We start from the raw sequence: 57,671 nt of genomic DNA on the forward strand, positions 1-57,671 counted from the left end.
CTTAAGTAAGTCGACGCTTAGAGTTGCAGATATAAAAGCAATAGAAAGAAAATTCAGTATATATCCGAATCCTGGTGATGGAGAATTTTCTATCCGGGGAAAACAGGATTTTTCCAAAAATACGAAAGTGGAAATCTATGATGCTTCTGGAAAACTGATTTCTGCAAAATTTGAATTAAAAGATGCATCAACGATCTATGTTGATATCAGGAATGTTCCTTCGGGCTCTTACCTTCTGAATGTAGCAGAAGACGGACAGCCTGTTATTTCTCAGAAAATAATAAAAGAATAGATAAACATATAAACCGGCTTTTAACTGCCGGTTTTCTTTTTTAGGTTTCTCTCAAGCTCTTTTCAGCAATGGGAATCCATCTGTAATCATGGCGGAGAAGTGAAATTTTATCAACTAGAAATTTAGTTTTATATTCTTTTGATTGATATTTCTCCCAGGCTTTAAGGTAATTTTCCCATGTCAGATCTCTGTATCCAACAGTCATATGCGGATTGAAAGAATATTTTGCGAAATTGAACTGTTGTTTTACCCTGTTATAAAGCTCTGTTAAATTGGGGCTGTTTTCCGGATGAACAAAGATCACCGGATTCTTAGGATTGGGAAAACTTCCAAAACCATTGAGCTCAATTTCAAAAGGAGACATTTGAGTGTCAATTTTCTGAAACGCTGTAAAAATATCACTTTCCAGTTCCATCTCTCTGGAGAATGGAGGAAATAGGGTGATATGGGCATCATTCTTCAATGCTTTGGAGCTGCCATAGCACTCTGCAAGATCTTTCTTGAAAACCTTAACCTCTTCTATGATTTCCTTTGGTGGATAAATGGCTATGAAATACATCTTTTTCATACAGTTGAAATGAGTGAAAGCTAAGGTACTTCATTTTTTTGCTTAAGCTGCATTATTATATTTTCAAGATTGTCAGTAGTCTTTTTTATTTCAATATGTGGTTTGAAAACGAAGCCTTTTCCTTTTGCTTCGTCCGCAATATTGGAAAGAATGATTACAGAGGTCTTTGTTTCCGGATAATAGATATTCAGAGAAGGAGAACCTTTTATATATCCGCTGTGAAAATAGGAGACAGGCTTTCCGATATTCAGCATGATTCCATAGGCATACCCCATTTTTCCAAAGATGGCATGATGTCTTTCTGCGCTTTTTGCCATAAACTGTTTTAAGGTTTCCGGTTTCAGTATTTTACCTCCATAAAGAGCATTATTCCAGCGGTGAAGGTCCTGAATGGTAGAAAGTATTCCTCCGGCAGGAGTTCCTATTTCTTTTCCACCTAATCTTTTCGGCATATTCGGAACTTCTTCACACAGTGTTGCATTGCCTACATAAGCACTGGCGAAATTATTGCCTTTAAAAGTATTTCCTGTGGAAGAATTTGTCATTCCTGCTTTTTTAAAAAGCTCCTGTACATTTTCATCATAAGATCTTCCGGAAACTTTTTCTACAATTTTTCCCAACGTATTGAACCCGTCATTGGAATAGTAAAAATCTGAACCGCTTTTAAACATCAGCTTTCCGCCAAGAAGGTTCAGCCCGGAAGTATGGTTGAGAAGCTGGTGGATGGTAATATGTTCATAGTCTTTATTCTGGAATTCCTTTACATATTTAGAGGCTTTATCGGTAACATTCAGTTTTCCCTGTTCCATTTGAAGCAAAACCAGAGCAGCTGTAAATTGCTTACTCACGGAACCAATAGCAAAAATGGTATTGCTGTCAATTTTTGCTTTTTTCTTAAAATTTGAATACCCGTTTTCTTTTCTGTAAAGCTGCAGAGAATCCTTAAAGACGGCCACACTTCCATTGAAATGGTACTTTTTAAAGACAGAATCAATCTGTTGTTCTAAAAGTGTGGTTTGAAAAGCAGTAATGGTAGAGTCAATGACAGCATTTTTATCAATGGGAGCTTGAGAAGGTTCAGTTTTACACGAAAGTAAAGAACAGAATAATACCAGGAGTGCTAAATTTTTTATCACGGATGTTTGTGTTATAGGTTATAAATTATTTCAATATTTTTTCGAGACCACAGATCATTGATGGGAATATATTCTTTGAGCAGAGATCAGGTGTTTTTATTTTTAAAATTCAATAGGGTATTCTAAAGATAGTGAAATCTTTAAAAGTTTCAAAAGGATGCAAAATGCGTGCTAGGAATGAATTTAACGGGATTTTTTATAGGAACTTACTCTAAACTTAAAGAGTATTTAATACATTTGAAAGATTATAAGCAACCTACCATCATGAAAGGACATTTAAAAAGTGATTCAGAACAGATTGATTAACTGCTGGATATTATAAAAAGACAGGGAACAGAATATCTGAATAATATTACAGACAGGCCGACCTCTATAGATAATGCTCCTATACCAGAGCTACAGGGCTTGCCGGAAACGGGCTATGGAACGGAAAAAACGCTACAGATTTTCAACGAAAAATTCGAGCCGATAATGGTTGGATCTGGAGGGCCTAGATATGGGGGTTTGTAACAGGAGGAACTACTCCGGCATCCATTGTGGGAGATTGGCTGGCCACTATTTATGATCAGAATACCCAAACCGTGTCAGGACAAGGAGATATTTCTGCAAATATAGAGATCGAAACAATACAGCTTTTGCTTACACTTCTTCAGCTTCCGGAAAACTTTCTTGGAGGTTTTGTATCAGGAGCCACCATGTCGAATTTTACCTGCCTGGCTGTGGGCCGTCAATGGTTAGGAAAAGAACAAGGAAGAGATATTGCGAAAGAAGGTGTTTCCGGAACAGTAAAAATACTGACAGCAACTCCACACTCATCTTCCATAAAGTCATTGTCATTATTAGGGCTGGGAAGCAATAATATTGTTAAAATTAAAAAAGAAGAAGGAAACCGTGAGGCTATCAATATCAAAGATCTTGAAGAACATATTCTGAGACTTACTGGTGAGCCGTTTATCCTGATTTCAAGTGGGGGAACTGTAAATACAGTGGATTTTGATGATTTTAAGGCTATCAGTGAATTAAAAGAGAAATATAATTTCTGGTGGCATATTGATGCGGCTTTTGGAGGATTTGCAGCATGTTCAGATTCATATAAACACCTTGTGGAAGGTTGGGAATATGCTGACAGTATTACGGTAGACTGTCATAAATGGTTGAATGTTCCTTACGAAAGTGCTGTGTTTTTAATCAAGGAACAACATAAAATTTTGCAGGTAGAAACCTTTCAGAATTCAAATGCACCTTATCTGGGAGATCCGTTGGATAATTTCAGTTATTTAAATTTTCTTCCTGAAAACTCAAGAAGATTAAAGGCGCTTCCGGCCTGGTTCTCTATTATGGCTTACGGTAGAAAAGGGTATCAGGAGATTGTAGATAAGAATATATCATGGGCAAAACAGTTGGGAGAGTTAATTGAAAACAGTAATGATTTTAAATTGCTGGCCCCGGTACGGTTGAATACGGTTTGTTTTACATTAAAGGATGAGGTAAAGGAGGATGAGGTAGGGCGATTTCTTGAAAAGCTTAATGATACAGGGAAAGTCTTTATGACACCTACTTTTTATAACCAGCATAACGGAATAAGAGCTGCATTTGTCAACTGGATGACCAGTGAAAAGGATATTCAGCTGGTATTTGATCTCATGAATGAAATCATTACTGAAATAAAATAATATGTTGAAAAGCCTGCTGATAAATATTCACAGGCTTATTTTAATAGCAGGTCACAGAACCAGAAAATATATTCTCCGTCCTCTTCTTCAGGATTTGTTTTAGGCTTGGGGTATGTTTTCTTTACTGTTTCGCCTATTGTAAACTGAATAGGTTTTTTAAAAATGGGACCATCAAACGTAAAGGTGTGAAACTCCCCATTTTCTCCGCATGGGTCTACATTCTTAGGAAGGTCATCGATGAAATTTTGATCAATAATCCGACCTGCAAAGCTTTTATCCAGATAATTCCCGTTCACACAGGTTACGATGGTTTTGAAACCCAGATCTAAAAATTCATGGATGAGGTCTGATGTATTTTGCTTCCAAAGAGGAAAAACGGCTTTCATGCCGATACTGTTTAACTGTTCTTCTCTGTATTGACGAAGATCTTCGAGGAAAATATCTCCAAAAACAGAATGGGTAACCCCCTGAGCCTGTATTTCAGACATCGTTTTATTCATGATTTCCCGGTATTCTTCCATAGAAGGTTCTTTCGGAAGTTCCATTTTTATCAGGGGTATTCCTATACTGGCAGCCTGCTGCTCCAAAAGAGATACATGAACTCCGTGCATGGAAATTCTTTGAAACTCCTTATTGATACTGGTAAGCAAGGTGATGACCTCATACCGGTTTTCCTGTAGTGTTTTGTAAAGAGCCAGCGCAGAATCTTTTCCGCTGCTCCAGTTGAATAAAGCTTTCGGTTTCATTGTAAAATAAAAATCTCCCAAAAATAAGGAGATTTTAGCTATTAGTATTTTTTGTTCTGAATTTCTTTCACAGGAATAAATCCTCCATTGAAGTAATTGATCTTCATTTCAAAAGGATAAGCGGGATTGGTCATAATCAGAGCTCCAATAGCGCCAAAAAATGCAGCTCCGGTAACCATCATACTTCCTCTATTGGGATCTGATCTTATTTTTCCAATGAAATAATAGTCATTATCTCTCTTTTCAGCCTTGGTAAACAGGTTTTCTATGGAAAGATAGATATAAGGTTCACCTTTATATACCACAGCATAGATATCATCCTTCTTGACCTCTTTTTCTTTGCCATCTGCCGTTTCATAGATTCTTACAATTTTGGGAGCATTACCATAAAACTTCACATTCGTAATTTCCTGATCCGGCTGTTGATTTTTTAAAGAATTATAATCTTTGTAAACGCCATCTTTCAATTGAGGTGAGTTATAAAAACGGATCGACTCTTTTGCCGTATCATCAAAGTTTTTAACCTGCTCATAAGTATAGTGATGGGTAACTTCAGGTTTTTTAGAGGCATTTTTACTGATAAAATCAATAAGCATTTCGCTTCCTTTCTGGAGGGTTTCTTTAGTGACATCAGTTGCCCTGTGATCAATCACAGTATCAGGCTGATCAATCAAAGAATATGTTCCATCTTCATTTTTTGAAAATAAAAATGCTTGAAAATAACAATACCCGTGCTCACTTAGTTTAGCAGTAAGCTCGGCAAAATAGAGCTGTTTAAGATATAAAACTAAAGCCCCATCCTCTGTATTCTCACCATTAATGCCGTTAAGTACATTCTGAAACTGGCTGGAAAGGCTCGAAGCAGAAACAACCTTTGCTTTAGCATTCAAAAGCCCCTGCTGAACAATTCCTAATGAAATGGTATCTGTTCTGCGGTCAATAAGTTTGATTGTTTTATAATAGCTCTTATCTACTTTTTTAGTGGGAAGGCTGATGGTGAAATCTTCAGTTCGCTTTTGAGAAGATAACACTGAAGTAAGACAGAGTATCATCACAATTAAGGCTCTGTTAAAATAATTTTTCATGATTATTCTCTTTATTGGTAAAAGTTTTGGGTTAAAAATACAAAAAAACCTCAAAGAAATTCCTTGAGGTTTTAGTTTTATATTCTTGTGTTCAGAATATTACATATTTCTTCTGTACTTACCGCCTACTTCAAATAAAGCATTGGTGATTTGTCCAAGAGAACAGTATTTCACAGCATCCATCATAATTCCAAACAGGTTTTGCTGATTGATGGCTGCATATTGTAATTTTTTAAGCGCTTCCTCAGACCTATCTTCATTTGATTTTTGGAAATTATGAAGCGTTTCGATCTGAACCTGCTTTTCTTCTTCTGTAGAACGGATCACTTCTCCCGGACGAACTGTTGGTGAACCGTCTTTTCCAAGGAAGGTATTTACCCCAATAATAGGGTATTCTCCGGTATGCTTCAGCCACTCGTAATGCATAGATTCTTCCTGGATTTTTGAACGTTGGTACATAGTTTCCATAGCACCAAGAACACCACCTCTTTCCGTAATTCTGTCAAATTCTGCATATACCGCTTCCTCTACAAGATCCGTCAGTTCTTCAATAATAAATGATCCCTGCAAAGGATTTTCATTTTTGGCTAACCCTAATTCTTTATTAATGATCAGCTGGATAGCCATTGCCCGTCTTACAGACTGTTCTGTAGGTGTTGTAATAGCTTCATCATATGCATTGGTATGTAGTGAGTTACAGTTGTCGTAGATAGCATAAAGTGCCTGAAGCGTAGTTCTGATATCATTGAAATCAATTTCCTGAGCGTGAAGAGAACGTCCCGAAGTCTGGATATGATATTTCAACATCTGGCTTCTTTCGTCAGCCCCATATTTCAGTTTCATTGCTTTTGCCCAGATTCTTCTTGCCACACGTCCGATTACTGAATATTCAGGGTCGATACCATTGGAGAAGAAGAAAGATAAATTCGGAGCAAAATCGTTGATATCCATTCCGCGGCTCAGGTAATATTCTACATACGTAAATCCGTTAGCCAATGTAAATGCCAGCTGGGAAACCGGATTGGCACCAGCTTCAGCAATATGGTATCCTGAAATAGAGACAGAATAGAAGTTTCTTACTTTTTCTGTGATAAAATATTCCTGAACATCCCCCATTAATCTTAAAGCAAATTCCGTAGAGAAAATACAGGTATTCTGAGCCTGGTCTTCTTTTAAAATATCTGCCTGAACTGTTCCACGAACAGTAGCAATTGTTTTAGCTTTAATTTCAGCATAAGCTTCCGCAGGAATCACTTCATCTCCTGTAATCCCTAATAGCTTTAATCCTAAACCATTGTTGGATGGAGGAAGTTCCCCGTTATATTTTGGTCTTTCTAATCCTTTATCGTCAAATTTTGCTTTTAAAACAGCTTCAACTTTAGCTTCCAGTTTATGTTCAGCGATGTATTTTTCAACGTTCTGGTCGATGGCAGCATTCATAAAGAAAGCCAGTAGCATAGGAGCGGGACCGTTAATCGTCATTGAAACGGAAGTGAGTGCATTCACCAGGTCAAATCCTGAATACAGTTTCTTGGCATCATCCAGAGTGGCGATTGAAACTCCGGCATTTCCGATCTTACCATAAATATCCGGTGGTAAAGCGGGGTCCTGTCCGTATAAGGTTACAGAGTCAAAAGCTGTTGACAAACGTTTAGCAGGCATTTCTGCAGAAACGTAATGGAATCTTCTGTTGGTTCTTTCCGGACCTCCTTCCCCGGCAAACATTCTTGTTGGGTCTTCTCCTGTTCTTTTAAAAGGATAAATTCCTGCCGTGTAAGGGAATCCTCCCGGAAGATTTTCCTGGCCTTTCCACTTGATCAGATCACCCCAGTCGTTGTATTTTGGTAATGCAATTTTTGGAATTCTCAAATGGGAAAGAGATTCTGTAGAAGTTTCAACTTTAATTTCTTTTCCACGTACAAAATAAGAATAAAACTCTTCATGGAAAGCTTTTTTCGTATCCTCCCAGGACCTCAGGAAGTCGATATTTTCCTGTTGAAGTTCCTTTTCAGCTTTTTGATACTCGGCATCTAAAGCCTCATTGGAAATAATTTTTTTGACCCCTTCAATATGATACATTGTTCGCGCTAATTCAGCTTGCTTTTCAATGTTTTCATCATATATTCTGTTATTTTCAACAATTTCAGACAGGTAACGGACTCTTTTTGGAGGAATAATCGTTACTTCTTCAGTAATTTCCTGTTCCGCAAAGGTTTTTAAATCCAAACCGGAAAACTTATCGTTTACTTTTGAAACGAGTCTGTTGTATAATTCTGTTGTTCCATGATCATTGAACTGAGATGCTTTTGTAGCATATACAGGCATTTCATCCAATGGACTTTCCCAAAGTAAATGGTTTCTCTGGAACTGTTTTCTTACAGCCTGAAGTGCATCAAGAGCACCCCGTTTATCAGATTTATTTAAAGCCACTAAATCCGCATAATCCAGCATGTCAATTTTCTCAAGCTGAGTGGAAGCTCCATATTCGGGAGTCATCACATACATGGAAACATCAGCAAAATCAGAAACTTCTGAACCGGACTGCCCGATACCTGAGGTTTCCAGAATGATTACATCCGGATGTGCCAGTTTCAGCACATTTAAAGCAGAATGAATAAACGGTGACACAGAAACGTTATTTTCTCTTGTGGCCATTGAACGCATATAAACTCTCGGGTCATTGATTGCATTCATACGGATTCTGTCCCCTAAAAGCGCTCCTCCTGTTTTCTTTTTTGAAGGGTCTATAGAAATAATGGCAATCTTTTTATCCGGGTTTGAACGGATGAAACGTCTTACCAATTCATCTGTCAATGAAGATTTTCCTGCTCCACCTGTACCTGTGATACCAATGATGGGAATATGTAAGTCTTTTGATTTTTCGTCAATAGCTTTTACCAGTTCGGGTTTTTCTTCAGAAAAGTTTTCTACAGCAGAAATAATTTTGGCAATACTTGTTGAGTTTTCAAAACTGATAGCATCTAAATCATCTGCAGTAATTTCTTTACCTGTAGCAAAGTCTGCCCTGTTTACCAAATCATCGATCATTCCCTGTAATCCCAGTTCCCGGCCGTCGTCCGGAGAATAAATTCTGTCGATTCCATAGTCCATCAGGTCTTTGATCTCTTCAGGAAGGATAACACCACCACCGCCACCAAAGATTTTAATCTGTGGTGAGTTTTTTTCCCTTAGCAGGTCGTAGATATATTTGAAATATTCATTATGACCTCCCTGATAGGATGTCAGGGCAATGGCATTGGCATCTTCCTGGATAGCTGTATTTACAACTTCCTCAGCTGATTTATCATGTCCCAGGTGAATCACTTCACATCCTGTTCCCTGGATAACACGACGCATAATATTGATCGCAGCATCATGCCCGTCAAATAAAGAGGCAGCTGTTACGATTCTTACTTTGTTGGTTGGAGTATATTTTTGGGTTTCCATAAAAATTCTAGAAAGTTTCTAAGCTTTCAAATATAACAATAAAAAAAGAACCGTGTGTTTGATTTTATAGTATTGATTTCCATTATGTTGTAAGCCGTTATTTAATAAAAACACCCCGGTTTTAGGCTGGAGAGTTTAAGGGTTTGATCGTTTAAGGCTTCAAAAGCAGCATAAGATGGGGAGATTGGGAGTTTTCATTTTCAAATTCTCAAATTAAATTCTCTACTTTTGCAAAATATTTTTACAGGTATGCAAAAAGCTTTGATGTATTTCGCGTTGGGAACGGTAGTAAGCTTCCTTATTAATTATTTTTTTTTAAGCTCAGAAAATCTGGCTCTGGATATCTATTATGCGGTTGCCTTTGGTTTAGCGTGGGGAATTGCCTATTATCTTGATACCCCTAATTTTACATTGCCACAAAAAATGGGATTGTCTTTTGTAGCCATGGGAATTCTGGTTCTTGTGGGAACTTTAATTTTTAATCTGGAACTGGCTATACCGTCTATTCTTAAATTCTCTACAGTTTTTGTTGCCTATTATTTATTTGCAAGCTTCAGAGGAAGCAAGTCATTAAGAAAATAAAAATGGCTTCCCTTGTAAACTCCTCATTTGTATCTAATGAATCATCAGGAAGCTTACTAAGGCAAGACCTGTCACCAAAATCATAAAAGCAAAGAAATTAACAGTCAGTAATGTAAGCCCAATTATAAAGCTTACCAATCCATGGGCATGATAAGCACGGCGGTGAGCAATAAAGAAATATGCAATATTATAGAGTAACAAAGCACTTATTGTTAGATATAAAATTAAATTAATAAGCTTGAAACTTGTTACTCCCACCAGTTTGGCGAGTAGGAATATAAATAAAATATTCAGGAGAAGGAATGAGAAATAATGCAGGGTAAAAATGCCGTGATCGAAATACCACCATTTTTTCTTACTGTGAAAGATCCATAAAAAGAAAGCGAAAAGAGGAAGGTAAATGAAAAGTGCTTTAGGCAGATTATGAAATGATTTTTCTACCATATTTAAAATGATCTCTTCTTTTTTTACACCCTTTTCTTTGAGTTCAAAGAATTTATGAGCTAGTGGTATTTTAATAAAATCAAGAGAAGAAGGATTTTTAACAGCGGCCGAATCATAGGATTTCCTTGTTTTGTAGCCTCCATACTCCGCATCTGAATCTATTTTCTTATTCATCTCTAAGGCTCCTTGTATTTCATTCACTGTTATAGTGTCTGGTAATAGATTGAGATTTTGGATTGACAGAGAATCTTCTTTAGTCAGTTTCCGTTCAGCTTTTATACTGTCGAACATCTTCTGCATCTGTGGTGATTTTACCTTTTCAAAAAAACTTACTTTGGATTCATTTTTGGAATCCTTATCCCCTCCAAAATTAAGATTAACCATAGGGAAAAGGGCGAACACGAAAAAAGTAATAAAGCTGACAAATATATACAGCTTTACAGGAGGTACAAATTTTTGTCTTTTGCCTTCCAGATAAGTACTGGTAAGTGTTCCGGGTTTGAAGAGCAGGTTTTTTAATGTTCCCCAGAACTGACCGTCATAATGGGTAAAATCTTCAATAAAGTGGGTGAAAAGAAAATAAAAAGGCTGGCGTCTCTCGATATTCTCCTGTCCGCAGTGGGGGCAGAATCTTTCTTCCACCTGATGTCCGCAGTTAAGGCAGGTTTTATCTTCTCTTATTTTTCCGTGGCTCATAGTTCTGGGTTTGGCGCAAATATAATTATTTAACGAATTAAAATAATGATATTACTAAGCTTTTGCGGAAATTGTTAATGAAAATTAAAAAAAGAAAGAGTTGAGGGAAGAAACTCTTTTCCTTATCACCTGTGCTTTTAGAATCATCTAAATGTTTTTTTTCATCGCAACAATTTTTTACAAGATGTATGCCAAAGTTTAACATAGTGTTAAAATCTATTAAAGTCAGTTCACCATACAATATTCTATAGATTAAATAAAATATGTTTTTCAGTTACAAAAATAATTTGTACCTTTGCACACCCTTTTAGGGGAAAATTATGTTTAATCTTTAACTAAAACGTGTGAATACATTAAGTTACAAAACTGTTTCAGCGAACAAAGCTACTGCGAATAAAGAATGGGTTGTGGTAGACGCTGAAGGACAGCCGTTAGGTAGACTAGCTTCTACGGTTGCAAAGATTTTGAGAGGTAAGCACAAAACGAATTTTACACCTCACGTAGATTGTGGTGATAACGTAATCGTTTTGAATGCTGGGAAAATTACACTTTCCGGAAACAAGTGGGCTGATAAGACTTATATCTGGCATACAGGATATCCTGGTGGGCAGAAGTCTATGACTGCGGCTGAACTTCAAAAGAAAGATTCTTTAAAGGTATTGGAGAAGTCTGTAAAAGGTATGTTACCTAAAAACAAACTGGGATCTGCTATCCTTAAAAATCTTTATTTATATGAAGGTACTGAGCACAAACATGAAGCTCAACAGCCTAAAACAATTAATGTTAACGAATTTAAATAATTAATTATGTCTATAGTTCACAAAATCGGAAGAAGAAAAACTTCTGTAGCAAGAGTTTATGTAAGACCAGGTTCTGGAATCATTACAGTAAACGGTAAAGACGCTGCAACTTATTTCTCTACAGACGTGATGGTTTACAAATTAAACCAACCGTTTATCCTTTCTGAGACTGTTGGTCAGTATGACGTTACCGTAAACGTATTCGGTGGTGGAAATACAGGTCAGGCAGAAGCTATCAGATTAGGTATTTCAAGAGCTTTATGCGAAATTAATGCTGAATTCAGATTAGCATTAAAGCCTGCTGGTTTACTTACAAGAGACGCAAGAATGGTGGAAAGAAAGAAGCCTGGTCAGAAAAAAGCAAGAAAGAGATTCCAATTCTCAAAACGTTAAGATTTCCTGTGGGCGAATGGCTACTGGCTATTGGCTACAGAAATGTATTAAATTTTTTTTAAACTTAATCTCGGCGAAAAGCCATTGCTACAAGCAAAAAGCCTTACGCCACATTGCCCGTTACGTTTAGCATCCAAACGCTTCTCCCATCTAAAGAAGTTGTTGATTGTTTAAAAGACGGAAAGTAAACTAACAAAAACAGAAAACATGGCAAAAGCAAATGTAAAAGACCTTTTAGAGGCTGGTGTACACTTCGGTCACATGACTAGAAAGTGGAATCCAAATATGGCTCCATACATTTTTATGGAGAAGAACGGTATTCACATTGTAGACTTACATAAAACAGCAGTTAAATTAGATGAAGCTTGCAGCGCTTTAGAAAAATTAACTTCTGCAGGTAAAAAAGTTCTATTCGTTGCAACTAAAAAGCAAGCGAAAGAAGTTGTTGCAAAACATGCTTCAGAACTTAATATGCCTTATATCACAGAAAGATGGCCAGGTGGTATGTTAACGAACTTCGTTACTATCAGAAAGGCTGTAAAGAAGATGAACTCTATCGACAAAATGAAAAAAGACGGTACGTTCGAAACTTTATCTAAGAAAGAAAGATTACAAGTTGACAGACAAAGAGCTAACTTAGAGAAAAACTTAGGTTCTATCTCTGACATGGTTCGTCTTCCTTCTGCAATCTTCGTTGTAGATATTATGAGAGAACATATTGCTGTAACTGAAGCTAAGAAATTAGGTATTCCAGTTTTCGGTATTGTTGATACAAACTCTGATCCAAGAAAAGTAGACTTCGTTATCCCAGGAAACGATGATGCTTCTAAATCTATTGATATGATCCTGAATATTGTTTCTGAATCTATCAAAGAAGGTCAGTCTCAAAGAAAAGCTGATAAAGAAAAATCTAAAGAAGAAGGAGAAAAAGTATCTGCTGATACAGATGCTGATTTCGATGCTGAATAATTAAAGATATTTCTTTACATATATAAAAAGCCACTGAATTTTATTCGGTGGCTTTTTGTTTTAACTTTTTTGGTAATAAAAGTGGATTTGTTTTCGTGCTTACTGAAAAAGGGAGTTTAACAGTAAACCCACAGATTTCTGTGGGTTTTACTTTTATCTTGAAAGTTTTACAGAATACGAGCTGGTAATGTATTTTGTCGATTGGTAGGAAGAATTACATACCATGCCGGATAATCTGTAATTCTGATTTTTGGGAACCATAGTGTAGCCTATTTTTCCGGAAGCTATAGGAATCTTTTTAAAGAAATTATTTCCGCTTACTGTAAGTACCATATTACATGAGGATTGATTTTCTATAGAAAGAGAGGTCCTTGGGTTCCCCGGGTCATCATTATTGAGAAGATCATTAAGAACATCGGCGGTTTCAGGCTTATAGGTCCTGATCAGTTCGCTGTATTCTCTTTCTGTACTGGCCGCACTGCTGGAATTACCTGAGGGGAAAGGTTTTCTTATCGGATAGTTTCCATAATTAGCATTACAGCTGGTAAGGATAATGGATATACCTATAAAGACCAATCGCTTTTTCATACGGTTTATTTTTTTGCTTTTTTCTTTTTCGGGATCGGTTCTTTTGGATCCGTTTGTGGTTTATTATCTGTTTCCGCCGGAGACTGCCCCGGATTGCCAATCGTTATAAATATACTTTTCTTAATCTCCTTTTTAGAGAAGTATTTCAGGTCGCAAACATTGCTGCTTAGGGTATAAGAGCCCTTATTAATGATTACAACATTTTCTCCATGTGCAGGGACTGCTAAATTATAATAATCTTTTCCTTCAATCCTTAAAACGATATTACAATCCGAATTATTTTTAAACAGCAGGATAGCCTCTTTTCTGGTAATATCCTCACTGAGCATTGCATTCAGAAGCTTTACCGTCTTTTCTTTGTGCTCTTCAGATGTTTCAGCTATCAGCTTCTTAAACTCTTCAGCTTCACTGGAATTTGGGCTCCTCAAGACGCTTTTGGGAATATCAGAGATAATAGGTCTTGCTTCCATAGGTTTGGCAGTATGAGCTCCTTTTGTCCACTCTGCATTTTTTAGAGCAATGAGTTTAGGTTTAAGAACAGCCCTTTTGGGATCGTCAGGATGTGCGTTCTTTAAATATTCTTCAATTTCCTTGATTTTTGTGCTTTTAAGAATGTCTTTGGTGCCTTTTTGAGCATTGGTAAAGACCGGGGTAAGGAAAGTGAAAAATAAAATCGTTAAAAATTTTTTTTTCATCAATGTATGTTATTTCATCAGCTGATCCGGAATTTTATATAGGTTATAGTTTTTCCTTTAGCTGAAAACAGTTCTTCATAATGTGTTTTAATATCTCTCAAATGTTCCGTATCCGGATCATATTCCGGTGCACCGTAAATATCATGGTGAGCGCTAATAATATCATAGCCTGCTCCCTGTAAATAGCCGAGTGTATATCCATGTAAGAATTCTGAATCTGTTTTTAAATGAATGATACCACCTGGTTTCAGGAACTTTTTATACCGGTCTAAAAAGTCCGGATGTGTAAGCCTATGTTTTGTTCTTCTATATTTGATTTGTGGATCAGGAAAAGTAATCCAGATCTCATCTACTTCGTTTTCAGCAAAAAAATGATCCACAAGCTCAATCTGGCTTCTTAAAAAAGCTACATTATTCATATTGCTTTCCACAGCTTCTTTGGCACCAAACCAAAACCTGGCTCCCTTGATATCAATTCCTATAAAGTTTTTTTCAGGAAATGCTTTTGCGAGGCCTACAGAATATTCACCTTTTCCACATCCTAATTCCAATACGATAGGATGGTCATTTTTAAAGAAATCTTTCCTCCAGTTACCTTTCAGTTCAAAGCCTTTCAGTGCCTCCTCTCTTGTAGGTTGGATAACATTTGGTAATATTTTGTTTTCTGCAAATCTTGCTAATTTATTCTTGCCCATTGAATTTATAAAATGACTGCAAAAATATGAAAAAATTAACGATAATAATTAGATCTGTTTACTTTTAACTACAATGGGTAGTATAACAAAAAGAGGATAAAAACTATTCGGGATAAAAAGGAAAGCTAGTTTCCTAATGCTACCATAATAGGCCGCTGGACCGTTTTTTGGGAAGCATATTGCGCACCACATACCAAACTGGTAAAAAGATACTGTCCTTTTTCTATCACCACAGAGCTTTCCCCTTTTGAAGGCACAGCAAGTCTGTATTTGGTAGTACCCACTCCCTCCATTCTTACAATAATATTACAGTCTGATTTATTTTGGATCAGGACGATACATTCTCTTGCATTAGGATCATTGTCAAATAAAGAGTTAAGTATTTTGACGGTTCTGTTTTGATGTTCGGTAGGGGATACTGCCATCAGCATATTGAATTCTTCAGCCTCTGCGTCCGGAATAGCTGTATTAGTGGTTGTATTGGCTACAAATGTATTTGTACTGGTACTCGGAGTATATACTGCGGTAGACTGTTTTGCTGCAAGCTCGGCTTTATATTTTGCAATCTGTTTCTGTTTGATAATAGCATTCATTTCATCAAAGCTGATCTTGGTAGATGGTCTTCTTCTGAGCAGGGCAAGCATTTCCTGCATATCTTTGACCTTTTGATCCTCAGGATGGGCATTTTTGATATACTCTTTCATCAATTCCATGACCCGGGGCTTTAAGATAGACCTTCGCGGATCATCAGGATGAGCATCTCTTAAGAAAGCATTGATCTCGTAGATGTTGTTGCTTTTTATAACATTGGTGTAGTCTTTTCCCTTTTTTTGGGCAGACAGATTAAAGAACAGCACTGAAACAAGAAGTAAAAGTAATTTTTTCATTAATAATAGTAAGTTAGAAATGGATACTTTCTCTTAATTTGGTTTGGTGGTAATTAGTGTTAACTATAACGAAATAGTATTGTTTTTATTTTAAACACAAAATTGTGACCTAAAAATACGTATATTTTTGAATAATAAAGAATTTTCTTTAGCGAAATTTCAGTCTTCAGAAACTGAAAACGGTTGGTTGTAACAGATAAGCACACAGTTCGTTTATAAAAAATAAACCATGAAAATACTTCATGGTTATTTGTATGATTTTCTGAATCTATTTGCAGGACAGATAGATCGGTATTTATTTATCAATAATTTCCTGAAGATGAGAGTTTCTTAATCTTTTCTGATAGATTGGAATATATTTTTCAATTGGGATTTTGATAGCTTCAAAATTTCCTGCCAGTACATAAGGCTGAATGTTTTCAGAGGTATATACAAACTGCAGGAAGTTATCTATCAGGTTTTCCGGGATTTTAAACCTCAGGAAATAATCCTTTCCTAAATAATTTTTTATTTGACTTACAGAGCCATTCATTCTTTCATAGGCAAGATAACGCTGTTTTTTCTTCCTTTCTCCGGAGAGCATATCATAAATGCTTTCCAGGCTTAATGTAAGTCCACCGTCTCTTAACCCTGCAACAGGAAGCTCTGGAGGAGTGCCGTCACCCTTGGGCTGCGGCAGGCCGATTACTTTTTTGAGGGCAAGGCTCTTATCCTCTTTTCTGATAGAGTTTACATCATACCGAAGGTTTCCGGTAGGCTTGAATCGGGTGAGTACAATCTCCTGTATTTCATAATACGCTATTTTGAGCTCAATTAAGTTTTTCTGTTCTATTAACTGCGGGGTTAGTTTGATATCTTTTCTCTCTGTAACAATAGAGGTAAAACGGATAACATCCCCCGGATTGGCAGGAATATTAAAATTTCCATTATAGTCTGTGAGCACAGTCTTCTGGGAATTAAGATTGGTAACATAAACCTGATTAAGGTATAAAATAGAATTATCTCTTAGAAATACCTCTCCGGAATATATTTGAGCATTGATTTTTGCAAGGAAAACCAATAATAATAGAGTAAACAGTTTCTTCATATAATGGGGCAAAATTACATAGAAATACGGCAATTTGTTCCTATTATGATAGAGAATAGAGGTTAAAGTTATATTAAACTTTAGTATTAAATTGTTAATGAGTGTTATAAACTTAGTTTTAAATATGTTTAATGCCGGAAACAGGGCCTTTTATACATTTATAATTGTCTTTACCTATGTTTTACCAAAAGCCAGCTTGAATACTTTATCTCGAGTCCGGATCCATGCTCTGTCCAGCTGATAAAATACCAATAAGTAGCAGTAGGTACATATCTGCCGCCTAATCTTCCATCCCATGTATATTTATTTTCAGGAGTTCCTCTGAAGACTTCCGCGCCATATCTGTCAAAAACCCTGAATACCAGGTTATCATTGGCCATTAAAGCCGAATAGTTTATGCCTTCGTTGTATCCGTCACCATTTGGAGTAATGGTATTGATAAGATTAATGATCGCAAATGATTTTTTAACCTCTTCACACAATTTGGAATCTCTTACAAACGCTGTGTGGGCTCCTCTCGGCACGTTTTGAAAAACATTTGAACTCTGCCATACCACACCGTCCAGAGAATACTCATAAGGAGGGGTACCACCGCTTGCCCCTATCTTTACAGTAGTTCCGTCAATTTCAATAGACGTAATAATGGGGAGCGGTAATTCTGTGACGTTGACGTGCTGCCTGTACACACAACCGTTCGAGGTAAGATCTACCCAATAGCTTCCTACAGGAACATTGGTGATAGAAGGCGTTGAAGCTCCCGTACTCCACAAATATTTGTCAAATCCCGGGCCGGCATCCAGTGTGGTGGTCATTTTAGGACAGATCGCCTGATCCTTCAGCAGGTTTGATTTTTTAGGAATTTTAATGGTGATTTTAATAGAAGCCACTTCCGGGCATACTCCATTTTTTTCAAAACGGATGTAATAGGTCTGAGACATAGTAATATTCACAGCTGGTGAAATAGGATTGATGTTATTCTGTGCCTCAGACAAGCTTCCGTGGAAAGTAAAGGTAACTGCAGGGTCTGTTGTGAACTGAGCTATGTACTGTGATAAATTAACTGATTTTATTCCGTCTAAGTCATCATCACATACATCCTGGTTAGCCGATGTTATTAATAATTGCAATTTGCTTCCGATACTGAATTGTAAAGGTTTAATCACTGTTGCACATCCATCCGGAGAATCTACTCTGATATAGATGGTCACAGGACCGGTATAGCTCCAGGTATTAGAAAGCGTATTAGCATTTCCGGCGGTAGCATCTGCGAAGCTGGCATAATACCGAACATTTGTAAAATATGTAGGATTGTTAAGGACAATAGCCGTGATATTGGATAAAATAATATTCACAGTACCATCCAGGTTATCGTCACAGAAGACGCCATTGTAGTTATCTAATACGATGGCTTTGTTGTATAGATTGAGGGTTATTTTAGCTATGCTTTTGCAGCCAAGATTGTTTTTTACTACAGCATAAACAATAGTTCCGTCCGGCGCAGAATATGAATCCGGAACCGCAATCAGGGCAGCCGGATTTTCTGTCTGGGCATCCGTAAGGGTAGGATAATAGGTAATGGTAACAGGGGAATTATTTGTGACGTTTGCAGTGGTTAAATTAAATACACCAAGCCCATTAATATCACAGGCACTTAAGGTTCTGTCTGTTACAGTAAGGGCGAGAATATTGATGGTGACAGTTATGGTTTCGCAATCTGGAAAATCAGGATCATTTCCACAGAAAGTATAGGTAAAAGTATCCGTTCCTGCAGTACCCGGAGTATTAACGGTATAGGTAATGATTCCGGTAACCGGATCTATAGCTGCTGTACCCAGGGTAGGAGCTGTTGTAATGGCCACTGTAGCTGGTACAGGAGTCTGTGGTGAACTGCTAAAAGCTGGTGTTATGGTTTGGGTGGTACATACATCATAAGTGGCTGTATTGAGCTTCGTACAGTTCAACACTTTATATTGCCCGGTAACTAAAGGAGCACAGCGCCCCATGGTTACAGTACATGTGTAATAGCCTGATTGAGTAGGAGTAATAGAAGATCCCGTAGCTCCGGTAATTAAAACTCCGTTTCTATACCATTGGTAAGTGTCATAAATAATAGGATCTACAGTAAGGATAATTCCCGGCGCGCAGTCTCCTCCTGATTTTATAATGACAGGCTGAGTAGGGAAGCCTGCAAAAAAGCCTCCATATCCTACTGCATCACTTCCTGCATTAATGCCGGCAGTAATTGCTTTATCTGAAACTATGGTTATCGTTCCGGTTACATTGGGTATTCCATAGGTCACCCAATTGGTTGTACCGGTCATGTCATATGGCCCTGTATTTGCTGGCGGGGTTGCCCCGTTCACTGTTACATTCGCTCCTCTTTCTGTAATAAGGTTTAATTTTGTTGGAATATTGAGAATCCCTGAAGGGTTTCCATTGGAGTATACAAAATTTTCATTAATAAAGCCAAGTTCATTAATCTGCTTTGGTAAATAGCAATTCAGGGCTGGTATAAAATTAAATCCACCGGTTGCTACCTGATTTAAAGCATTGTCGCTTCCTGCTAATATTTGATATACATATGCGTTTTTAGATGTTTTAACATACAGGTTGTAATGTCCTCCACCCTGCAAACTGTATTTTGTATCGGGAATTACAAAATATTTTCCCGTATTGATGGTCGCTATAGGTACAATTTCATTATTTACATAGATCTGAGTATTGTCTTCGGTGGCAATCACTACAGCGCCCTCCATATTGGTTCCTACGCTCCCATTGCCTTTTACAAGGGCAAACTCATTACCAAGCCTTTCTACCGGTACAGCCTGATCCATTAAAATATCTGAACTTGAGGGATAGTCGCCGGCATACTGTCCGTTAAAGTTTCCATTGGTAATATTTACCGGCTTGTTTGCGATGATCTTTGATCCTATAAAGCCGTCAAAATTTCCGATACTGTTCCCGATACCATCAATTATATAAGACTGTCCTTTGTTTAGGGTAAAAGTCATCGTGGGATTAGTTGTTCCGGTAGTTCCATTTGAAAACTGTACAAGCGGGCTGTATCCTGTAATTGTGACTGTAGTATTATCTTCTGTAGCTAAAACACTGGTCATAAAATTAAGGATAGTATTGCTTACAGAGAGCGGTGCAGATGCTGCATAAAAGTTTTTTCCGGTCGCCGGGATTCCTTTGGAGGTAATGATTTCTGCATGGTTGTATACGGAGAATCTTAAATTAGCATAGAAAGGAAATTCTGCTTTTAAATATAATCCTTTTGTGGTGGGGGTAAATAAGTCTGCCTGCTGGGTGGTAATAATATATTCCCTCAGTACATCAAACTTTTGAGGATTGTTTTTACTGATGTTCACCGTTCCAATCAGAATATTGTTATTGTAAATATTAACCGGAAAAGGAGTGGTTCTATTGGTAGATAGATAGATTTTCTGATAAGGATTGGGGCTGCCAGTTCTGTCTATCATTGGGGCAAACCAATGTTCTCTGTCTAATTGGGCAAAGGTAAAGGTGAAAATAGAAAATATAAATAGAAAAGATAGAATTTTCTTCATTCAGTATTAGTATTTATCACAAATTTAATAATAAATGATATTAAAACCTTGAAAAACTAATAAAAAAACCACGACTTTAAGATCGTGGTTTTGAAAAATGTATTTCTAATTTTTTACTCTCTGTTTTTTACTAAAATCCAGCCAGTGAATTTAATGGCAGTTTGCTTACCGGTTGGTTCGGTCCAGCCTATTTCATACCAATAATTTCCTGTAGAAATTTTCTTATTTCCGTCCAGGGTTCCATTCCATTTGTATCCGTTGGATTTATCCGCCTGATAGACTTTAGTTCCGTATCGGTCGAAAATGTTAATAACGAGATTGTTTTTATTGGCTAATGCAGAATAATCAATAGCATCATTTACCCCGTCATTGTTAGGTGTAATTACATTAATCAGGTTAGGAATTGTAATATCTACCTGCAGTGGTGTACAATTATAGTCATCCTTTACATATACGCTTGCGTTACCTCTAGGCATATTGGTAAATACATTAGAATCCTGCCAGTTAAGGTTATCAATAGAATATTTATAAGGAGGAGTTCCACCTATTACATACACTGTAATTGAATTGTTTGAAATATCAATATTAGAAATTACAGGCTGTTCAGAAGCATATACTTTTACCGTTTGTAAGGTAACACAGTCTCCTGTTTTAAGTTTTACCCAATACGTTCCCACGCCTACATTCTGTATAGCCTGAGTTGTTGCTCCTGTGCTCCATTCGTAGCTTTTAAATCCAGGTCCTGCATCAAGTGTTGTTTTATTTTCCATACAAATGATCTTGTCAACCAACAGATCAGATTTCACTGGTGGTAACACGGTTAAAGTGACCTCTGCCACTCTGTAACATCCATTGGTGTTGGATACTTTCACATAAACAACCCCCGTTGGAGCTATATAAGCTGTTGGGTTTAGAATTTCATTGGTTCCTGCATGGGCATCAGCAAGAGACGGGTAGTATTTCTTAGTATAATTACCCGGATCGTGAACCAGTGCATTGGTAAGATTGAACAGACCTGTTGCAGGGTTTGATTCAATGAAACAAGTTCTTAATGAAGCATTCTTTACTACAGGGCTCTCAGATATCGTTAAGTTTAATGTTATTTCTTCACAATCTGTAAATTCAGGATCATTGCCACAGAACTGATACACGATGGTATCTGGTCCTATATATCCGAAAGAAGGGGCATAGCTTATCACTCCCGTAACAGGATCAATGATGGCATTACCATGAGTTGGAGGCGTAAGAATGGTTACTGTTCCCGGAACTACAGTTTGGGTAGAGTTGGTGAATGTTGGAACAATCTGCTTTACAACATCACATACGGTATCAGTTAAAGTAGTTTTCTTAAGGCAAGTGAATACTTTATATTCCGGGGTAACTACCGGGGGACATGTCCCAACAGTAATTTTCACAGTATAACGCCCTGATTGTGTAGGAGTATAAGAATTTGTTGTTGCACCAGGAATAGGTGTATTGTTTCTAAACCATTGATACGTGTCAAAACTGTCTCCTACTTCCAATACTAATCCCGGGATACAATCTCCGGTTTGTTTTGCAATCACAGGAATTGAAGAGAATCCTGCAAAGTATCCACCATATCCCACTACACCACTTCCTCCGGAAATACCTGCTGTAACAGCTTTTGTAGAGGTTATGGTAACATTGCCGGTAATATCCGGAACTGAATAGGATACCCAATTGGAGGTTCCACTTACAGGAAATGGTCCCTGAGTTGCCGGTAGTGCAGCTCCATTTACGGTAACGGCAGCTCCATTTTCAGTCAGAATGTTTAATTTAACAATATGATTGGATAGGGTGGTATAATAAGGAAGGTCTTTGATCTTTCCAATTTCATCAATCTTTCTTGGAAGATAACAGTTTAATGGCGGAATATAATTGAATCCAAGAGTAGCATTGCTATCTGCAATACCTGCCATTAATTGATATACATATACATTTTTTGTTGTTCTTATGTACATGTTGTAATGATTATTTCCCTGGTTGATATAATTGGTGTTGCTTGCTTTATTCACTCTGTAACTTTCTCCCTCAGCAAGAGTAACAACAGGAGTAGTTCCATTGTTGATATATACCTGGGTTCCACCTTCAGTAGCGATGATTAAAGCGTCTTCCATTCTTTTACTGATGTTGCCATTTCCCTTTACAACTACAAATTCATTTCCTAATCTGTCCACGGGTACAGACTGGTCCATAATAATATCGGAACCATCCCAATATCCTGTTGAAGGTATAGCAAACTGGCCATTAAAGTTTCCATTGGTAACAGAAATAGGTTTGTCTGATTCTATTTTGGCTCCAATGAAGGCTTCTTTGTTCATTGCTTTATCCCCTGTTCCTTCAATAATGTAAGACTGCCCTTTATTAAGGGTAAAAGTAATAGTGGGGTTGGTAGCACCTGTCCAGCCATTAGTAAATATAATATTAGCACTATAATTGGAAACAGTTACTTTTGTATTGTCCTCTGTAGCCAAGATACCTGTGGTGAAATTATATAAACTTCCCAACTCTTCAATAGGAGCTGTAGCGGCATAGAATTTTGTACCGATTCCTGCTTTACCTTTTGATGTTAAGATCTCACCATGACTGGATACTGAAAATCTATAGGTAACGAAATAAGGTTTTGTTCCTTTTGTATATAAGCCTTTATTACCCGGGGTAAAAAGTTCACCATTGGTACTGGCAACCATTCTGTTTAAGGGTACGTCATATGTTTGAGGAGAACCTTTACTGATGGTAACAGTAGCCAATAAAGCACCATTGCTGTATATTTCTACAGGAAAGGGCGTGACAGAATCTGTAGAAAAGTACAAAGCCTGCTTGGGATTGCTGAGTACTGTTGACCTGGCTGCCATCGGGGCAAACCAATGTTCTGTATCTCTTTGGGCAAAGAGCATTTGGACTGCCGCAAAGAATAACAGAAAAACGGATAGAATTTTCTTCATAGATGTAAAATTAGATTTTTACAAAAATAATAGAATAATTGGTTAGTATTGAAAATATTTTTAATATTAGTTGCCAAATTAATAAATATACGTGCATTGCCTACTTGTGATTGATAAATTATAGCTAAAATCTGATATTCGCTTTTTTTCATCAAATCCCCACATTTCATTGAATTTTTGACTTTATTGAGTTGGTATTACTTAATGTGGCTGCGTAAGAAGTGTTTTAAAATAAAAAACCACGATGATTATCGTGGTTTCTAAAAAGTATGAAAGTATTCTATTCTAAATTTTTTACTAAGATCCAGCCTGTATACTTTATTGGAGTTTTTTCTTTATTAGGCTCGTTCCAATTGATATGGTACCAATAGGTTCCTGTTCCCAGCTTTTTATCGAAATGTCTTCCGTCCCATTTGTAGTTATTAAACTTATTTCCGGTAAAGACCATGTTTCCATATCTGTCATACACTACAAAAGAAAGATTTTCTTTATAAGCCAGCTCGCTGTAGTCTATATAATCATTTACATTATCTCCGTTAGGGGTAATTGCATTTAATAAATTAGGAACAGTGATCTCAACAGAAACCGGAGTACAATCGTAGGCATCTTTTACATAGAATGTATGCTGTCCTCTTGATAATCCTCCAAAGGAATTAGAGTCCTGCCAGTTTACAGTTCCGTCAACTGCGAATTTGTAAGGAGCCTTACCTCCGGTTACAATAACAGATGCACTGTTATTGTTAATCTCAATTTGCTGGATAACCGGATCTTCAGCTTTTCTTATTCTTACAATCTGCGTTATGAAACATCCGTCTTTACCCAATATTACAGAGTATTCACCCACTCCTACATCTCTGATCCCTGAAGTAGTAGCTCCTGTGTTCCATTGATAAGAGTCATATCCCGGTCCTGCATCAATATTGGTTTTAGCATCCATACAGATATACTGGTCTACAAGAAGAGGTGATTTTTTGATAGGCAGTGCAATAAGCTCAATTTTTGCACTGGCAGTACAGCCTTCAGCTGTTGTTATTTTTACATATACAAATCCTCCTGTAGCAGGGAAGTTGTCGGGAGTTGTAATTTCATTGATGCCTGCGTTAAGATCAATAAGGGTACGGTAATATTTTTTTACAACTGCATTATAATCAGTTACTTTAGCTTTAGTAAGGTCAAAATAGGCATAAGGGTCTACATCATACCAACATGCTTTAATGCTGGCATCCTGTACGATGAAAGGAACTACTGTAAGATTTAAGGTAATTTCTTCACAGTCGATAAACTCGGTAGCTGCTCCACAGAATTTATACACAATTACATCTGGTCCCAGGTAGTTGGCATTCGGAGTGTAGGTAATTTGTCCTGTTGCAGGATTGATAACAGCTGTTCCGTGAGTAGGAGCACTGATAATCATTACTGTACCTGGCGCAGGCGTTTGAGTAGAAGACGTAAATGCCGGTGTAATAACTTTAGTGGAACATGCATTGAGAGCCTGTGTAGTGCGCTTTAAACATGTTTGTACTTTATAGATAGGAGTAGTAACGGGAGGACAAGTCCCCATGGTTACTTTCACGGTGTAATTTCCTGATTGGGTAGGAGTGTAGGTGAATGAAGTTGCACCTGCTACAGCCGTCCCGTTGCGGAACCACTGATAGGTTTCATAGCCATCATCTACTTCCAGTATTAATCCCGGAACACACTCTCCTGTTACTTTTGCAATAACGGGAATTGATGAAAACCCTGCAAAATATCCTCCATATCCTGCAGTACTGTATCCGCCGTTAATCCCTGCGGTCACCGCTTTGGTAGAAGTGATGGTTACATTTCCTGATATATCATTGATAGCATACGTTACCCATTGTGTATTTCCCGTAAGTGGGTAAGGGCCTTCAGCGGCTGTCGGGGCAACGCCGTTTACGGTTACTGCAGCTCCGGTTTCAGTTAAAATATTTAATTTTACATGGAGATCACTTGGGGTAGTGCTTGCACCAGATGTGCCAAGTGGCATTTGGTTGATCTTTCCAATTTCGTCAATCTTTCTTGGAAGAAAACAGTTTAATGGTGGTATATAGTTGAATCCATTGGTAGCATCACTATTATCTATTCCAATAAACTGGTATAAATAAACATTTCTTGAAGTTGAAATAAGCATATTGGAATGAGCTCCTGCACCGGGTTGGGTAACATAGTTGGTCTCATTGATTCTATACCATCCTCCCGCATTAATGGTCTGAACAGGAGTGGTAGCCCCATTTAAATATATTTCAGTATTGTCTTCTGTAGCTACGATAAGGCCTCCTTCCATATTAAGATTGGGAGCTGTGGATCTTGTTTTTACCATAGCAAAGGTGCTTCCAAGTCTGTCTGTAGGAACAGACTGATCCAGAATAGGGTCTGAGCCACTTGGGGCAGAAGAAAAATTTCCGTTACAGCTTCCGTTGGTAAGGGTTACAGGTTTGTCTGCAACAACTTTAGCACCAATAAAGCCACTAAGGTTTGCTGTATTAGTTCCGGTACCGGCAAAAATAAAGGCCTTTCCTTTGTTTAGTGTAAAGGTCTGGGTGTTTCCTGTAGGTGTACCATTATAAAACTGAACTCCGGTTCCATTCCAGGTTACTGTTACTGTAGTATTGTCTTCCGTAGCCAAAATTCCTGCTGTGAAATTATTAATACTGTTAGATGTATTTGTATTAGGAGGGGTAGCAACATAAAACTGTTTTCCAATACCTGCTTTTCCTTTGCTGGTGATAATTTCACCATGTGCAGATTGGGCAAGTCTTAAACTGCAGTAGAAAGGTTTGTCTCCTTTCAGATACAATCCCTTTCCAATAGATTTGAAAGCATCGGTAGTTGCTGAAGTGGATACCAGACTAGGATCAATAAATTCAGACTGAGGGTTTCCTTTACTGATTGTAACAGTAGCAATCGGAGTAGGATTATTATTGTTATATATTTTTACATCAAAAGGAATTACAGAATCTGTGGATAAATAGATCCTGTTGGAATAGTTGCCGGCATTACTGAAGTAGGGCGCTATCCAGTGTTCTGTATCTCTTTGAGCAAATACTGTGTTAATTGTAAAAAAAACCAATACTAAGCCAAGTAAAAATCTTTTCATGTGTTGGGAATTAGGATTTCTACAAAATTAAAATAAAATTTTAAATATTGTTAAAAAAATACCAATAAATACGATGAATTATTCTCGATTTTTAATTAAAAGCCAATCCAAATGTGAAACTGGTAATTGTATACCCGGTTCTGCCCATTTAAAAAAAATTATGATAAAGGACCGCAAATCTATTAAGTAATAATTGATTTTTAGCATGGAGAATTCTATGAATACTTACTTGTTGAATATTTAAAATTCATGTTATATTGTGTTCGTATTAGCTGGAATACTGCATAAAAAATCCCGATGAATTTCATCGGGATCAAATATTTTTTTGAAAGCTTGATTACACTAAGCTTACTCTTACAAATCCTGTTACTTTTAGGTCTCCGTTTACAGATTTTACATAGTCAGCAACTGAGATACTTCCGTCTTTAATAAAGTCCTGGTGTACCAAAGTGTTGTCTTTGTAGAATCTCTGCATTTTACCTTTAAGGATATTATCGATAATGTTTGCAGGCTTACCTTCTTCAGTAAGTTTGTGTCTTTCGATCTCTAATTCTTTATCGATAGTTTCCTGAGAAACTCTAGTTTCGTCTAAAGCAATTGGGTTCATGGCAGCAACCTGCATAGAAACAGCTTTAGCAGCTTCGTCAGCTCCGTCTACTTTAGCAGAAAGAGAAGTGATAGCAGCAATTTTGTTTCCAGCGTGGATATAAGCTCCTAAGAAATCTCCCTGAATTCTTTCGAAAGATCCAATCTCGATTTTTTCACCGATAACTCCTGTTTGCTCAATTAATTTTTCAGCAACAGTCATTCCGTGGAAATCAGTAGCTAAAAGCTCTTCTTTAGTAGCCGCGAAAATAGCCATTTCAGCTAATTCATAAGCTAATTCAATGAAAGCTTCATTTTTAGCAACGAAGTCAGTCTCACAATTTAAAGAAATAACAACCCCTAAAGTATTGTCTTCATTTACTCTTGCAATTACCGCTCCTTCAGCAGACTCTCTGTCAGCTCTGTTAGCAGCAACTTTTTGTCCTTTTTTTCTAAGGATATCTACCGCTTTTTCGAAGTCTCCTTCAGCTTCAACTAGAGCTTTCTTGCAGTCCATCATACCTGCACCTGTTTGGTTTCTTAATTTCGCTACGTCAGCAGCAACTGGTGTATAAGACATAATATCTATTATTTTTTATTTAAGATTAGTATTAATTTTTAGCTTAATTTTAAAGCAGTGCAAAGATAATGATTTTAATGATAAACTAAAAAATGACTTTTCACGTTATTAATATATTTAATACTATTTTAAAGTTTTGATTAATGAAAAAATTCTTCTTCCTTCTATTTATATGCATTTTTTCTCTTGGTTTTTCCCAAAAAAAGAAAAAATCGAAATCTAAAGCTGTTATAGAAAAAGAAACAGTAATCATCTATACAGAGCAGGAAGCAGAGATTTCTAAAGAAGCAAGAATAATAGCAGGTTTCCTGAAACAAAATCCCGGCCACGCAAAAACAGACTATTTTAAAAGAAAGCTGATGGAAATTATCATGGCTGATAATTCTCCTGAAGCAAAACCTACAATCAAACCGATCGGCAAAGAAAAGATTGAAAAAATAGTAAAAAACAATGAGCTGAATAGTGGCAAAGTGTTGGCTGCCAATAAATCTTCTGCTGCTAATAATAAGGTCTCCACAGCTAATAATACAGCTGCCGCTATTGATGCATTAAAAGAAGAAAGAAGTGTAAGCTATGCTTCGGTAGGTTCAGCAAAAAGTGCAGGCTCTTCCAAGTCGGGGGCGAGTGAAGAAAATAAAAGAAGGGCGGCCATGCTTACCCATCTCTTTAGCAATGATATCAATAAAAATGAAGCCTACGTCAATATTAAAAACAGGTCCAGTTGTAATCTGATCGTAAAAATAAATGGTAAAAAATATTATAATCTGAGTGTTCCTGCTAAAGGGGAAAACTTTATTCTTATAGATAAAGGAGAATATATATTGACCACCATGGTATGTGATGCAAAATATTCTTCATTAAAGAAAATTAACCAGGACATTGAAATTGCTCTCAATGTTGCGGATTAGAAGAAGACTAGAGCTTAAAAAAGGGTTAAGAAAATATTTCTTAACCCTTTTGTTTTTTTATCCTTTAAACTGACCCATTGCAATGAATTTATCTTGTCTCTGGGTTTCAAGCTCTTGCCCTGTAAATTTGGAAAAAGCTTTTATATTCTGTAAAATAGAACTCTTTAGATTTAAATAAGTGGTTTCCGGATCATACTGAGCCCCTCCAAGAGGTTCCTCAATGATTCCATCAATGAACTTTTCTCTTAAAGCATCCTGTGGAGTAAGGTTTAATGCATTGGCTGCATCTTCTTTGTGATCCCAGTTTCTCCATAGGATGGATGAGCAGCTTTCCGGTGCAATTACGGTATACCAAGTGTTTTCTAACATATATACCTTATTTCCTACACCTATTCCCAATGCTCCACCACTAGCTCCTTCTCCAATAATGTAAGTGAAAATAGGAGTTTTAAGCTGAACCATTTCAAAAATATTTCTTGCAATAGCTTCACCTTGTCCTCTTTCTTCAGCTTCTAATCCTGGATATGCTCCCGGGGTATCTACTAAAGTTACAACAGGAATATTGAACTTTTCAGCTAGCTTCATTAATCTTAAAGCTTTTCTGTATCCTTCAGGATTTGGCATTCCAAATCTTCTGTACTGTCTTTCTTTAGTTGTTCTTCCTTTTTGAGTTCCTATAATCATCACTCTTTGACCATCCAGGGTAATCAATCCTCCAATCATTGCCGGATCATCAGCGAAGTTTCTGTCTCCGTGAAGTTCCAGAAAACTGCCTTTGTCTGCCATTCCGTTGATATAGTCTATAGTATATGGACGATCCGGATGACGGGACAGTTGTACTCTTTGCCAAGGTGTAAGATTTTCGTAGATTTCTTTTTTCTTTTCTAAAATCTTATCCTCAATCTGGCTGCATGCTAATTTTACATCAACACCACTTTCTTCTCCTACTAAAGAACAGGTCTGGTATTGATCCATTAATTCTTTGATAGGAAGTTCGAAACTTAAATATTCCATTTCTTGAAGTAAATTAAATCTTTCAAATGTATGAAAAATTATGGTTATTCTATTTAAAATTATTTATGGCATTGCCTATTCTGGAGGTACTTTCCTCTTTTCCAAGGATTTCCAAAATATCCGGAACATCAGGTCCTTTCAATTCTCCTACTAAAGACAAACGCAAAGGCATCATTACTTTACCCATTCCCAGCCCTTTATTTTCGGCAAAGTCATGAACCGTCTGTTTGAGCGCTTCTGCAGTAAAGTCCGAAGACTCAAGAGTAGATGCCAATTCTTCTAAAATAGCAGAAGTCTCCTCATTCCATGCTTTTTTTGAGGCTTTTTCATCATAAGAGGTTGGAGCCTCGAAGAAAAATTTTCCGTTTTCATAAATGTCTTTCGGGAAAGTAGCTCTTTCTTTCATCAGCTGAATCACCTTTAACAGTTTTTCGTCTGAAGAACCGGAAAGATCAAGATCTGTATTTTTAAGAAGCTGAAGAAGTTCTTCATCAGATTGCATCTGAATATACTGATGGTTGAACCATTCTGACTTTTCTTTACTGAATCTAGCTCCTGCTTTATGTACTTTATGAAGATCAAATTCTTTGATCATATCTTCCAATGGAAGAATTTCTTTATCATCGGCAGGAGACCAACCCAATAAAGCAACCATGTTGATGAATGCATCAGGTAGGTAACCGTTTTCTCTGTATCCCTTGGAAACAACTCCAGTTGCAGGATCTTTAAAATCAAGCGGGAATACCGGAAATCCGAATTTATCACCGTCCCTTTTGCTTAATTTTCCTTTACCTTCAGGTTTTAAAATTAAAGAAAGGTGAGCGAATTGTGGCGCTTCCCAACCCATTGCCTCGTATAATAAAGTGTGCAGACCTAAAGAAGGCAGCCACTCTTCACCACGGATTACATGAGAAATTTCCATCTCATGGTCATCAATAATGTTGGCAAAATGATAAGTAGGCATTCCGTCATTTTTTACAAGAACCTTATCATCTAAAGTATTGGTATTTACAGACGATTTTCCACGGATAATGTCTTCAAGATTCAATACTCTGTCAACAGGCATTTTAAATCGTACCACATAAGGTGTTTTTCCGTCCAGTAATTTCTGAACTTCTTCTTCAGAAAGTGCAAGGCTATTTCTTAAACGGTTTCTGGTTTTGTTATCATAAGAGAAAACATCACCTCTAGCCTCGAATTCTGCCCGCATAGCATCCAGCTCCTCGGGAGTGTCAAAAGCCAGGTAAGCATAATCTGTTTTTAAGATCTGCTCAGTATACCGGTCATAGATATCTCTTCTTTCAGATTGTCTGTAAGGGGCAAATTTTCCTCCTTTCTTAGGACTTTCATCAGGAATGATTCCGCACCATTCTAAAGCTTCTTCAATATATTCTTCAGCCCCTTCTACATATCTTGCGGTATCTGTATCTTCAATTCTCAGTACAAATTCTCCACCCTGATTTTTAGCAAAAAGATAATCATATAATGCGGTTCTTACGCCTCCCAAATGCAAAGGTCCTGTAGGACTTGGAGCAAAACGTACTCTTACTTTCTCCATTTCAATTTTAATTTTTGCAAATTTACTTAAAATTATGCGTTTAGGAGATGATTTATAACCGTGTATTTTCCGATTTTTATATTTAAACCACTTCATTCCCTGAGGATAGAAGCTGTAAATAGCTAAGAACTTTAATTGTAGGTGCTTAATTGTAAAAGATGGGGCAAAATGTTTATAATTTGAATAGATATACTGGAATACTAAAAATTATTATAGGCAATCAATAAATAAGAATAAAATTAATTTATATATTAATTAATTCAATCTATAGTGATTGTTTTATGCAGTGATAAAAGTGATTTTGGCGTATATTAAATTCACTGTTTTATGATATATATCATTTTGTTATTCTTCATTTGCATATCGCTGTATGCTACCTTTGCCCGGAATTTTAAAAAAATACTTATGACAAAACAAATTGTATTTTGCTTTAGCAGTTTGCTAATGTTACTTTTGGCTTCATGTTCTTCTGAAGACCTTAGCAGTGAGATGACAGCTGAGCAGCAAACCAAAGCCAGCAGTTCAGTAGTTGGAAGATCTGCAGGAGACGGAGCTTATGATATCCTTGGGCATGGATATAATGCTGCAGGTGAGTATGCTAATGCCAATGCTGCGGGCTTCAAAGTAATTGATATTGATCGATTTAAGGCGGAGCAGGGCGGTAGAATACTGGCTGAAAATACATATTCACAAGAATATGTGGAAGATTATGGAGAAAATGCAGAAACTTATTCTAAAATGGTTGCCACTAAAGTAAATGCTACAGCAGGAATTCCGTTATTTAAAAAAACACTTTCCGTAGGATTTAACTCAGCTGTTACAACTAATCATAAATTTGATGCAAAATATATTTATGGAAGCTATAACCTTTTAATTAAGCAGAGACGATTAAGATTTAATGCTACTGCAGATATGCTGGGAGATTATTTAACCCCTGAATTTTCACAAGATCTACAAAATAAAACACCACAGCAAATTGTTCAGGACTACGGTACCCACGTAGCTGTAGACATTTATACAGGAGCTAAAATGGATATTATGTTCCAATCTGAAACCACTAACGAAAGCCGTGACCGTGCTGCAAGAATTGGTGTCAAGGTTGGTTTACTTAAAGTTTTTGATGTTGATGCTCAAAATGATGTTGATACATCAGAATCAAGCAAAAACTTTTCCAGAAAATTATCCTACAGAACAAGAGGTGGTGATCCCTCAAAAGGTTTAATAGGAGAAATTAATATTGATCAGAATACTTCCAAAATTAATATTGCAAACTGGCAAAATAGCTCTACTGTTAACAATGCAGTATTGGTTGACTTTGGAAATGATGGGTTGATATTTATCTATGATTTAATAAAAGATCCTGTTAAAAAAGCTCAGCTTAAAGCATATGTAAATCAATATCTGATTGATAATAAAGTAATGCTGGATTATATTCCGGTTCCTATATATGGTTTTTATAGCGCACAAGAAACGGATCACTTTCTTTCTACTTGGCCAGGAACGCCAAATACGTATGTTGCTGAGGGAGAATTCTTCAAAGCGTATACATACAAGGCACCCGGAACAATTCCTGTTTATCACTATTATAGCCCACAAGAGAAAGATCACTATTATTCAACTTATCTGGGTACACCTTCTACTTATACATATGAAGGAATTGCTTTTTATGCGACTATGGACAGCACAAAAAAACCAATTTATCAATTTTATAGCCCATCTCAAAAAGATCATTACTATATTGCTTCCCCGGGAGGAGCTCCGGTTACTCCGCGTGAATATATAGCAGAAGGTATTCCTTTCTATGCTTACTAATAAAGTATGTGATATTATACAAGAAAGAAGCCGTCTGAAAGGACGGCTTCTTCTATTATTTATGTGGTTAATCCTGCTCTTCTGCACGGGTCATAATGCTATTCCAGATATTGATAATATCTTTTTCCTCATTGCTCGTAGAATAATTTGCTAATACAAACTCGGAAGCAATATGTCCCTTATCTATAATTTCCTGGGGATTTCTATCATACATCTTTGTAGCTTCTTCTATTTTCAGTACAAACTCAATAATATTACCATCTTCTACGGAGGATGAAAACTCAGGATTAAAGTATTCTTTTCCTGCCTGCCCTCTATATCCAATTACGTAACATCCACAAGACATAGCTTCAACGGGAGGAAGACCAAATCCTTCTTTATGATTAAAACTCAAAAATATAGCAGCTTTTTTAAGGATTTCTGCAACTTCGTTTTCACTCCTATTGTCAATAGGCATAATTTTCCAGTCAGAACTTTTATTTCTAGATTGAAAAATGTTAATAATTTGAGTACTGTCTTCAGATAACTTTCGTGGCATGAAGGCAATGATTTTTTCCTTATTTTTGGAAAAATTGAAAATACTGGCATCGATCCCTAATCGTATTCTATGAACTGATGTGCCGGGAAAAGCTGTCTTGATGTAATTCTTAGAGTCTTCAGATACAACAATGGTTTCCAAGATGTTTTTTTTATTGTATGGAAAATCTTCTGTATGACTTCCTAATGGAAAACCGTTGAATGTATAATAGCAGTTTTGATTAAAAATAACTTTTTTTGTAAAAGGCTCTATTTTGTTGATACTGCTATAGATTTCAGGGAAAACCAAAATAGAATCAGTCTCTATACCAAAACTGATTTTCTTTAAATACATTAATTTTAATCTTTTGCTTATGCTTAGCTTTTTTTTATCCAGATATTTAATCAGCTTAAATAAGTAAGGGTTGTGGATAACCTTTGTATTATTGGGAAACCAAGTCTCTCTCTGATCTGCTTTTTTATGTATGACTGCTGCATCAAATCCATTTTTATTAAGAATGTCAACCATTCTATAGATTTGTTTTACTCCCCCGGATGGGTGAGGATTAGTAGGGCAGATAAAATATATTTTTCTTGAGATCATAAATCTAAAATGGTATTTATCCAGTTTTTAAAAGAATATTTTTCCAGGATCTGTTCGTCAACCTTTTCATAAGGTGTTGTGAAAAAATTGGAAGGTATTTCTATATTGTTGATATCTTCAATAACAAAAATATTATTTGAATTATAAAAATCATAGTTTTTAATTGCTTTATTTGTGGTAATCAGTTTTTTTTCTGATCCTAAGGCATCAAAAGGTCTGAATGATAATCCTGATTGATTCTCGTGGGCAAGATCTAATAGGACATTTCCTTTTTCATTCACTCTATAAGATTCATTAAATGGAAGAATATTGGGCAATTTAACAATATTTTTTTCAATTTGCTGATCTATACTGAAATCACTGGGATGATAAATGAAACACTTGATATCGATATCTTTCTGATTCATATTATTAATGATCTTGGTCAAATCATCAAAACGTTTATCAAATGTTCCTAAAAAAACAATATCGTGAATAGGATTCTTGGAATAGAGGTCTTCGTTGAAATAAAAATTGCTGATCTTCTTTAAATTATAATTTTTACAATCATCAGTATCAAAACTAAATGCCAGATCATAATATGGAATAGTTTCTTTTTGACCGCCTATTTTGCTAAAGCTGTCCCAAAAGACTACGATCTTTTTTTTTCCTTTTTTCTGTACAATATCATACATTTCCTGGTCTAAAAGATCAGGGCGATTTACCAAGATATAATCATAATAATCCAGCTGGTTCATCTGCCTTATCAAATGTTCTCTTTTTTTTTGATTCTTTAAATTTTTTCTTAGAAAAGTTTTAGAGAAAAAATTTTCTGCTCTTTCGTAGAAGTTTTTATATTGATATCTTTCGTTTGTAGCACTTATAGCCATTACAGAATCAAAATCTGTATACTTTTTTATACCACTAAAAATAACTTCATTAAATCCATAGTAATCTGGAGCAATAAATAAAAGTCTCTTTTTCATTTTGTTAAAATACAGGTGATCCAATTTGTAAAACTATATTTTTTATAAATCTCATCAGAAGATTCAATATAATCATCAGCCAGGAAATGGGTGATGTCAGACATATTGTAATCATTCAGCAGAAATATATTACTAGAATTATAAAAGCTATATTCCTTTACCAATTCATTATTGGTGATTAATTTTTTTCTGTATCCTACAGCCTCAAAAACTCTGAAAGAAAGTCCTTTATGGATCGTGTTCTGAAAATCAAGAATAATTCTTGAAGACTTGGCATTTTTCATGTTTTCCTCAAAACTCATTCCGGTTCTTGTGAAATTAATAGGATACTCCTGATACTTTCTGATATGTTTTTCTTTAGTATAGATTACATTGATATTGGTCTTCAGATTTTTTTCCTGAAATAATATAGAAAGATTGCAAAGCTCTTCAATACGATCCTTCATAAAAGTCCCTACGAAGAAAAGGTCCTGCTTTATCTCGGATTTTTCTGGCAGATAATCAAAATAAAAATTATGGATATGCTTTGTCTGCGGATATCTGATGGTATCTCTTTCATCAAATACAAAAAAGCTGTCAAAATATTGTATGGTATCTTCTGCTAAAGGAAACCTCTGCATTCCATCCCATTGGTAAGCTACAGTGTAAGTGCTTTTTTTCTGAATTTTGGCCAGAACATTTTTACTGAACAGATCAGGACGTACTACCAGGGCATAATCTGCATGGCTGATTTTATCAAGAAAAAACAGTTGCGGTTGTTCCTTTTTTTCGGCTAACATTTTGGCTTTAAAGGTCCTGTTATTACTGAATGCCTTTTTATAAATATGAATTAAAGACTCTTCAGCGCTCAATTTTACCTGTGAACAATCATGTTCTACAGTAAAAACCTTAAAACCAAGATACTCAAGGTTCTTTTTAAAAACCTTTGGTAGCCCAAAATGATTGGGAACAGCTAATATGATACTTTTATCTTTAAAGTCCTTCATTGTTATATTGAATATCCTGCTTTTGAAAAATAAGGTCTCCAGAAATCTTTCTCCTTATTCCATCTATGGCAGCCAAAAGGAAGTTCTCCTTTATTGATGTTCATTGCTTTCTCCTGTTTGTTCTCAATGGAGAAAAGACAGGCTTCTTTATAATTAGGTTTAGAAAAAATTATACCATTTCTTTCAGGCTCGATACTAAAAAACACATCTTCGGCGTAAAATTGCCCTGTATTTTCAGATTTTAAATAAATTTTTGCTACTTCTGGAATTTTTTCAAGAACTTCTATAAACTTTTCTCTCTTTCTTAAAGACAGTCCTCCATTCCCTACAGCATTATAAAGAAGAGATTTGTCTTTTTGCCATTTTCCATTCCCTTTAAAATTGACCGCTGCCTTAAGTTTTGCAATGGTTTTATCAAAAAATAATTTTAATAAAGGAATATGTTCTGAACTTCGTATCCAGGGAGCGCCAATATAATCGTAGTCTTTTTTACACCAATTTATAAGATTATCTTTAAATACAAAACAGTCAGATTGATAAATTAGTATATATTTTTCTGAAAAACTTTTATAAAAATTCACATTCATCATGAGTTGATTGTATCCAAAAATATTTTTGAAATAATGTTCGTCAAAACTAATGAATGAAGCATTAAAATCTTTATAGGCATCAAGAGAAAGACTTTCAGGATGTATAAAAGTGATTTTGTAACTTCCTAAAATATGAAATACCTGATTGAGTGCTATCAAATCATCGCGATCAGGTATTTCTTTATATATTGGAATAATAATATCTACCAAAGTTATTTTGAATATTCTAATACAGTTTTTTCAATGATCTTCACACAATCCAGTAATTGCTCTTCTGTAATTACCAATGGTGGAGCAAGTCTGATGATGTTACCATGTGTTGGCTTGGCCAATAGTCCATTTTCTTTTAATTGTAAACAAAGGTTCCATGCCGTAGAACTTTCAGGGCCATCATTAATCAATATGGCATTCAAAAGACCTTTTCCTCTTACCTTTGTAATAAGGTCTGTTTTTTCAATAAGCTTATTGATTTCAGCTCTGAAAAGCTGACCAAGTTCTTCTGCTCTTTCAGATAATTTTTCATCCGCTACTACATCTAATGCTGCTACGGCTACTGCACAGGCGATTGGATTTCCTCCAAATGTGGAACCGTGTTGTCCAGGCTTAATAACATTCATGATCTCATCATTGGCCAAAACAGCTGATACTGGGTACATTCCTCCTGAAAGTGCTTTTCCCAAGATCAAAATATCCGGCTGTACATTTTCATGATGACATGCAATGAGTTTTCCTGTTCTGGCTATACCTGTTTGTACTTCATCTGCAATAAAAAGGACATTATGTTTTTTACATACTTCAGACGCATTTTTAAGGAAATTTTCATCCGGAACATATACCCCGGCTTCTCCCTGAATAGGCTCTACTAAGAATGCTGCAATATTTCCGGCTTCTCTGGTCAGAACTTCTTCTAATGCAGCAACATCGTTGTAAGGAATTTTGATAAACCCTGGTGTAAAAGGACCGTAATTCTGGTTGGCATCCGGATCATTGGAGAAAGAAACAATAGTAGTGGTTCTTCCATGGAAATTATTTTCACAAACAATGATCTTCGCTGCATTTTCTGAAATGCCTTTTACCTCATAGCTCCATTTTCTGGCAAGCTTTACTGCTGTTTCCACAGCTTCAGCCCCAGAGTTCATAGGAAGAACTTTGTCAAACCCAAAAAGGCTGGTGATTTTTTCTTCGTATTCTCCTAATCTGGAGTTGTAGAAAGCTCTTGAAGTAAGAGCCAGTTTTTTAGCCTGTTCTACTAAAGCTTCAACAATTTTAGGATGAGAATGTCCTTGGTTCACAGCAGAATATGCTGAAAGAAAATCATAGTACCTCTTGCCTTCTACATCCCAAACAAAAACGCCTTCTCCACGCTCCAGAACTACTGGAAGAGGATGATAATTGTGGGCTCCATGTTTGTCTTCAAGGTCAATAAAATACTGTGAGTTTTTTGTTTTTTCTGCTGTTGACATATGTTTTGCTTTTTGGCAAATTTAAGCAATATTAATGAGATGAATAAATATTAGGATAATATGCTGCGTGGCAATAATTAAAAGCATATTTTGAGGCTCATTGAGGGGTTTTTAAAGGTTGAATTTATCTTAACATCTTCACGGTTTCTATGAATAGCCAGAATAGATCAGATACTTCAAATATTCCTTATAAACATAAGCAAAAAATTCTCTGGAAATTAGTGTATAGACCGCTTCAAAAAATTAGGTACGAATGCTCGTAAGCATGTGGCTAGAAATTGATGTTTTTTTTACATAAATTACTTTTTCCAAATAAAAAAACTGCCCCCAATAAGAGGCAGTTTTACAATATATTGTTAAAATAATCTTAGTGATTATCATATTTTCTATCCATTACAAAATCTTCCATGAATTTTGTAGTATAGTTTCCTGCAAGATAATCTTCATTATCCATCAGTTGTCTGTGGAAAGGAATTGTAGTTTTTACTCCTTCAATATAGAACTCTTCCAATGCACGTTTCATTTTAGCAATAGCTTCCTCACGGGTTTGAGCCGTAGTGATAAGCTTAGCAATCATAGAGTCATAATTAGATGGAATACTATATCCGGAATAAACGTGAGTATCTACTCTGATTCCGTGTCCGCCAGGGATATTTAATCCTGTGATTTTTCCCGGAGATGGTCTGAAGTCAGCGTATGGATCTTCTGCATTGATTCTGCACTCAATTGAATGTAGCTTTGGATAATAGTTGATTCCTGAAATAGGAGTTCCTGCAGCAAGAAGAATTTGTTCCCTGATCAGGTCATAATCAATTACCTGCTCAGTAATAGGGTGCTCTACCTGGATTCTTGTATTCATTTCCATGAAATAGAAATTTCTGTGCTTGTCTACAAGGAATTCAATAGTTCCCACACCTTCATATCCAATAAATTCTGCAGCTTTTACAGCAGCATCACCCATTTTTTCACGAAGTTCATCTGTCATGAACGGAGAAGGAGTTTCTTCAGTTAATTTCTGATTTCTTCTCTGTACAGAGCAGTCTCTTTCAGAAAGGTGGCAAGCTTTTCCAAACTGGTCACCCGCTACCTGAATTTCAATATGTCTAGGTTCTTCAATCAGCTTTTCCATGTACATACCTCCATTTCCGAACGCAGCCACGGCTTCCTGAATTGCAGACTCCCAGTGATCTTTAAGGTCTTCGGCTTTCCAAACGGCTCTCATCCCTTTTCCACCACCACCAGCTGTTGCTTTGATCATTACCGGATACCCCGTTTCTTCAGCAACTTTTACAGCATGCTCATAAGATTCGATCAAACCGTCAGAACCGGGTACACAAGGTACACCCGCTGCTTTCATGGTAGCTTTAGCATTGGCTTTGTCTCCCATTTTTTCGATTTGCTCAGGAGAGGCACCAATAAATTTGATGCCGTTTTTCTGACAAATTCTTGAAAAGTTAGCATTTTCAGATAAGAATCCGTAACCAGGGTGAATGGCATCAGCGTTGGTAATTTCCGCAGCAGCAATAATATTAGGGATTTTAAGATAGGAGTCTTTACTCATTGCAGGACCAATACAAACCGCTTCGTCAGCAAATCTCACGTGAAGGCTGTCTTTATCAGCAGTAGAGTATACTGCTACAGTTTTGATTCCCATTTCTTTGCATGTACGTAAAATACGCATTGCAATTTCGCCACGATTGGCTATTAATATTTTTTTGAACATCTTCTTCAATTTGAAAATTAGATAATTTGAAAATTAGATAATGTTATTTTAATGTAGAATTTAATCTAACATCTAATGTCTAACATCTAACTCTAAAATTAAGATGGATCTACTAGGAATAAGGGTTGGTCATACTCTACAGGAGTAGCATCGTCAACTAAAATTTTAACGATTTTTCCGCTGATTTCAGAGTCTATCTGGTTGAATAATTTCATGGCTTCAATTACACAAACTACTTTACCGGCAGAAACTTCATCACCTACATTTACAAATACATCTTTATCAGGAGATGGTTTTCTATAGAAAGTTCCGATCATTGGAGATTTGATCGTTACATATTTACTGTCATCAGAAGCAGCCTCAGCTTTTTCAGAAGTTGCAGCAGCTGGAGTTGCAACGGGTGCCGGTGCAGCTACCGCTTGTGGTGCAGTATGGTAAACTGCAGGCTGTGCATATACAGCGTCGCTTCCAGCTAATGGAGTTTTAATAGTGATTTCGAAATCTTTAGTTTTGTATTTTACTTCTGAAACCTCAGCCTTAGATACAAACTTAATAAGATTTTGTATGTCTTTAATGTCCATAAATTTGATATTTGATTTTGGGTCAAAGATACCAAAAAAACGTAAAAAACAATAAAAAACCGCCTGATTTTATTAAAATTGGGCGGTTTTTTGTATTAAAATGAGGTTTTTTGAAAATCCCTCGATTAGTTTTCTTCAGTAGTTGCTACTTCTTTTTCCAATACTACTTTACCTCTGTAGTAAAGTTTTCCTTCATGCCAGTGAGCTCTGTGGTAAAGGTGAAGCTCTCCTGTTGTTGCATCTTTAGCCAATTGAGGAACTACAGCTTTGTAGTGAGTTCTTCTCTTATCTCTTCTTGTGGACGACTGTCTTCTCTTTGGATGTGCCATTTTGTAATAACTTTTTTAATTGATGAGCGATGAGATTCATCATCTCATCATATTTAAATTATTTTATTTAATTTTTATCTTTTAATTTTCTCAATGCTTCCCATCTAGGGTCACTTTTATGTTCTTCCTCTTCAGTTTCCTCAATTTCTTTCGGGCTGAATTGGTCTAATACTTTAAGATCTTCATCACTTACATGAGGTGAAATCTTTTTCATCGGAATGGATAGCATTACATTTTCGTATATCAAATGCGCTACATTGAAAGCATGCTCTCCGGAAGGAATGGTAATAACATCTTCATTGCTATCATCATATTCTTCTCCGAAATTTACCAGGATCTTGATCTCATTTTCAATAGAATAGTCAAAGTCTTCATTTGTAATATCACAAACCAGCTCAACTAATCCATGGATTTTAATCACAAATTCCAAGAACGTAGTGTGCTTATCCAGTAAGACATCCACTGCTATTCTAGGATTTGTAAATTCCTGCTCAGTTTCAAATAATTGAAAGAACGTTTTATCGATCTCAAACCTGAACTCGTGTTTTCCGTTTTTAAGTCCGGAAAAGCTTACGTCATAGTTTCTTAACTTGTCCATAAAATGAGTGTGCAAAAATATGCATTTTTTTTATAATAACAAATAAAATCTAAAACAAATTAATTTAAAACTTATTTTAGGGATTTAAGCTTCAGTTTCATCAGGAAGATCTTCATCTACTCCGTTGTCTGAAACCATTTTTCTTGGCTGAAGGCGGTTGCTCATCAATTCGCTGTATTCATTTCTGTTTTTGAAAACGTTAATAGCAGTGAAAATAGCTTCGGTAAAACTTTGCTCATCAGCAATATTTTTCCCCGCGATATCGTAAGCAACTCCATGATCCGGAGAAGTTCTTATATAAGGAAGTCCTGCGGTATAGTTTACGCCTTCTTCATAAGCTAATGTTTTGAACGGGGCTAATCCCTGATCGTGGTACATTGCTAAAACGGCATCAAAGTTCTTGTATTTACTTGGCTGGAAGAAGCTGTCGGCAGGAAAAGGCCCGAATGCTAATACTCCGTTATCAGAAAGTTCTTTAATAGCAGGAGCAATGATTTCAATTTCCTCATTTCCTATTACACCACCATCTCCAGCATGCGGGTTAAGCCCCAAAACAGCAATTTTAGGTTTTTGAACCTGAAAATCTTCAATCAGGGTTTGATTTAGTACTCTGATTTGTTTTTTTATTTTCTCTTTAGAGATGTTTTCTGCAATCTTGGCAATAGGAATGTGATGTGTAGAAACGGCTACTTTTAAATCTTCAGTTACCAGAAACATCAGTCCCTTTTTGCTGAATTTTTCTTCAAAGTATCCGGTGTGTCCTGTATGTTTGAATCCCATTTTCACCATTTCATCCTTGTTGATAGGAGCGGTTACCAAAACATCAATATCTCCTTTCATCAATGCTTCAGTAGCTGCTTCCAAAGAATCAATGGCCATTTTTGTGGATTCTTCTGTGGGAACTCCTAATTCTACGTTGACATTCTCCTTCGTCAGATTCACCATATTAAGTTTTCCTTCCTGGGCTTGAGAGGCTTCATTAACATAGTTGAAGTTAAGATTAAGCTTGAAAATATTTTTCTGATAAGTGAATAATTTTCCCGAACCAAAAATTACAGGGGTGAAAAAATCCGTAATGGTTTTGTCTTTCAGAGACTTCATAATGATCTCCGGGCCTATGCCGTTGAAATCACCGATTGAAATTCCTACTCGTACTTTATGGTTTTTTGGGCTCATTTTGATTATCTTTGAAGATTATAATTTACAAATTTAGCAAAAAATAATATGTTCACAGGAATTATTGAAGCAGTTGGTGTTATTGAGAAGATTGAAGAAAAAGGAAGCAATATAGATTTTACTTTAACTTGCCCTTTTACAAGCGAACTGAAAATTGATCAGAGCCTGGCCCATAATGGCTGTTGCCTTACTGTGGTTGAGATTAAGGATGATCAATATGTTGTTACCGCTATCAATGAAACTTTAGAAAAAACCAATCTTGGAAAATGGGAGCTGGGAACTGTTGTTAATCTTGAACGCTGCATGAAAATGGACGGAAGATTAGATGGCCATATTGTTCAGGGACATGTAGATAAAACAGGAGAGGTAGTCAATATTGAAAACAAAGATGGCAGTTATTTTATTACCATTCAATATGAAGCGGACGGTAATTTTGTGACCGTACCTCAAGGCTCAATCACGGTAAACGGAATCAGCCTTACGGTTGCAAAAAGTGAAGATTCACAGTTTTCTATAGCTATTATTCCTTATACTTGGGAATTTACAAATATGAACCATTTAAAAATAGGTGATCAGGTAAATTTAGAATTTGACATCATTGGTAAGTATATTGCTAGGTTAATTAAAAAATAGGATGTCAATAAATAAGTATAAAGGATATAGCTTAAGGAACCGGGTGTTTTTCGGTTTCCTGTTGGTATGCTTTTTAAGTGTTGTGGCAACTTCGCTTGTTCCGTATTTTGTTTTAAGGAATAATTCTTTACAACAGAGTAATATTGACATGCAGGAGAAAACCAATGCTGTTATGAGGTATCTGGATTATGCTGTTAGCCGTACTCTTGTGAAAACGGAAGATCTGCCGAATGTTTTAGGAAATAAAATTTTTGAAATAGCAGATATCAACCAGCATGATATTGTTATTTATGATCTGAAAGGAAATTATGTGCTTTCCAATAAAGATGAAAGCCTTGTTGAGCAGAAAACGATTCCTATAGAAATCATCAATAAAATTTTATCTACTGACGCCAGAGTAGATATGACAAGATATGACGCTTCTAAAGATGCCAAGCTTACTTCTTCCTATCTTCTGTTGAAAAATAATGAGCTTGAACCCGTAGGGATAGTTTATATTCCTTTATATCATAATGTATCTGCCTATCTGGATGTTCTCCATCAGTATGTTAAATACATCCTTTTAGTAGATATATTCCTTATCTTATTCAGTATTTGGATTAGCTGGGTGACTTCTAACAGCCTTGCAAAAACAATTACGAAGTTTTCCGATATGATTACGCGTATTACATTGTTTGAAAATGAAATGCGGCCCATCAGATATTATAAAAATGATGAGCTTAATGCATTAGCCAGAGCTTATAACAGAATGATTCTGCAGATTCAGGATCAAAAAGAAAGACTTCGTTTCAAAGCATCGGAAGAAGCTTGGAGAGAAATGGCAAAACAGGTGGCCCATGAGGTGAAAAATCCACTTACTCCTATGAAGCTTACCATCCAGAATTTTGAAAGAAAATTTGATCCGGAGGATCCAAATATAAGAGAGAGAGTAAAACAGATGAGTAAAACGGTGGTAGATCAGATCGACTTAATTGCCACAGTTGCTTCTGCATTCTCAGAATTTGCAAAGCTTCCTGAAAAAAATAATGAGGTGATCAACCTGAATACTGAAGTTGAAGATATATTACGTGTTTTCAATGACGACAGTGTTTTTATGCATGCTAATAAGAGTAATATCATGATCAGTATGGACAGGATTTACCTTTCCAGAATTATCACTAATCTTGTAACCAATGCTAAGCAGGCAGAGAGTGAAGATAGAAAATTAATTATTAATGTTGATGTGGAACAGCATCAGAGAAGAGTTATGATCTCTGTTCAGGATAATGGGATAGGAATTCCCGATAATATGTATGAACGTATTTTCGAACCTAATTTTACTTCTAAAAACAGTGGGATGGGACTTGGCTTATCTATGGTTAGAAAGATGATTGAAGACTACAAAGGGGAAATTTCCGTGAAATCCGAAGTAGGGAAAGGATCAACATTCATTATTACACTGCCTACTAATTTATAGTGAAATCTTTTAAATTTAAACAGTTTGAAATTCAGCAGTCTGAAAACGTCTTTCGTGTAGGAACAGACGGCGTTTTGCTTGGTGTGCTGGCCGATGTTGAGAAGGCTTCAAATGTATTGGAGATCGGGACGGGAACCGGGCTGATTACTTTGATGCTGGCGCAGAGAAATCCTAAAGCTGCTTTTTTAGGACTGGATATTAATGAAGATGCGGTAGCGCTTACAAAAACCAATTTTAAAAATGCTCCATTTCAGATAAGACTCAGGAATATACATCAGGATTTTAAATCTTTCGATACACAAGAATCGGAGATCGGGACGGGAACCGGGCTGATTACTTTGATGCTGGCGCAGAGAAATCCTAAAGCTGCTTTTTTAGGACTGGATATTAATGAAGATGCGGTAGCGCTTACAAAAACCAATTTTAAAAATGCTCCATTTCAGACAAGACTCAGGAATATACATCAGGATTTTAAATCTTTCGATACACAAGAATCATTTGATTTGATTGTTTCCAATCCTCCTTATTTTGAAGAATCAGCATCAGATAAAGATAAGATGGCCCGCCAGACGGTGGAATTGAATTTTAAACAGCTTATTAGCCAGGCAGCCGGGCTTTTATCCGAAACCGGGCTTTTATCTGTGATTATTCCCAGTGAAGCCGGAGAGGTGTTTACTTCGATTGCGAAAGAAAATTCTTTGTTTTTAAGCCGTAGGGTCAATATTACCGGCATTGAAAATTCAAAAGTTAAAAGACTGGTTCTTGAATTCTCATTACAGGAAAAAAATCTTGAAGAATCTGATTTTACTATAGAAAAAAGTCCGAGACAATACTCGGACCAATATCTTGAACTCACCAAAGAGTTTCATGTTTTTAATAGAAGCTAGAAATTAAACTTGGTATTTAAATCCTTTACTTTTAAATTTTTAAAGCTTATTCAAATAGCTCAGCAGTGTCCAGTACGGAAACTTTTCCGTCTTCACATCGGATCGCTTCACCAGGGAAGTTCTGGATCATATGATAATCATGTGTTGCCATTACTACCGCAGCTCCATTTTCAAGGGCTACCTGCTTTAATAGAGTCATAATTTCATTAGATGTTTCCGGATCAAGGTTTCCTGTTGGCTCATCCGCCAGAATAAGGTCTGGGTGATTCAGTAAAGCCCTTGCAATGGCAATACGCTGCTGCTCTCCTCCGGAAAGTTCGTGTGGCATCTTATGCTTTTTGCTTTTCATGTTCACACTGCCCAGTACCTCATTGATACGGTCTTCCATTTTTACTTTATCATTCCATCCTGTAGCTTCAAGGACAAATTTTAAGTTCTTTTCAACAGTTCTGTCTGAAAGTAACTGGAAGTCCTGAAATACAATTCCTAATTTTCTTCTAAGGTTTGGAATGTCAGAAGGTTTTAGCTTTGCCAGCTCAAATCCAACAACAGATCCATGTCCCGATGCTAATGGAATATGACCGTAAAGGGTTTTTAAAAGTGAACTTTTTCCGGAACCTGTTTTCCCGATAAGATAGCAGAATCTACCTTTCTTAATGTTAAGATTTACATCAGTAAGAACAGTAAAGTTTTTTTGTGCAATCTTTGCATGTTGTAAACTTATGATATTGTCTCCGGAGATATTTGTATGTGGCATAATTTAATTTTAAAGGCTATTTTCTAACGAAATTTTTCAACTTTTAAAAATAGAAAAAGAAGTTTATACAACCTAAATTTTAGTAAATTTTAACAACAAAAAATGCCTGAAAAAGATCTTTTCAAGCATGATTTGTATATGATAAGGTAGAAATTATCTCTTAGCGCGTGCTGCACTTACCGTTAAACTCTTTCTGCCTTTAGCTCTTCTCGCAGCCAAAACTCTTCTTCCATTTGGCGTAGACATTCTTTCTCTGAAACCGTGTTTGTTTCTTCTTTTTCTTTCTGATGGCTGGAATGTTCTTTTACTCATTACTATATATTTAAATCGTAATTAATCTATTTATTTTCAGGTTGCAAAGATATAGAAATTTTTATAAGCTACAAATTTTCACTATCTTTTTTTAAAATTATTTTGAAATGTTTTTAATCAGAAACTTACAAATCCCTAATCAGAAACGAAATTCTGTGTGCAAAAATAATATTTAAATGATTTATATAAAAGCTTTATCTTTGAAAACTTTAATTTTAACGAAAATAAACACCACGATGTTTACACCAGCAGAACTTTTAGAAATCAATACATTACTTAAACCTGAAAACAAAATAGTTATTCTTACCCACTATAATCCGGATGGAGATGCTATTGGTTCCAGTCTGGGATTGAAACATTATCTGAAAGCCAAAGGAATTCATGCTGAAGTAATTGTCCCTAATGATTTTCCGAAATTTTTAAAGTGGATGCCGGAATCTAAAAAAGTAATCATTGCTGAATACAAGAAAAAGCTGGCTTCTGATATGATTGCCGGAGCTGACGTGATTTTCTGTCTGGATTTTAATGCCCCATCAAGAATTGGATTGCTGGGAGACTGGCTAATTAATGCGCAGGGAAAAAAAATTCTTATTGATCACCACCAGCAACCTGAAAAATTTGATTATGTATATTCTGATACAATAATTCCAGCTACTTCCCAGATGATCTACCATTTTATTGAAGTGATGGAAGATGAGAAAATGGTGAACCAGGATGTTGCAGAATGTCTTTACACAGGGATTATGACGGATACAGGAGGTTTCCGTTTCCGTTCCACAAGCGCTGCTACCCATAGAATAATAGCTAACCTTATAGAAAAAGGGGCAGACCCTGCTATGATTACTTCCAATACCTGGGATACCAATACCGTTTCCCGTCTTCATCTTCTGGCTTTAATTCTTGGAAGAATAGAAGTGGTGAATGATGGTACGGTAGCTGTTTTAAGCCTTACGAGAAATGAACTTAAAGAATATGGTTTCCAAAAAGGAGATACGGAAGGTTTCGTAAATTATGGACTAAGCATTGCCGGAGTAAAAATGGCTGCATTTTTTATGGAAGATCTTTATGAAAACTTTATTAAGATTTCTTTCAGAAGTAAGGATGATGTAGATGTCAATCAGTTTTCCAGAAAATACTTTAGTGGAGGTGGGCATATTAATGCTGCAGGTGGAAAATCTTACGATTCATTGGCGGGAACTATTGAAAATTTTAAGCAATATATATCGAAAGAAGAATTTTTGAATATAAAATAATTAAATAATAGTTTGTTTTTAATTTGAATTTATTGTACTTTAGGAAAGTAAATCACTAAAAAACAAACCATTATGAAAACAAAATTACTAGCATTCTTGCTTGCATTGCCGCTTTTGGCCCATGCGCAATTTTCTCAAAACTTTGATGCGGGAACTACAGCACCTGCTGGCTGGTCCGTCATTAACGGAGGAGATCTCAACGAATTTATATTTGGCCCGGGAGCTCCCAGAAGTGTGTATTCGTTACCCAATGCTGCGCAAATTAATTATTCAGCGGCTCCTCATGACGACTATTTAGTAACGCCTGCAATTACTGTAACAGCAGGTGTAAATGACAGATTAACTTATTTTGTAAAAAATCAGGATCCGAATTATGTAGAAAGTTATGCCGTTAAGCTATCCACTACAACAGCTACTGCAGCAGCGTTCACAACAGTTCTTACTCCGGTTGCTCCTGCACCCAATAAATGGACTTTCTTCTCTATCGATCTATCGGCTTATATAGGGCAGACAGTGTATGTTGGCTTTCAGGCTACTTCTGCAGACATGTTCAGGTTGTTATTTGACAATATAAACAGCGATACTGCTCCTACTGCAGTTCCTAACTGTAGTACACTGGTATCGCCAAGCAATGGACAGACAGGCGTAAATCCCAATGCTGTAACATTAACATGGGCCGCACCAACTTCCGGAGCTCCCGTAGATAGCTATGAGGTATATCTTGATACCAATCCAAATCCTACTACTTTAGTTCCAAGTAATTATTTATTTGCTGACTTTAATAACTTGTTAGGAAATACCACCTATTATTGGAAAGTGGTGGCAAAAAATGCTGCAGGTGTAGCGGTTGCCTGCCAGATAAATAGTTTTGTAACAGGAGATTCATTTGCTCCTTATTGCTTTGGTAATCTATTATTCACCAGTGGAGTGGAGCCAATTACCTCAGTTAAGTTAAGTGATATGACCAATACTTCTTCAGAGGCACTCACAAGCCCTTCTCATGAAAATTTTGTTAATAAAGTAGCCTCAGTAGAACAGGGAGGAACTTATCCTATTACATTTAAAGGGAATACAGACGGGAATAATGCTACGAAGATTGTAGTATATATAGACTGGAACCAGGATGGGGATTTCCTGGATGCAGGAGAAGTCTATTTCGGTGCTGCAGGCACTGCGGTAACCATAACAAACTCTACAGGTATTGATGCTATAACAGCGACTGGAAATATTGTTGTTCCTGCCACTGCTACATTAGGAAAAACAAGAATGAGAGTGAAAAAAAATTATGCAACGGGAACAACATTCTATTTAAGTCCGTGTTATTCTTCTGGAGCCGGTCTTGCTGCTGTTTCAGGAACTGGTGGTTATGGTCAGGCCGAAGATTACAGTATTATGGTTTTGGCTCCAGGAACACTTGCCGTTAATGAAACTAAGGCTAAATCTGCACTTGCTGTATATCCGAATCCTATGAAAGATATTTTAAATATCACTACAGCTGATAAAAAAATAACAGAAGTAATATTCTATTCTGCTGAAGGCAGATTGGTGAAATCTGTTAAAGGAAATATTGCCACTGTTAATACAAATGATCTGAAATCAGGGGTGTATGTGGTAAAAGTAAAGACATCAGATTCTGAACAGACATTCAAAGTGATTAAAGAATAATAACTTATTCAGTCATATTATAAGCTCTCAATCTGAGAGCTTTTTTTATATCCTTTTTCTTCTAATTCAGTACAGGTATACTCGTAAACCTGCTGAAACATTTCGTCCATGTATTTCTTATTAAAAAGGCTGAACTTTGTCATTTTTGGAGGGTCTAAAAATATATTGCAGTATTTTACTTTAGAATACACGGATTTTGCGATGGCTAAGTGAAGTATACGGTCAAATTCTTTCATCAGACTCATCTTTTTTAATTCATCATAGCTTATTGAATTCACATGGGAGGCAATCAGGAAATCGCATTTATTAACAATAGGTTCAATGGGTAGATTGTCTAAAACACCACCGTCTACATAGATTTTGTCTCCTATTCTTACGGGGGGAAGGATGAAAGGTACGCTTGATGAAGCCAACAGAGGCCCGAAAAGTTCTCCTTCAGAGAAAAAATCAACAATACCGTGGGTCATTTCTGTAGCGGTAACATAAACCGGTATTTTCAAAATATTGAAATTATCTTCAGGAAAATAATCTTTAAAAAGTTTTAAAATAAAATTGGAACTGAAAATTCCATTTTTTGACAGTTTCAGAGAAGACCGGGAAAAAAAAGAAGTCTGTTTGACGATTTCCATCATCTCATCGGGGGTTTTTCCAAAAGAATAGAAAGCCCCTATAATAGAACCGGCACTGGTTCCTGAGATTATTTGTGGTTTCAGATTATATTCTTCAAGTGCTTTCAGAACCGCAATATGTGCAATCCCACGCATTCCTCCGCCTGAAAGAGTAAGGCCGATAACCGGTGGTTTCTTTTTTTTGAACGAGAATAAACCCATTGCGTCAATTATGCATTACTAATATACAGGATTTTTATAAATGATTATGGCTCATCACGGTCAGCATCTATTTTATCTGTAGAAATATGTTTTTCTTTTGTACAACTTAAAAATATGAGGATAGAGTAGATGGCGGATTCCATAGGTTTTTAAAGCACTAATTTTTTAGGAAGATTATGTAAAAGTTCAGTGTTGATGATCTCAGCACAGATGCGTGGTTTTTCCCAATGGCCATTGTGGCCACAGTCTACTATATAAGATTTTATATTGGTTCTGTCCGGGAGATTTTTAATGGTAATATCCGTTTTTACGGCATTGTCATGCTTGCCTGCCAGTACCAGTATTTTAGCTTCCAGGTTTTCCATGATATGTTTTTTGTCAGTTCTCTCTACCATACCTTTTACGCAGGCCAATGCTCCCAAATTGTTTGTGGAAAGAGCTGCCTCAAGAGCAATTTCAATCTTACCCTCAAGGATATCTTTTTCATTAGGATTGAATAAATTGGGAATTCCCGCTCTTACATAATGGGCAAACGCATCCTTAATGATTCTGTAGCTTTTTATACGCTGTAGCTTTTTCTCTTCGTCATCCGGGAAATAGGTGGAGAAGAACAACGTTAAACTTTTTAAAGAATCAGGATATTTCTCGGCAAAAGCCAATGAAGCGTACCCTCCCATAGAATGTCCCAATAGATGTACTTTTTCTAGATTCTGATGATCCAAAACTTTTTTTACCTCCTCTGCCATCAGCTCCATGGTGTGAACTTCACCAAGAATTTCAGATTGTCCGTGGCCGGGCAGATCAATTTTTAAAAGTGAAAAATCTTTAGAAAGATGAGGTTCCATATCGCTCCATATAGAAAGGTTTTCCATAAAACCATGAAGGAGTACTAAAGTTTCTTTTCCGTTTCCTTTTTTTTCAAAATTCAGCATGATATCAAAATTATAAAAGGTTAAAAATAATGCAGAGTCCTTAGGATGCTGCTGCTGATTCAAATGTAAACAAAAAAGAGCATTTTTAAAATGCTCTTTCTCTTTTATTGAACTAAGTCTTTATAAACCTTCGTTTCCCAAGGTTTGATATCTGCAACGCCATAACGTTCCTTTTTTGCAATAGCAAGGTTATCAAGCATATCTACAAAATTTTTATAGTTGGCTTCATCAGTCGGTTTGATAATGACGGTGAAGTTTTCAGGTTTAGGAGCATTTTTGTATGCTTCAGCAATGATTTTTGAAATCTTTATCCCACTGAAATCGGTCTCTTTCAGGTTGCTTGCATTTAAATCTGCCGCATTGCTCTGATGATAAAATACCCGGTTGTCTTTTCCCAGGATGAATGTTACCTGGTTTTTCTGATCCATTACGACAGGTCCTGAAGGAGGATCTCCTTTTGCCGGAAGTCCCAGATCCATCACATTGGGTTTTGTGAAATTGGTAGTGAACATAAAGAAAGTGATCAGTAGAAATCCCAAATCTACCATAGGAGTCATATCAACTCTTATTAATTTCTTTTTTTGCTTGCCGCCTTGTTTTTCTTGTGCGATTACTTCAGCCATAATTAATACTTTAAATGTTAAACGGTATTTGATGAAAACTTTTAAAACCCGATCGTAGTTTGGTTGAATTCATACAAAGTTTATACCTAAATTTCTTAAATGCTATGAATTTGTGAAAATTAATTATTATTTGATATGAAAAAGCCTTGTGATATTTTAATTTCATAAGGCTTTAAGAGTTTTTAACTGTATGGCGTTTATTTTTTTAGGATTAGTTTTTCATTTAAAATGATTTTTCCCTTATTTTCAATTTGAATCATATAAATTCCCGGAATTAGCTGAGAGGTATTTATTATTACTTTGTCTTCATGACAATTTTTAGACAATAGCTTTCTTCCGGATGTATCTGTAATGGTCACAACTGATCCGCCTGGGAGATTACTGATATTAATAAAATCTTTGGCAGGATTAGGAAAGAAAGATATAGGTCTGTTTGTTTTCATCTCCGTAGTAGATAATGTTGTGGTAGGCATAAGTTTTACAATCCAGAAATCTGAAAAACCATCTGAATGATTTCCTGAAACGTCTCCGTCATTAGAGTCTGTATTACCTGCAAGAATAAATCCTCCATCCGCTGTTTCTATTGCTGAATACAGTTGATCTGTAGCACTTCCTCCTAAACTTTTCTCCCATATAATACTGCCTGTTGAATTAAGTTTGGCAACATAAAAATTGTCTGTGAAATCTGTTGAGCTTGTTGTGGTTCCTCCAATAAGATAGCCGTTATCTGATGTTAATTCAACAGATGAAGCCCCATCATAACCGGTTCCGCCAAGAAACTGTTTCCATTGAATATCTCCGGTATTGTTAAGTTTAAAAATCCAAATATTGGGTGAATTACTATTTCCTGTAGCATCTCCGTCTGTAGAATTACTGTTTCCTGCTACAATATAGCCTCCGTCCATGGTTTGCTTTATTGCAGTAGCGTAATCATCATGACTGCCGCCTATCTTTTTTTGCCATTGCAGATCTCCGGACGAATTTAACTTGATAATCAGACAGTCGCTATAAGAAATGCCTCCAATTGTGCTGTTTGTACTGCCGGCTACGATATAGCCTCCCTCTGCAGTTTGCTGGATAGAGTAGGCGTAGTCTTTACTATTGCTACCATACGACTTTTGCCACTGCAGATTTCCAGCTTGATCCAGTTTGACGATCCAGAAATCTTCTTCTCCATATGCAACGGTAACATCTCCGTTTGAAGAATTGGTATAGCCTGCAATGACATAGCCGTTATCAGTAGTTTGTTGAATGGAATAAGCTTGTTCAACAATACCTCCTCCGAAAGTTTTTTCCCACTGAATATTTCCCGATGAATCAAGCTTTACAATCCAATAATCAAAACTCCCATGGCTTCCTGTAACATCTCCATCTGATGAAGCAGCTGTTCCTGCGATAATATAGCCGCCATCATTTGTCTGTTGGATGGAGTTTGCTTCTTCAATACTGTTGCCTCCCAATGATTTTTGCCATTGTATATCTCCCGAACTGTTCAGTTTTACAATCCAATAATCAGTCATATAAGGTTGGCCACCGGAGTGATTTCCTGTGACATCTCCATCGGTAGAACTTGAATGTCCTGCAACAATATAGCCTCCATCGGTAGTATGTTTAATTGACTTTGCCCATTCTAGATTGCTTCCTCCAAGTGATTTTTGCCACTGGATATTGGGTGCTTGGGCATACATTGAAATAGAGCAGCCTAAGACTGCCAGCATGTAAAATAACTTTTTCATTTGCGTTTAATTTAGAATTGTTTTCTAAATATATTGAAAAAGATTTTACTTAATGAAACGACTTAGTAAGTGTTGATTTATTTCTAATAAGTGTAAAAAAAGCCTTACCAATGAATTGATAAGGCTTTAGTGTATTTTGAAATAAAATCTATTTATTTTTCTTGAAGAAATCTACTCCGCATTCTAAGAATTTTTTGAAATCCTCTTTTGGCATATATCCGGAAACAGGGGTATTGATCACTTTTCCGTCAGGAGTTATTAAAACATAGTGAGGCTGAGAGTTATTATTAAAGTTAACCTGTTGGAATAAGCTCCATCTGTCACCAATTGTTTTTACTTTTTTAATCTGTCCTTCCCCAAGGTCTATTTTAGTTTTTTGATCTTCAGGAAGCTCTTCTTTATCATCTACATATAAAGAAGCTAATACCACGTCATTTTGTAGTATTGGTAAAATATCCGGTTCACTCCAGACAAATTCTTCCATTTTTCTACAGTTTTCACAACCGTATCCCGTAAAGTCAATTAAGATGGGTTTGTTTTCCTTTTTGGCAAGCTCAATAGCTTTGAAAAAATCATGCTCAGGATGCATTCCTAAAATTCCGTCTTTTTCATCGTGGAAATAGCTAACGTTCAGTGGAGGTAAAATACCACTTAACAATTGAAGTTTCGGACGTTCAGAAGGAATTAATCCCTGGATCAGATAAATGACAAATCCAAAACCTAATACTCCAAGAATCTTTCTGGTGATCGAGATCTTTGGTTTTTTATCATCATGCGGGAACTTGATCAGCCCAAATAAATATAAAGCAAGCCCAAGAGCAACAATAATCCAGATGGCGATGAAAAGTTCTCTTTTCAGGAAGAAAGTTTTGGAAACCAAATCTGCCTTGGATAAGAATTTTAATGCTAATGCCAATTCTACGAATCCTAACACAACTTTCACAGTATTCATCCATCCTCCGGATTTTGGAAGACTTTGCAACGCTTGTGGGAATAAAGCCAATAGCCCGAAAACAATCGCCCACGCCAGCCCAAATCCTGCTAGTGCAAAAGTCAGCAGCATAGGAACATTGGAAGATCCTGTTACCGCACTTCCCAGTAAACTTCCTAAAATAGGTCCTGTACAAGAGAATGAAACAATAACCAGCGTAAGTGCCATAAAGAAGATTCCGATGATCCCTCCGGCTTCTTCTGCTTTCGAAGATTTATTGGCAATGGAACTAGGTAGTGTAATATCATAATACCCGAAGAAACTTCCGGCAAAGAAAATAAAGATGATAAAGAAGGCAATATTCAGCCATACACTTGTAGAAATTTCATTGAAGATATTTCCGGCAATTCCGTCAATAATATGGAAAGGGATACTTAATAAGACAAAAATAAGAAGAATGAAAAATCCGTAGATAACGGCATCTCTTTTTCCTTTTGCTTTATCTTTATTTCCTTTGGTAAAGAATGAAACCGTTAAAGGAATCATAGGGAAAACACAAGGTGTTAGCAAGGCAATTAAACCTCCGATAAATCCTAAGAACAGGTATGTCCAGTAGTTTTCTTCTACCTGTGTAGATGCTGTCCCACAATCTGTCAGTGGATTTTTAAAATCCAATGTTTCAATTTTTAGCTGTTTAGGATCTAATTTTGAAACTTCAGAAACGGTAACTTCTTGTTTTGGAGGATTTTCGGTAATTTTTTCAACTGTTTTCACCGAGTCTTTTACAGCTGCAGGTGTTTCTTCAACAGCCTCTTCAGTGGCTCCTTTCGGAGTTAGTTTTTGATTGAATTCTAAAGTATTGGGAGCTAAACAAACCCTGTCGTCACAAGTCTGATACGTAATCTCAGAAGTAACATCGGCTGGTTTTGCAGGATCTTTTAATTTGAATTTTTGTTTGAACCCGGCTGAATTGGAGTAAAAAACAATAGTTCCTCCAAAAGCCTCGGAAAATTCTTCATGCTTTTTACCCACCTCGGAAAATTTTCCGATCAGTTCAATATTTTTTCCTGAAACTTTATACTCAGTAGGAATTCCGGTGTCTTCCGGTAAATCTTTTGAGTAGATATGCCAGCCTTTTTCCATGGTGGCATTTAAAACCGCTTCATACTGGTTATTCCCCAGATCATTGATGGTGAATTTAAACTTTACAGGATTTTTTATCTGCGCATTAATTCCCGTCGCTAAAAATAGTAGAATTAATAAAAACCAATTTCTAAATTTCATTTTTCGTTTCATTAAAAATTTTGAGACTCCATTTTGTTTTCTCATCCTTAGTATATTTTCTGTCCTGTCTGAAAGGAAGTATTCCAAGTACGGAATTATTGCTGTCAGCCAGTATCCAAATTTTTTGCCTCGCTAAAATAGATAATTTTTCGTCCCTAAAAAATTTAGAAACTTTCTTTTTTCCTGAAAAACCAATAGGGTAAAACTCGTCACCATCCTGTTGCTTTCTCAGGCGCAGTGGAAACTGAAGTTTTTCAGCATCAAAATCCCATTCAAAACCCTTATTGATTCCATCAATGTCTTCAATAGTATTTTTAAGGTTAATATTGATTTGTTTTTCAGAAAAATTAAAATGATCAATCAGGATAACTTCCTCTGTAGACTTCTGTTCTTTATTCCGGTCAATAAATATCAATTCGTCACGGTTGATGACCAGTTGGTATTCTTTTGAAAAAAAAGAACTGTTGTTTTCAGCTGTGAAAATTTTAGGGATTTCTTCTTCCTGAGTAAATCCATATTTCTTTAAAATTTCAAACTTTACGAAATCGCTTTCCTGATCCAGCTTTTCCTTTGATAAGATTTTATAGTCTTGGTTAAATAAGGAAAGCTTATTTTCTATTTCTTCAACCTGTTTCTGGACAAAATCTTTAGTTTGATTCAGATAAGAAGAACTCTTTTTGAAATTTTCAAGAAAATGATCATTGGTTTCCAATAGTTTTGGAACGATTTCGTTTCTGATTTTATTTCTTAAATAATCACTTTTTTTATTGGAGAGATCCTCACGGAATTCGATATGGTTTTCCTCGGCAAACTGGTAAATTTCTTTTTTGGAAAAATTTAAAAGTGGTCGGATTATATTATTGTCATGAGAAGGAATGCCGCTCAGTCCATTAATGCCAGATGCTTTGGAAAGATTAATGATAAAAGTTTCCAGCTGATCATTAAGATGATGTGCGGTAACAAGAAATTCCAGCTTCTCCTGATTCCTGATTTCTTTAAAAAATTGATAACGGAGTTCTCTTGCCCAAAGCTGAATAGAGTGGTCCGGTTTTTTATCTTTTTCAGAAACTTCATACAGATGAAACTTTATATGATTTTTCTCACAAAAATCCTGAACAACTTTCTGATCAAGATCTGAATCTTCACCACGAAGTTTATAATTGATATGAGCGATCTGTATTTCACAGTTTTTATCTTGCCCATTGTCCTGTAAATCCTGAAATAATGAGGCCAGAACCATAGAGTCTGCTCCTCCACTCACCGCCAGAAGATAGGAGTGTTTTTCAGGGTGGTCAACAAGGTTTTCCAATTGATTTTTAAAGCTCGTTTTTTTCAACATATACGTTGAGAATTTCTTTTATGCAAAGATAACCGATATAATTCAATTGAATTTTCCTAACTTTGATTGGTCTAAAAATGATTATTTATGAAGATTTTAAAAATTTTAGCAGTTTCTGCAATGGCGCTGGGTATGACATCTTGTGTAAGCAAGAAACAATACGATGCCCTGAGCACAAACTATAAGCAGTGTATTGAAAATATCGGAGAAAGACAAAGAGAAATTCAGGATCTGAAATCTCAGAATTCTGCATTAGCAGGGGAGAACAGCTTACTGAAAAGCCAGCATGATGCGTTGAAATCATCTCTGGATGCATGTCTTTCAAATACAGGAAAAAGCTCTGCTAACATCGATAAATTGGTAAGTGAAATCAACTCTTCAAACTCATACATCAAGCAATTGATTTCAAACAATGCTAAAAATGACAGCTTGAATCTGGCATTGTCTAATAAGCTGAAGAGATCTTTAGATAACGTTTCTGATGAAGATGTACAGGTGAAGGTACTGAAAGGGGTAGTAATGATCTCGCTTTCAGATAAAATGTTATACAAAACAGGAGATTACAATATCTTACCTGCTGCTCAGGAAGTCTTAGGTAAAGTAGCGAAA

At 36.2% G+C, this 57,671-nt stretch carries 49 protein-coding genes (2 of these 49 cut by a window edge); 14 read left to right on the forward strand and 35 right to left on the reverse strand.

Annotated features, from left to right (window positions below; genetic code table 11):
- Positions 1-292: the final stretch of a M64 family metallopeptidase gene (locus tag LQV47_RS12620; RefSeq protein ID WP_230037391.1), read on the forward strand. Its footprint begins 1,070 nt before the window's first position; the window shows 292 of its 1,362 coding nt (coding positions 1,071-1,362); its start codon lies off the left edge, out of view; its stop codon occupies positions 290-292.
- A gap of 40 nt (positions 293-332) precedes the next feature.
- On the opposite strand, the gene LQV47_RS12625 is transcribed toward LQV47_RS12620, so the two are convergent.
- Together LQV47_RS12625 and LQV47_RS12630 are read right to left on the reverse strand one after the other, a co-directional pair.
- Positions 333-860 (reverse strand): 2'-5' RNA ligase family protein, encoded by a 528-nt coding sequence (locus tag LQV47_RS12625; RefSeq protein WP_230037393.1) that lies wholly within the window; start codon positions 858-860, stop codon positions 333-335.
- 20 nt (positions 861-880) lie between these two features.
- Positions 881-1,996, reverse strand: a complete 1,116-nt coding sequence (locus tag LQV47_RS12630) for a serine hydrolase domain-containing protein (protein WP_230037395.1) — start codon at positions 1,994-1,996, stop codon at positions 881-883.
- A 536-nt stretch (positions 1,997-2,532) separates the two neighbouring features.
- On the opposite strand from LQV47_RS12630, the gene LQV47_RS12635 reads away from it, so the two are divergent.
- The gene (locus LQV47_RS12635) at positions 2,533-3,669 is read left to right on the forward strand and encodes a pyridoxal-dependent decarboxylase (RefSeq protein ID WP_354960847.1); all 1,137 of its coding nucleotides are present in this window, start codon (positions 2,533-2,535) and stop codon (positions 3,667-3,669) included.
- Between the two features lie 35 nt (positions 3,670-3,704).
- On the opposite strand, the gene LQV47_RS12640 is transcribed toward LQV47_RS12635, so the two are convergent.
- From LQV47_RS12640 to LQV47_RS12650, 3 genes are all read right to left on the reverse strand, one after another.
- The gene (locus LQV47_RS12640; protein ID WP_230037396.1) at positions 3,705-4,415 is read right to left on the reverse strand and encodes a diphthine--ammonia ligase; all 711 of its coding nucleotides are present in this window, start codon (positions 4,413-4,415) and stop codon (positions 3,705-3,707) included.
- 41 nt (positions 4,416-4,456) lie between these two features.
- A complete protein-coding gene (locus LQV47_RS12645; RefSeq protein ID WP_230037398.1) occupies positions 4,457-5,500 on the reverse strand; it encodes a hypothetical protein in 1,044 nt (347 codons plus the stop codon).
- A 99-nt stretch (positions 5,501-5,599) separates the two neighbouring features.
- Positions 5,600-8,947, reverse strand: a complete 3,348-nt coding sequence (locus LQV47_RS12650) for a methylmalonyl-CoA mutase family protein (protein ID WP_230037400.1) — start codon at positions 8,945-8,947, stop codon at positions 5,600-5,602.
- A gap of 249 nt (positions 8,948-9,196) precedes the next feature.
- On the opposite strand from LQV47_RS12650, the gene LQV47_RS12655 reads away from it, so the two are divergent.
- The gene (locus LQV47_RS12655) at positions 9,197-9,529 is read left to right on the forward strand and encodes a hypothetical protein (protein WP_230037402.1); all 333 of its coding nucleotides are present in this window, start codon (positions 9,197-9,199) and stop codon (positions 9,527-9,529) included.
- Between the two features lie 33 nt (positions 9,530-9,562).
- Here the strand turns inward: LQV47_RS12655 and LQV47_RS12660 are convergent, their stop codons facing one another.
- Positions 9,563-10,669: a DUF3667 domain-containing protein gene (locus LQV47_RS12660; RefSeq protein WP_230037404.1), complete on the reverse strand. Its 1,107-nt coding sequence runs from the start codon at positions 10,667-10,669 to the stop codon at positions 9,563-9,565.
- Positions 10,670-11,013: 344 nt separating this feature from the next.
- Here LQV47_RS12660 and rplM point away from each other — a divergent pair, with 344 nt between their 5' ends.
- The 3 genes from rplM (at position 11,014) to rpsB (ending at position 12,831) form a co-directional block, all read left to right on the forward strand.
- Entirely contained in the window at positions 11,014-11,469 is a 456-nt protein-coding gene (gene rplM, locus LQV47_RS12665) for a 50S ribosomal protein L13 (protein ID WP_047488670.1), read from the forward strand.
- Between the two features lie 6 nt (positions 11,470-11,475).
- Positions 11,476-11,862 carry a 30S ribosomal protein S9 gene (gene rpsI, locus LQV47_RS12670; protein ID WP_034746528.1) on the forward strand — a complete coding sequence of 129 codons (387 nt, stop codon included), beginning with the start codon at positions 11,476-11,478 and terminating at the stop codon, positions 11,860-11,862.
- A 207-nt stretch (positions 11,863-12,069) separates the two neighbouring features.
- Positions 12,070-12,831 carry a 30S ribosomal protein S2 gene (gene rpsB / locus LQV47_RS12675; protein WP_230037406.1) on the forward strand — a complete coding sequence of 254 codons (762 nt, stop codon included), beginning with the start codon at positions 12,070-12,072 and terminating at the stop codon, positions 12,829-12,831.
- A 153-nt stretch (positions 12,832-12,984) separates the two neighbouring features.
- Here the strand turns inward: rpsB and LQV47_RS12680 are convergent, their stop codons facing one another.
- The 9 genes from LQV47_RS12680 to tsf form a co-directional block, all read right to left on the reverse strand.
- Positions 12,985-13,419 (reverse strand): DUF6759 domain-containing protein, encoded by a 435-nt coding sequence (locus LQV47_RS12680; RefSeq protein WP_230037408.1) that lies wholly within the window; start codon positions 13,417-13,419, stop codon positions 12,985-12,987.
- 5 nt (positions 13,420-13,424) lie between these two features.
- Complete coding sequence (locus tag LQV47_RS12685; protein ID WP_230037410.1) at positions 13,425-14,114, reverse strand: DUF6759 domain-containing protein; 690 nt, start codon at positions 14,112-14,114, stop codon at positions 13,425-13,427.
- 17 nt (positions 14,115-14,131) lie between these two features.
- A complete protein-coding gene (gene trmB, locus LQV47_RS12690; RefSeq protein WP_230037412.1) occupies positions 14,132-14,809 on the reverse strand; it encodes a tRNA (guanosine(46)-N7)-methyltransferase TrmB in 678 nt (225 codons plus the stop codon).
- A 125-nt stretch (positions 14,810-14,934) separates the two neighbouring features.
- Positions 14,935-15,696, reverse strand: coding sequence for a DUF6759 domain-containing protein (locus LQV47_RS12695; RefSeq protein ID WP_230037414.1), 762 nt, complete (start codon positions 15,694-15,696; stop codon positions 14,935-14,937).
- 295 nt (positions 15,697-15,991) lie between these two features.
- A complete protein-coding gene (locus LQV47_RS12700; RefSeq protein WP_230037416.1) occupies positions 15,992-16,783 on the reverse strand; it encodes a hypothetical protein in 792 nt (263 codons plus the stop codon).
- 170 nt (positions 16,784-16,953) lie between these two features.
- Positions 16,954-20,352 (reverse strand): T9SS type B sorting domain-containing protein, encoded by a 3,399-nt coding sequence (locus LQV47_RS12705; protein ID WP_230037418.1) that lies wholly within the window; start codon positions 20,350-20,352, stop codon positions 16,954-16,956.
- 113 nt (positions 20,353-20,465) lie between these two features.
- Positions 20,466-23,318, reverse strand: coding sequence for a T9SS type B sorting domain-containing protein (locus LQV47_RS12710; RefSeq protein WP_230037421.1), 2,853 nt, complete (start codon positions 23,316-23,318; stop codon positions 20,466-20,468).
- Positions 23,319-23,598: 280 nt separating this feature from the next.
- Entirely contained in the window at positions 23,599-26,436 is a 2,838-nt protein-coding gene (locus tag LQV47_RS12715; protein ID WP_230037423.1) for a gliding motility-associated C-terminal domain-containing protein, read from the reverse strand.
- A 337-nt stretch (positions 26,437-26,773) separates the two neighbouring features.
- Positions 26,774-27,601 carry a translation elongation factor Ts gene (tsf, locus tag LQV47_RS12720; protein ID WP_047488703.1) on the reverse strand — a complete coding sequence of 276 codons (828 nt, stop codon included), beginning with the start codon at positions 27,599-27,601 and terminating at the stop codon, positions 26,774-26,776.
- A 143-nt stretch (positions 27,602-27,744) separates the two neighbouring features.
- Here tsf and LQV47_RS12725 point away from each other — a divergent pair, with 143 nt between their 5' ends.
- Positions 27,745-28,509: a DUF6759 domain-containing protein gene (locus tag LQV47_RS12725; RefSeq protein WP_230037425.1), complete on the forward strand. Its 765-nt coding sequence runs from the start codon at positions 27,745-27,747 to the stop codon at positions 28,507-28,509.
- Between the two features lie 57 nt (positions 28,510-28,566).
- Here the strand turns inward: LQV47_RS12725 and LQV47_RS12730 are convergent, their stop codons facing one another.
- The gene (locus LQV47_RS12730; RefSeq protein WP_047488710.1) at positions 28,567-29,523 is read right to left on the reverse strand and encodes an acetyl-CoA carboxylase carboxyltransferase subunit alpha; all 957 of its coding nucleotides are present in this window, start codon (positions 29,521-29,523) and stop codon (positions 28,567-28,569) included.
- 49 nt (positions 29,524-29,572) lie between these two features.
- Complete coding sequence (gltX, locus tag LQV47_RS12735; protein WP_230037427.1) at positions 29,573-31,081, reverse strand: glutamate--tRNA ligase; 1,509 nt, start codon at positions 31,079-31,081, stop codon at positions 29,573-29,575.
- A 405-nt stretch (positions 31,082-31,486) separates the two neighbouring features.
- On the opposite strand from gltX, the gene LQV47_RS12740 reads away from it, so the two are divergent.
- A complete protein-coding gene (locus LQV47_RS12740; RefSeq protein WP_230037429.1) occupies positions 31,487-32,893 on the forward strand; it encodes an MAC/perforin domain-containing protein in 1,407 nt (468 codons plus the stop codon).
- Between the two features lie 67 nt (positions 32,894-32,960).
- Here the strand turns inward: LQV47_RS12740 and LQV47_RS12745 are convergent, their stop codons facing one another.
- From LQV47_RS12745 to pdxA, 10 genes are all read right to left on the reverse strand, one after another.
- Positions 32,961-34,013, reverse strand: a complete 1,053-nt coding sequence (locus tag LQV47_RS12745) for a glycosyltransferase (protein ID WP_230037431.1) — start codon at positions 34,011-34,013, stop codon at positions 32,961-32,963.
- Positions 34,010-34,978 (reverse strand): lipopolysaccharide core biosynthesis protein rfaS, encoded by a 969-nt coding sequence (locus LQV47_RS12750; RefSeq protein WP_230037433.1) that lies wholly within the window; start codon positions 34,976-34,978, stop codon positions 34,010-34,012. The genes LQV47_RS12745 and LQV47_RS12750 overlap by 4 nt, the downstream gene beginning before the upstream one ends.
- A complete protein-coding gene (locus LQV47_RS12755) occupies positions 34,975-35,964 on the reverse strand; it encodes a hypothetical protein (protein ID WP_230037435.1) in 990 nt (329 codons plus the stop codon). The genes LQV47_RS12750 and LQV47_RS12755 overlap by 4 nt, the downstream gene beginning before the upstream one ends.
- Before the next feature lie 2 nt (positions 35,965-35,966).
- On the reverse strand, positions 35,967-36,764 hold the full coding sequence (locus LQV47_RS12760; RefSeq protein WP_230037437.1) for a DUF5672 family protein: 798 nt from the start codon (positions 36,762-36,764) through the stop codon (positions 35,967-35,969).
- 2 nt (positions 36,765-36,766) lie between these two features.
- Positions 36,767-38,017 carry an ornithine--oxo-acid transaminase gene (rocD, locus tag LQV47_RS12765; protein ID WP_230037439.1) on the reverse strand — a complete coding sequence of 417 codons (1,251 nt, stop codon included), beginning with the start codon at positions 38,015-38,017 and terminating at the stop codon, positions 36,767-36,769.
- A 367-nt stretch (positions 38,018-38,384) separates the two neighbouring features.
- The gene (gene accC / locus LQV47_RS12770; RefSeq protein WP_230037441.1) at positions 38,385-39,740 is read right to left on the reverse strand and encodes an acetyl-CoA carboxylase biotin carboxylase subunit; all 1,356 of its coding nucleotides are present in this window, start codon (positions 39,738-39,740) and stop codon (positions 38,385-38,387) included.
- A gap of 98 nt (positions 39,741-39,838) precedes the next feature.
- A complete protein-coding gene (gene accB, locus LQV47_RS12775; protein ID WP_230037443.1) occupies positions 39,839-40,321 on the reverse strand; it encodes an acetyl-CoA carboxylase biotin carboxyl carrier protein in 483 nt (160 codons plus the stop codon).
- Positions 40,322-40,446: 125 nt separating this feature from the next.
- Entirely contained in the window at positions 40,447-40,650 is a 204-nt protein-coding gene (gene rpmF / locus LQV47_RS12780) for a 50S ribosomal protein L32 (RefSeq protein ID WP_007843326.1), read from the reverse strand.
- A gap of 67 nt (positions 40,651-40,717) precedes the next feature.
- Positions 40,718-41,248 (reverse strand): DUF177 domain-containing protein, encoded by a 531-nt coding sequence (locus LQV47_RS12785; protein ID WP_230037445.1) that lies wholly within the window; start codon positions 41,246-41,248, stop codon positions 40,718-40,720.
- A gap of 84 nt (positions 41,249-41,332) precedes the next feature.
- Complete coding sequence (pdxA, locus tag LQV47_RS12790) at positions 41,333-42,424, reverse strand: 4-hydroxythreonine-4-phosphate dehydrogenase PdxA (protein WP_230037447.1); 1,092 nt, start codon at positions 42,422-42,424, stop codon at positions 41,333-41,335.
- A gap of 48 nt (positions 42,425-42,472) precedes the next feature.
- On the opposite strand from pdxA, the gene LQV47_RS12795 reads away from it, so the two are divergent.
- The 3 genes from LQV47_RS12795 to LQV47_RS12805 are packed head-to-tail and all read left to right on the forward strand — an operon-like array spanning position 42,473 to position 45,400.
- Positions 42,473-43,057, forward strand: a complete 585-nt coding sequence (locus LQV47_RS12795) for a riboflavin synthase (RefSeq protein ID WP_230037449.1) — start codon at positions 42,473-42,475, stop codon at positions 43,055-43,057.
- 1 nt (position 43,058) lies between these two features.
- Positions 43,059-44,513, forward strand: coding sequence for a HAMP domain-containing sensor histidine kinase (locus LQV47_RS12800; protein WP_230037450.1), 1,455 nt, complete (start codon positions 43,059-43,061; stop codon positions 44,511-44,513).
- The gene (locus LQV47_RS12805) at positions 44,513-45,400 is read left to right on the forward strand and encodes a methyltransferase (protein ID WP_230037452.1); all 888 of its coding nucleotides are present in this window, start codon (positions 44,513-44,515) and stop codon (positions 45,398-45,400) included. The genes LQV47_RS12800 and LQV47_RS12805 overlap by 1 nt, the downstream gene beginning before the upstream one ends.
- Before the next feature lie 46 nt (positions 45,401-45,446).
- Here the strand turns inward: LQV47_RS12805 and LQV47_RS12810 are convergent, their stop codons facing one another.
- Positions 45,447-46,157 carry an ATP-binding cassette domain-containing protein gene (locus LQV47_RS12810; protein WP_047488760.1) on the reverse strand — a complete coding sequence of 237 codons (711 nt, stop codon included), beginning with the start codon at positions 46,155-46,157 and terminating at the stop codon, positions 45,447-45,449.
- 153 nt (positions 46,158-46,310) lie between these two features.
- Positions 46,311-46,469, reverse strand: coding sequence for a 50S ribosomal protein L34 (rpmH, locus tag LQV47_RS12815; protein WP_039365072.1), 159 nt, complete (start codon positions 46,467-46,469; stop codon positions 46,311-46,313).
- A gap of 236 nt (positions 46,470-46,705) precedes the next feature.
- Between rpmH and LQV47_RS12820 the strand changes: the two genes are divergently transcribed.
- Positions 46,706-47,722: a bifunctional oligoribonuclease/PAP phosphatase NrnA gene (locus LQV47_RS12820; RefSeq protein ID WP_230037629.1), complete on the forward strand. Its 1,017-nt coding sequence runs from the start codon at positions 46,706-46,708 to the stop codon at positions 47,720-47,722.
- 72 nt (positions 47,723-47,794) lie between these two features.
- The gene (locus LQV47_RS12825; RefSeq protein WP_230037454.1) at positions 47,795-49,387 is read left to right on the forward strand and encodes a choice-of-anchor J domain-containing protein; all 1,593 of its coding nucleotides are present in this window, start codon (positions 47,795-47,797) and stop codon (positions 49,385-49,387) included.
- A gap of 17 nt (positions 49,388-49,404) precedes the next feature.
- Here the strand turns inward: LQV47_RS12825 and LQV47_RS12830 are convergent, their stop codons facing one another.
- The 6 genes from LQV47_RS12830 to tilS form a co-directional block, all read right to left on the reverse strand.
- A complete protein-coding gene (locus tag LQV47_RS12830) occupies positions 49,405-50,217 on the reverse strand; it encodes a patatin-like phospholipase family protein (protein WP_230037456.1) in 813 nt (270 codons plus the stop codon).
- Positions 50,218-50,366: 149 nt separating this feature from the next.
- Positions 50,367-51,149, reverse strand: coding sequence for an alpha/beta hydrolase (locus LQV47_RS12835; protein WP_230037458.1), 783 nt, complete (start codon positions 51,147-51,149; stop codon positions 50,367-50,369).
- 104 nt (positions 51,150-51,253) lie between these two features.
- Entirely contained in the window at positions 51,254-51,772 is a 519-nt protein-coding gene (locus tag LQV47_RS12840; RefSeq protein ID WP_230037460.1) for a biopolymer transporter ExbD, read from the reverse strand.
- A 197-nt stretch (positions 51,773-51,969) separates the two neighbouring features.
- Positions 51,970-53,508 (reverse strand): T9SS type A sorting domain-containing protein, encoded by a 1,539-nt coding sequence (locus tag LQV47_RS12845; RefSeq protein WP_230037462.1) that lies wholly within the window; start codon positions 53,506-53,508, stop codon positions 51,970-51,972.
- A gap of 148 nt (positions 53,509-53,656) precedes the next feature.
- Positions 53,657-55,723, reverse strand: a complete 2,067-nt coding sequence (locus tag LQV47_RS12850; protein ID WP_230037464.1) for a thioredoxin family protein — start codon at positions 55,721-55,723, stop codon at positions 53,657-53,659.
- Entirely contained in the window at positions 55,713-57,062 is a 1,350-nt protein-coding gene (gene tilS / locus LQV47_RS12855; protein ID WP_230037466.1) for a tRNA lysidine(34) synthetase TilS, read from the reverse strand. Before tilS ends, LQV47_RS12850 begins: the two co-directional genes overlap by 11 nt.
- Positions 57,063-57,149: 87 nt before the next feature.
- Between tilS and LQV47_RS12860 the strand changes: the two genes are divergently transcribed.
- Positions 57,150-57,671: the 5' portion of an OmpA family protein gene (locus tag LQV47_RS12860; RefSeq protein WP_230037468.1), read on the forward strand. 312 nt of this gene lie beyond the right edge of the window; the window shows 522 of its 834 coding nt (coding positions 1-522); the start codon lies at positions 57,150-57,152; its stop codon lies off the right edge, out of view.

It is taken from the genome of Chryseobacterium sp. Bi04, assembly GCF_918698085.1.
In the GTDB taxonomy this organism is placed as follows: Bacteria; Bacteroidota; Bacteroidia; order Flavobacteriales; family Weeksellaceae; genus Chryseobacterium.

Bases quoted from the DNA above. Each gene is read 5' to 3' on its own strand.
- rocD (WP_230037439.1), bottom strand. From the start codon at position 38,017: ATGTCAACAGCAGAAAAAACAAAAAACTCACAGTATTTTATTGACCTT.
- accC (WP_230037441.1), bottom strand. From the start codon at position 39,740: ATGTTCAAAAAAATATTAATAGCCAATCGTGGCGAAATTGCAATGCGT.
- LQV47_RS12785 (WP_230037445.1), bottom strand. From the start codon at position 41,248: ATGGACAAGTTAAGAAACTATGACGTAAGCTTTTCCGGACTTAAAAAC.
- LQV47_RS12795 (WP_230037449.1), top strand. From the start codon at position 42,473: ATGTTCACAGGAATTATTGAAGCAGTTGGTGTTATTGAGAAGATTGAA.
- LQV47_RS12685 (WP_230037410.1), bottom strand. From the start codon at position 14,114: ATGAAAAAAAAATTTTTAACGATTTTATTTTTCACTTTCCTTACCCCG.
- LQV47_RS12710 (WP_230037421.1), bottom strand. From the start codon at position 23,318: ATGAAGAAAATTCTATCCGTTTTTCTGTTATTCTTTGCGGCAGTCCAA.
- gltX (WP_230037427.1), bottom strand. From the start codon at position 31,081: ATGGAGAAAGTAAGAGTACGTTTTGCTCCAAGTCCTACAGGACCTTTG.
- LQV47_RS12725 (WP_230037425.1), top strand. From the start codon at position 27,745: ATGAAAAAATTCTTCTTCCTTCTATTTATATGCATTTTTTCTCTTGGT.
- LQV47_RS12835 (WP_230037458.1), bottom strand. From the start codon at position 51,149: ATGCTGAATTTTGAAAAAAAAGGAAACGGAAAAGAAACTTTAGTACTC.
- accB (WP_230037443.1), bottom strand. From the start codon at position 40,321: ATGGACATTAAAGACATACAAAATCTTATTAAGTTTGTATCTAAGGCT.
- LQV47_RS12740 (WP_230037429.1), top strand. From the start codon at position 31,487: ATGACAAAACAAATTGTATTTTGCTTTAGCAGTTTGCTAATGTTACTT.
- LQV47_RS12715 (WP_230037423.1), bottom strand. From the start codon at position 26,436: ATGAAAAGATTTTTACTTGGCTTAGTATTGGTTTTTTTTACAATTAAC.
- trmB (WP_230037412.1), bottom strand. From the start codon at position 14,809: ATGGGCAAGAATAAATTAGCAAGATTTGCAGAAAACAAAATATTACCA.
- LQV47_RS12680 (WP_230037408.1), bottom strand. From the start codon at position 13,419: ATGAAAAAGCGATTGGTCTTTATAGGTATATCCATTATCCTTACCAGC.
- LQV47_RS12830 (WP_230037456.1), bottom strand. From the start codon at position 50,217: ATGGGTTTATTCTCGTTCAAAAAAAAGAAACCACCGGTTATCGGCCTT.
- LQV47_RS12625 (WP_230037393.1), bottom strand. From the start codon at position 860: ATGAAAAAGATGTATTTCATAGCCATTTATCCACCAAAGGAAATCATA.
- LQV47_RS12705 (WP_230037418.1), bottom strand. From the start codon at position 20,352: ATGAAGAAAATTCTATCTTTTCTATTTATATTTTCTATTTTCACCTTT.
- rpsB (WP_230037406.1), top strand. From the start codon at position 12,070: ATGGCAAAAGCAAATGTAAAAGACCTTTTAGAGGCTGGTGTACACTTC.
- LQV47_RS12750 (WP_230037433.1), bottom strand. From the start codon at position 34,978: ATGAAAAAGAGACTTTTATTTATTGCTCCAGATTACTATGGATTTAAT.
- LQV47_RS12655 (WP_230037402.1), top strand. From the start codon at position 9,197: ATGCAAAAAGCTTTGATGTATTTCGCGTTGGGAACGGTAGTAAGCTTC.
- tilS (WP_230037466.1), bottom strand. From the start codon at position 57,062: ATGTTGAAAAAAACGAGCTTTAAAAATCAATTGGAAAACCTTGTTGAC.
- LQV47_RS12755 (WP_230037435.1), bottom strand. From the start codon at position 35,964: ATGAAGGACTTTAAAGATAAAAGTATCATATTAGCTGTTCCCAATCAT.
- LQV47_RS12730 (WP_047488710.1), bottom strand. From the start codon at position 29,523: ATGGAATATTTAAGTTTCGAACTTCCTATCAAAGAATTAATGGATCAA.
- LQV47_RS12825 (WP_230037454.1), top strand. From the start codon at position 47,795: ATGAAAACAAAATTACTAGCATTCTTGCTTGCATTGCCGCTTTTGGCC.
- LQV47_RS12650 (WP_230037400.1), bottom strand. From the start codon at position 8,947: ATGGAAACCCAAAAATATACTCCAACCAACAAAGTAAGAATCGTAACA.
- LQV47_RS12700 (WP_230037416.1), bottom strand. From the start codon at position 16,783: ATGAAGAAACTGTTTACTCTATTATTATTGGTTTTCCTTGCAAAAATC.
- LQV47_RS12800 (WP_230037450.1), top strand. From the start codon at position 43,059: ATGTCAATAAATAAGTATAAAGGATATAGCTTAAGGAACCGGGTGTTT.
- LQV47_RS12820 (WP_230037629.1), top strand. From the start codon at position 46,706: ATGTTTACACCAGCAGAACTTTTAGAAATCAATACATTACTTAAACCT.
- rpmH (WP_039365072.1), bottom strand. From the start codon at position 46,469: ATGAGTAAAAGAACATTCCAGCCATCAGAAAGAAAAAGAAGAAACAAA.
- LQV47_RS12840 (WP_230037460.1), bottom strand. From the start codon at position 51,772: ATGGCTGAAGTAATCGCACAAGAAAAACAAGGCGGCAAGCAAAAAAAG.
- LQV47_RS12745 (WP_230037431.1), bottom strand. From the start codon at position 34,013: ATGATCTCAAGAAAAATATATTTTATCTGCCCTACTAATCCTCACCCA.
- LQV47_RS12850 (WP_230037464.1), bottom strand. From the start codon at position 55,723: ATGAAATTTAGAAATTGGTTTTTATTAATTCTACTATTTTTAGCGACG.
- LQV47_RS12660 (WP_230037404.1), bottom strand. From the start codon at position 10,669: ATGAGCCACGGAAAAATAAGAGAAGATAAAACCTGCCTTAACTGCGGA.
- LQV47_RS12845 (WP_230037462.1), bottom strand. From the start codon at position 53,508: ATGAAAAAGTTATTTTACATGCTGGCAGTCTTAGGCTGCTCTATTTCA.
- rpsI (WP_034746528.1), top strand. From the start codon at position 11,476: ATGTCTATAGTTCACAAAATCGGAAGAAGAAAAACTTCTGTAGCAAGA.
- rpmF (WP_007843326.1), bottom strand. From the start codon at position 40,650: ATGGCACATCCAAAGAGAAGACAGTCGTCCACAAGAAGAGATAAGAGA.
- LQV47_RS12645 (WP_230037398.1), bottom strand. From the start codon at position 5,500: ATGAAAAATTATTTTAACAGAGCCTTAATTGTGATGATACTCTGTCTT.
- tsf (WP_047488703.1), bottom strand. From the start codon at position 27,601: ATGTCTTATACACCAGTTGCTGCTGACGTAGCGAAATTAAGAAACCAA.
- LQV47_RS12810 (WP_047488760.1), bottom strand. From the start codon at position 46,157: ATGCCACATACAAATATCTCCGGAGACAATATCATAAGTTTACAACAT.
- pdxA (WP_230037447.1), bottom strand. From the start codon at position 42,424: ATGAGCCCAAAAAACCATAAAGTACGAGTAGGAATTTCAATCGGTGAT.
- LQV47_RS12695 (WP_230037414.1), bottom strand. From the start codon at position 15,696: ATGAAAAAATTACTTTTACTTCTTGTTTCAGTGCTGTTCTTTAATCTG.
- LQV47_RS12640 (WP_230037396.1), bottom strand. From the start codon at position 4,415: ATGAAACCGAAAGCTTTATTCAACTGGAGCAGCGGAAAAGATTCTGCG.